The sequence below is a fragment of the Cytobacillus kochii genome (assembly GCF_020171845.1).
In the GTDB taxonomy this organism is placed as follows: Bacteria; Bacillota; Bacilli; order Bacillales; family Cytobacillaceae; genus Cytobacillus; species Cytobacillus kochii.
In genome coordinates this window covers 345,199-402,869 of the sequence record NZ_JAIVAM010000002.1, presented here as the reverse complement: position 1 = coordinate 402,869, position 57,671 = coordinate 345,199, and the positions used below count along the sequence as shown (strand labels likewise).

Genomic DNA, 57,671 nt, shown 5'->3' with positions numbered 1-57,671 from the left:
AAAGTTTTACTCGGGTTGCATATCTATCCTAATCTATGAATTACGAATCACTCTACTAAACGGATACATGTTAGAGAAAATTATCTAATTTAAACTAAGTATTCCAATTTACTCATTGAATCTTATTGGTTTTTTTTACCTTTCACACCGTATTTTTAATTCTATAACTATTTTCTGTTCTCTTTTTTTGGATTTCAAAATAATTGTTGTAGTAGCAATAGCTAATGTAAAAACAATAATAATCGCAACAACTATAGAGGTCTTTTACTTCAGTAGCATTCTGATAGTCTTCATTAATAAAATAGTTTTCTTTGTAATGGGTTCTGTTAATCAAATTAAATAAGCTGATTTAGAAGACTTATTTTGCTTGGGTCTTATCAAGAACTCAATAGTTGCCATCTCATAACCAGAATCATCCCACTTAAAGACATGTATATCCAATAGATCCATCCCCGCTTTTTCAATTTTCCTTTTCTTACTGTCTATAAATTCTTCAATAAGCGATTCACTGCAAGTTAGTGAGTTAATAGTAGTTCCGGCCCACTGCCAAATCTCTGGTGATTGCATCTTGATAATATTTAATTTTTCACTCATGGTTATCATCCTTTTTAATCATCTATTATTAGATAATCTTCATTTAAAATGTCATCTACGTTTATATTTAAGAATTCAGCTATATCTTGAAAAAGCCTATCCATTATTTCTCTTTCCTTCTTCTGAGAAAGATTGTTTTTATGTATATAGGAAAGAGCCTTCTGTAAACTATCATTTCGAAGTATCACATTTCTAACATCCGGCGAGATCATACTTGCTTTTCGAAACAAAATGCCTTCATCAATTTTATATTCTGTCGCAAACTTAACAATTAAACTTTCTGTGGGATCTCTTACTCCTCTTTCCAATTGTGAAACATAATTTGTTGAAATTCCCACCCTATTTGCACAATCCAAAAGAGTCCACCCTCTAGCTAATCTTAACTTTCGAATAAATGAACCAAATTCAGCATTATCTCTTTTATAATCCATAGTTATCACTACACCCCATTCTCTCCATTGAATATAGTCATTATAAAAAAAGCCCACATTCTACTTATTAAGAATGTGAGCCATTTTATATATGTATTTACATTGTATTAAATGATTACTTTTCATAACATTACCTACTTCGCTACTTATTAAGTTACATAATAAATCAGAACCGGGCGATAATCAAGAAAATATTTGGTGCCAAAGAGTTTTTGACTATTTAGAATCTCCACTATAATCTTAACATTGTTTTTTGCTAAAAATCATTCCCACATCAAGTTTCTGCATGCTTCATTCTCTTCTCATTCCTTTTGTTCCATCTTATAATACGATTATAGCACCTAGTTAAAAAACATTTATATTATTATGTTTAAAGAGTGTGGTACATAACTGGATAAATAATTTTGAGAGAAAACGAAATATAGTCCCACAAATGCAACCCCATTCAACTAAATCTCATATCATTACAAGGAAGACATTCTTTCGTGTAGTTGAGTTTTTATAATATATAGAGGTGAATCCATTGAAAAAGCAATTTTCAAAAGAAGTTATTAATCAATTAAAATATTATGTCTATATCTACTCAGATCCTGAAACCAATGAAATATTCTATGTTGGTAAGGGTATAGGGAATAGAGTATTTTCTCATTTAGTTTCCTTAGAAGATAACGAGAAAAGTAGAACCATACGACGGATATTAGAAAGAGGACAAGAGCCAAAAATCGAAATACTAACCCATGGATTAGAAGATGAACATACTGCCCTTAAAGTAGAAGCAGCCATTATTGATTTAATTGGCAAAGATAACCTTACCAATAGAGTTCGAGGTTGGCAAAGCGGAGTATTTGGAAGAGTTGAAGTGAATCAAATAATTTCTCACTATGATAGAGAACCAGTCGAAATTGACGAACCAGTTATATTAATACGTCTAAACACTACTTTCCGATATAATATGACCGATGTAGAATTATACGATGCTACTCGTGGAATGTGGAGAATTGGTGATGATAGAGAAAAAGCCTCCTACGTTTTTGCTGTGTTTGATGGAATTGTTCATGAAGTTTATAAAATACTTGCTTGGTTCCCAGCAGGTAGCACTTTTAATACAAGAGGTTCTTTTGATGAGGAAAGCCGTTGGGAATTTGTTGGGCAAATAGCAGAAGAGGAAGTTAGATGTAAGTATATTAGAAAATCAGTCGAACATTATCTAACAAGAAGTGCTCAGAATCCAATAAAGTATGTCAATATAAAATAGAAGTGAAAAAAATTAATTCACTTCTGTTGTAAGTTCTCTTTAAAGGGTATATTCACAGATAGCAGCTACTTAATCATAACAATTAACAATACTGCTAATAAAAATATTCATCTGCATTACATACATGGATGACCTTCAAATTACTTATACTGTATCTTTCATTACAAGGAAAAATTTGTTTAGGATTACCTATGACTTATCTGTTTCACTTATTTGTATAGGGTTATGATTCGGTCATGCTAAATATAAAACCACCTTTTCAGCCTTACATCCATTTAAACTTGCGACAACTTTAACGTTATAAACTGCAACTTTTCGTAAACTTTGGATTGATTCTTCGCTTTAAATTGTTTTTCTTTTTGACTTAGTTTTTCTGAAGGCAAAATACTATTTGATCTCTCTACCACATTGCTCGATTCTTAATTCACCAAACTGAGTTTCATTTTCGGCATTCATCAAAACAAACGTTTTAGATACAAGACATTAGAAATAGTAGGCTAATATCTCTGTATCGAGTCATTACCTTGGCATTTCTTAATTTAGCTTGACATATAAAAAGACTACTAGCTAATCTAGTAGTCTGCCCTTTAGAAGACATTAATCAAGTATCTTTCTCAATGTCTCTTTATTTTCAATCACTGTTTTTAAATACTGTTCTGCCTCTTCTTGCATACCAAAACCGTTCAGCAAGATGTTTAATTTTGTGGTTAGCTCACATCCTCGATAACCACGCATCAGTCTATATATATAACTTGGCGAAAGATTTGTCTTATCGGACAGTTCTTGCAAGGTATACCCACGTTTCTGCTTTAACAACTCCACCAATTCTCCAAATCGTTCATCAATCATTTCTAAAATATTGGCCTTTTCCTGATTACTCATCTATTTTCCTCCTAATAGTAACTGTTTATTATTACAGTCCCTTTATTTTGTTTAGCAATATATTCTAAGCAACTGTTTAATAAACTATTACTACCTTCATAAGATATGGAAATTGAATTTATTGGATAAGGTATGGTTAAGCAATTATAAATAAACAATAAGAATAACAATTTTTAAATTCCGATTATTGTTCCTGCAGCATTGTGCGAACCTTTATAAAAGGGATTATATTTTTTCTCATCTTTAATCCCCTGTATGAAATCTATTGTATATATTTACTACTTTTAAACTATCAAATTATTGTATTAATTATAAGATGTAATCAAATGGATAGGGTTCTAGGGTGATCCTTACTCAACCGAAGACTGGTATCCTTACTAATTCCTATAGAAATATTCTATATCAAGGAGGTTTATGTTTAAAGACTAATAACTAATTTATTTATATACATGTATAGGGTTATGATTCGGTCATCCTGATTTGCTGTATCTTGCAACAATCTTTTTCTTTGTTAATCCCTTACTATTTATCTGCTATTAAATTGCTATAATAGAGAAAATAGTACATTATATAAGTAGGTAAAATATACCTAAAATAACACGGTAGAGGTGTAGCTTATTGATTGCTGAACAAGAAGTTCAATTAATGAAAGCAGCTTACGGAATATTATATGAAGTAGAAAATTGCTTGCGAACCTACATCAAATATAATATGGAAGATTGCTACGGCGTTCATTGGTTTCATTATGCTCCACGAATCGTTTTAAAACGCCCGCCATCAAAGTCATTTGAAAATCTTCTATTTAGCGACTACGAAACATACTTTCGAAATTATCCCAAAGCCTTTATAAACTTACCACCAAAATTTTACACTCAGCTTCGTCAGATTTATCCATTGAGAAACAAAATTTCCCATCATCATCTATTATCTCTATCTGAATTTGAATTGCTTGAACGGAACTCTACATTTTTAATTAACTTTATGGAGAATAACCTTAATAAGTCATTGATTACTTCTTAATGTATCCTAATATGTAAAAAGCCGGGGCAAAAACAAAAAATGAGTGGGTCACTTTTTTGCACTTAATACTATGGGCTATAAATAAGGGGAATTATACTGTGTCGTGCCATATAGTTAATTAATCACTCTTCTATAACTATTTCAGTACATGGAGAGTGTTTATGTTATTGGTGATAAACCTAACCTTATTTTTATTACTTGTATAGGGTTATGATTCGGTCATCCTGTTTATTAATCTAGTAGTATTCCTTTGGAAGAAGTTAATCAAGGATCTATCTCAATACCCCCTTATATTCAATTACTGTTATCAAATTTTATACAGCCTCCTCTTGAGTGCGAACCAAGTATTTTACCTTCCGTTAGAACTCATAGACTAACAATCTTTATAGCAATAAATTATAATAAAAAGAGCAGAGGGATTCTTAACTACCCTTCCGATGGATTAAAAAATGTAAAAACCAGACAATGAATTGTTGTAAATCTATTAAGACCCAAATTAAACTACCTACATCAGTAAACGACAAATAAAATCCACTTAAACTTATCTACTTCTGATAAGAAAGAAATTTATTACAGCATCTATGGAGGTTAACCAATGACTGACTATACCGTTCCAACACACAGGGATATCACCTTTAACGAGTACAAGGGTATATTTGAAAAGTACAAAAATAATAATGATACTCGTGAAATAACTTTTCAAAACGAATTAGTTAAGCCCTTCATCAGGGGTGTACGTAATGACCTTGATGTTGAAAGCTGTGACACAAAGTTACGAACCGATAAACATGACTACCTACAATACTGTGGTACATACTTAGATAGAAACGGAATAGAAAAGGCAGCTACACCCGACTTGGTAATAACTAAAAAGTGGAATTGGCTTAACAGGGAATACAGCCTTGACTATCGGGCAGTTGTAGAGGTTAAGTCACCTTTTGCAAAAAAGGATATTATGTACAACAAGAACTACAAAAATTATGATGAGCATCTGAGTAAAGAGATGAAACGTCATTTATCTGCTACAATAAATAATAAAGTAATCCTGACAGACTCTTTAAAGTGGGAGTTTTACAAAAGAAGTGGAGGTGGTAACGAATTAATACCGATTCGAACAATTGAATTGTATAATTTAATCGACGGAAGAGGTCACTGGAAGTGGGATAGTGTTGACTCGTTCAATAGTCTCAAATACTACTTAAAGGATTTTCTTGGTAGTTGAGTGTCACAAGAGCTCGTCTAACAAAAAACATTTAGAACACACCTTGATATGTTTTTTAATCATATTAAGGGGCATTTATTCGTCCTTTTGCGTTTGGTCTGGCAGCAAAACGAATTATCTATAATAGACAAATAATTATCACATCAGGTAGCTAAATTTAAAATTAAGGAGGAAAAAGGAATGCCTATTGCAGAAATCTTGAAAAGAAACCTAGCTAAAATCGTTAAAGAATTCAAGGATTTACATCAGCAACTTGTTAAAAATTTGGAGAGATTCCAATTGAACAAGAGAGAAAAGGAATATCAACAAGATCAAGAAATAATAGAGCGATTAACAAGAAGGGATTAACACAGTTTCATATTGATACACTCCCGGCTAGGACTCTTTTATCGTTATAACTTATCATAAACTTTGGATCTTTAAACCGTTATAAACTACATCTTTCTTCTATTAATAACCCCTTGTTTTGACTAATGGCAAAACCGGGCCAATTTCATCGTTATAAACTGCAACTTTCCATAAACTTTGGATTGATTCTCCGTTATAAACTTTATTTTTCTCTTTATTTCAGCTATTTGTTTTGACTAAAGACAAAAACAAACAACAGAAAACTGGCACCTCTCCATATCCTATAGAGATGTTTATTGTCCTGGGAGATTCGTTAATAGATCAATTGCTTAATTGTGATACATCCTTTGTATAGGGTTATGATTCGGTCATCCTGATTTGTTAAATTCAAATCGTACTATTAACAGCTTGGACGAGTTTCGAGTTGAAAATATTATAATTCCTAATGATAGCCTCCAAAGAATTCATACAAGAGCTTTTGTGTTTTGACTAATGGCAAAACTCGTAACGACACCCCGCTAAGTTTTGCAGTTTTTCTTAAACTTTGGATCGATCCTCCGTAATAGACTGCAACTTTTTTGCTGGGAGTCAATAAAAGTATTATTAATTCGTGGTTTGTCTATAAATTATTTGCCGAAAGTCAAAACTGGGGCAATTCCATCGTTATAAACTGCAACTTTTCGTAAACTTTGGATTGATTCTAAGTTATAAACCGCAGTTTTGGTCGGGATTTTCAATGTGGTTTAACTCAACAAGCTATTGTAAAACACTTTTTGTTATAGAAAATTTGATATCCTTCAAAGCAGCATGCTATAGTAGAAATAAGAAAACCCCGTGCTGCTAACACGGAGTAATCATATGTAGCTTGCTCGAAGTGAGAAGCTATTCAATTAAATAATTTAAAGAGAAATCACCCTTCAGCTTTGTCCGAGCGTTTCGGGGTGGTTTTTTCTTTAAATTTACTACACTCACACCTATATCACTCTTAATCTCCCCTACATTTTCTAATTAATTTGAATAATCCACATGGTCCATACTCCATCCGGTTTAACTCCTTTACAATTCTTTCGTTTTTCTCTCGGAGTTTCCTCGAGCGATTACTTTCCGATATTTTGGGGATTCTTACGTTTGCTCTTTTATATTTTTTATTGCTTTCATTTTTTAGATTGCTATAGTTATTGCGTCTAGTACTTTTAGTAGAACTAAACCACTTCTCTCCCTCCTTTTTCGCCACATCAGGAGAGTGCTTATTAAATTGTAAATTCATACTGGAATGAATCTGTTGGACTTGATCTAAGGAGTAACCCAGTTGCTTGCAAGCCAAGAGCAAAAACCCTAATGCTTGCTCTTCATCCATCCTTCTTTTAGTGAGTTCTTGGTCTGTCATATCGCATCACCTTCCTTTTATCTTTTACATAGTAATTTTCAAATCTATTAAGTATTGTCTTAACTAAGTCCTCATTCTTCCTTTATCACAGAATAGATTTCCTATTGTAATCCATCGTATCGTACAGGTAAAGAACGGGTGCCCTTCAAATTCCTTCTGTTATATTTTAAATTACAAGGAAATGCTTTTTACTACGATTACAATTAGCTTATCTACTTCATACAATGTATAGGGTTATGATTCGGTCATCCTGTTTTTCGTTACATCTTTGTCAACTTCTCAACTTGTTCTAACTATATTGATTACTAAGCACCGGTTGGCACCTACAAAAAGAATTAATTTCTATTTGCAATCTATGATATATAGATGCTTTTCTCACCCCTGCTTTCAGTTCTAGTTCCAGCCTTCAACGTATTTAGAGTAGAGTCCAAACCTTGGTGGTTTAACTTTTTTATGCTAAGCATTACTTAAATAAATGCCACTATCAGACTATCTTTAAAGGAACACTCAACACTTTTACAACTTTCAAAATGTGTTGATACCCTGTAAGACAGATTCCTACTAAATCACGATTTTTTGATGAAAAAGTATCAACACCCTTATCTGAAAATAGCTATCTAGTCCTAGAGAAGTGTTGACCACTAAAGTTAAAATACAAGATACTCATGAAATCTACATTCTTCACTTTTACACACACTCAAAAGGTTATATACTAGGATTATAAGATAAATAATCATACTATTCTTATGTAGTTAGGTTGAACACTACATGAATTCGTTTAATAATGTTCTGAGTTACAATCAAGGAGGATGTAGAATGACTATCGGACAAGAATTGAAAAGGAACCTATGCAAAAGTTATAGTAACAGTAAAGAGTTACATCAAAAATTCCTAATGAATTTAGAGAGTTATCAACAAAATGATAAGGAAAAAGAGTATCAGCAGTTACAAGCAAGTTTTGACAAGTTGTTGAAACGTCTATAACATCCTCATACTTATTATTGTGAAGCTAATCAGTTTAAATTAAAATAAAAGGTCAAAGATCCAGACAGGCAAAATAGGCAGTTCAATCATTTTCCTCTTCGGAAAAGGGAATGATTTCCCCATTAGGGTATTCTTTTACCCACTGTCCATTCTTAATATAAACTTCGTATCTTCCTTTCGCCCTAGCTTGGGCTCTGGCCATCTCACCTGTAAGTTTTATCCACTTATCTAAATGAGCGTATTTTCGACCCGGGTTATTTATTTTTTCCGTGTTGAAAGTTTTATGTGTATCATTATTATGATCTGTCACGTATATCCTCCTCTTTGTTTTAATTCTACCCTATAGAATTTTCTAATTAATCCTCTGACACAGACTGGTATCGCTCTGTAAAGCTCACATAGTTAAATCCAGCTCTTCCACCGTATATTATTCATTTTTTTGTCATCCTACACAATCCCTTCTGGTATTTGGATTTTCTATTGACTATAAACAATGGAAGCATTAAAAAAACTCGCATTCCTTATCGAATACGAGTTTTTAAAAATTCTATTCTAATTCCTGAATGAAAGCCACTTCCGTCCACTTATATCACCATTACTTCCCTATTACATTTCTTGAATTATAAAGAAACCGACAGTATTAATCAAGTCTTTTCAGGTCTATACCTACAATGTTGATAGCCTAATTATAATATTATGAACAACTTTCTATAAAGACCTAAGTTCTCCAGGGAACCTCGCCCTATCAAATACATCTTCAGCAGTAATATGGGAAAATATCATTTCGCCGTTTGGCTCTTCCCAAATGTCATCGACTAAAATTGCATATTCATTAACATCCTTTAATTTCTAATTCTTTATCTGTTTCAATTATTGTACCGTTCTAATCATTTCTTATAATCCTTAATCATAGTTTCGATCTAGAGTAGGCACGATAATAGAGGAAAAGATAAGACTGTAAGAGATACTTGAACACCCAGCAGGCTGAAGGTGGATGAGAAAAAATAAACTGAATAGAGGTTGAAAACCGTTGGATTTATAGAATTAGGAAAACTATTAAAACTAACTGAAGTTGTTATTAATAAAAGGATTGAGGAAGTACAGAACATTGTAGCAATTGTAAGACGATATTGGACAGAGAAAAAAACGGAGAAAGAGGAAATCCAACGGATTATATCATGGTTTAGACCTCTCTGTTGTGCCTTTTTTATTAATAAACGATAACTTATGGATATCTCCCAGCTACACAATAAAGCTAAATATAACAATTATAGGATAGCATTTTATTTCATACTTTTAGCTTAATTCCTATTAAATTTTCCAGAACCAGAAAGTGATTATACGCATGGTTGAGCCATTTCTCATTCATACAGTATTTCTACAAGGAACAATTCTTGGTGCATAATTGAGTTAAATATAACAATTATAGGGCGAGATAGAGACTAAAACACATAGGAAATGTAGCAATTGTAGGATGTTATTACAGTTAGGAAACAAACTTAATAGAGATTGGAAATACGCATGATCCCTTATTGAACAAGGGATTGGATAGATATTGAACATAACCAAAAGACTGGACCCGTATTGGTTCCAGCCCAAATTTTTATTCCCTTTACTACCAATGAATATATTCCTCATCATTTAACTCGAAAGATTTAAGGAAAATTTCAAGTATTTGTTGTGCAGTTTGATCTCCGCCACAGTGTTCAGGTGAAATACTTACAGTTATTAAATCCCAACACCCTTCATCATCATACTGCTTAAATCGCTCCAACTGCTTTTTGATGAACTCGTCACTATAACGAAAGGGATTGCTATTATAATTATTCTCAATAGATTGATAGGCATGTAAGTTGAAAAAATCCAGGTCTAAATCCAAAATAAAACTTTGATTTTCTGGACTAAAGAATTCCATCCGATGCTCATGTTCAAACTGATTTAGAGTATAAGAGTGAAAAACTTCACCTGGAGGTCTAACATAGTCGCCTATCATATACACATCTTTAATAGTGCCCGTCCCTTGGCTCGCTCTTATAAATTCAAAAATATCAAGTTTTTCCCCAATATTGAGAGCATCTTGTTCCGTTTTCAACTCTGTTATTTCCTCAATAGGCTCAAAATAATCATCGTGAAAATCAACATGTAATAATCTTGCTTTTGGTTCTATTTTTTTATTAAGTCTACTTATTTCCCAAGCTGAAAAAGCCCAATTATGATCACGCATTATGTAGATATTTCGTTTAGGGTACGCTATTTTCCAAGTACCATCCATATCATTAACTTTCTTCATCCTTACCCCTCCTCAAAAAACAGAATATCACACTATTGTCTTATTTCGTCCTACTTCTCATCATTTCCTTCTTCTACTATATCTCCCTGTTAAATAGTTGGAATTTTTCCGAATTCCCCCTCAATCCCTTATCTCTCAAGGCTTCCACCCTCTTATCTCGACTTTTTCTTCCATCAATTATGTTATTAAGTTCTTCCCCAAAACCCCCATTTTTGTCCTCTTTTCTCCGCTCAATCTCCAAGCTTTAAAAGCAAGCCGCACCCACCTTTCTGAGGTAGCACCTCGATAATGTTTACGTCATAATAGTATTTTCAGATGCTTTTTACCCCCACAACACTTTCACTATGGATTATCTAATATACAGGGTAAGCAATTAATACTGAATTAAAATACACTTCAAGAAATATGTCTTTAATTTCAAGTTCCTTCATCTGATTAGCAATGGTTTTTCTGTTTATTATTTATAACGGTCATTATAGTTGGTAAAAATATAAATTGTATCTTTATGATGAATGAAGTCACCGCCTTACGGGAGTAAATGATGAATAGTTTGAGTTCGTTAAGACAGACAAGAAGTATTATGAATCTATTAGTTGGGATCATCCACCGGAAAAGCACCGTCAAACTTTCAGAATTGGAATTTGAGCAAAAGAACTGGAACCGAAGCATGAATTGTATTGACTTAAAAAAGTAATTGGAAGAGGACTGAAAAACCATCCGAATACATACGCTAATACAACTTGAGTTTTCCAAAAGCGAAGGAAAGAAGAAGTGTTGATGAAGCAAGAACGATGCCATATTGATTTCATGGCAACTTTGAAAATACTATCAAAGTTTAAAAAATGACAGGAAACGCTTTGGTTGCCCGTTATATGGTTTGTATTAATTCGCTACATGCTAGATAGTCTTTTTTTCACTATAATTCCTATTAAATTATCATGTGTGGTTTAAAAACTACTCTAGTCCTCGTGATTATAAGAGATAGGAATGCTCTAATCATTGGGAATGAATAGGCGAAGTTGACGACCCATCTTACGGACTAAAAATTATGATGTAGCAGATGTGGATAAGGAAAATTGAATTACCCCGAGAAAGTTAGGTGGTTATTTTGAACGAAAAATAAAAATACCATAATTTTTTGAAACTTATAAACATCCTTCATCGTATTACTAATAAAAGGAGGAATTTTTACATGAAAAAAAGCTTTATAATACTAATAGCAGTTCTATCCATACTCATCATAACAGCTTGTAGCAACAGCGGCAATTTATCGGGAAAAACGTTCGATGTTAGTGTGGTTTCATCACCTAACACTCCTGATAAATATGACTCTATAATGACATTAGAATTTACAGATGGAAAGGTAATTACTGATGCTATTGATGGCGAAGAAGGAACATATGAGCTGAAAGATGATGAACTTGTGATTCAGTTTGAAAATGAGAATGAATCTTTAGAAATAGAATTTACACTAAAAGAAAGTGATAAAGACTTTAGCGAGTATTCAGCAGAGATCAGTGATTCAGATTTCCAAATTGAGGATTCTGAGCAAGTAAGTAAATATAAAAATATCTACACGAATTTATCACATTCTCACGTTGAATTTATTGAAAGATAAAAAATATCAATAATGGACTTCAGTCTTTTTAAGAGCTTTCAGAACCCCCGGCTCTCCAAAGTCAGGATAAATGTCAATGACAGTAAAATAAGAAGCAATTCTATCTCTAGTCAAGTTCGAATCTTTTTTAATATAACTAAAAAGAAAAAATTCCAGCAATTGCACCTTGATTGCTGGAATTTTTTGAATGATGAAGACATAAGTAAATTTACCTCTTTTTCTTACTACTCTAATTCCGGATCAGTTTTAACTGGACTTACGTATTTATATAAAGTACCTACGTAATTTGCTCTAAGCATACCGTTGCTTAATTCTTCAAAGTTCCTTACGTATAAATATCCACGATACTCTCCTCTAGTATGCCAAATTTTATCTGGGAACGATACCAATCCTCTGTCGAAATCTCTAATTGGTTTGTCAATATGAGTAGCTGCTCTTATAGAATTGGCACTTTGTAATTCCACATTATCACCATCAAGCTCGTCTGCACTAGCTCCTTGACTAACTAGAATAATAGAGCCAAACGTCAGCAGAAATGTAAAAGCTAAAATTTTAGTTAAAAATTTCATTACTTATCCTCCTTAACTTTAGCAGGTATCGGAATAGGCCCTTGAGAATTGTATAAATACCCTTCATACATGAAAAGTCCTCCACCTACATTTCTAGCAGATACGTACCCCTCGAAGGACGCTCTATATTTAGTTGTTTGTATATACACCGTGCGTCCTTGATATGCAACCGGTCCGAATTCATGCCAAATTCTTGTAACCGGTGCCCATTCTGGATTAACTTCGCCTTCCTTTTCAACAGCCACACTTTCTTCTGCAAATACTGGATTTCCAAATGCGGAGAAACATAATAACGTAGAAAACATTAAAACAAACACCTTTTTTTTCATTTATTCATCCTCCATTCCTATTAATATAGTAACTACACTCCACTAATGTGGTAATTACTACCTATTATTATATCGGAAAATTATTTTAATTCAAACAAGATATTATAGTTTTTTTATTCTAACTTATCAAACTATAATGTTCCTCTACTAAATTTTGATAAATGGGTACAAATATACATAGTAAGAGTAAGCGTAAAAAAGGTTCTTTCCAAAGCTAGTCGAATTTACGTGATTCAAGCAGTAATAATTTATTCCGTAGAAGTTCAAAATTGCTTCTGCCATACATGACATGATGCGTTTGTTTGTTTTTAACTTGTTCATACTTCCATCAGCTACTCCGATATTATAGGAGAACGTAAATGCATTTTGGACTGTATCCATCTCCTTTTTTATTCCGTTCGAAAACTATTTAATTCACTTAATTCAAGATTTTCTGCCTCCGCTATCCATGCTGGTAAAAATTCTTTCTTTCTAATCTCATTAAAATTCCAAGCCAAGTCATTCAATTTTTTCTAACAATAGATATTTGCGGAAGGCATTTCATGCTTTTCTTCACTCTTACTATCATCCTTTTTTACCTTTTCCCTTAGATCGGTCTTAAATGCCTAAGAAAGAGCCAGGAATAAGATCAGAAATAATCCCAATTAAGTGCCAGAGTAAAAGCCCGAAAGCCAATCGTGATAAGACATCAAGGAGATTAGAAGTATAATATATAAAGCCTCTTGATGTTTTTGGTTTTAATCAAGGGACTTATCTTTAATATTAGTTATTCTAAACATATGAATCTGAATTACCTGATGTATTTCAATATAAAATTTCTTTTTTATATTTGCCTTTCTTAGCACCTTCCATAACCTTACTACTTCAACCGCTTTACTCATGTCTTGGATAACTTGCTCTACCCTACGTAAACGAAATTCTTGTTCGGATTCCCAAGCCTCATTAATAAATGCTTTGGTTTTCGGCATCTTATCTAATTTTTGCCCTAATAACGCTCTTTCACCTATTGCATCCCCAATGCTTTTAACTGTTTCCCTCTTTGGTTTTACATTCCGGTTTCTAAGTTCCCATGTTGCCTTCTGAACCCTATCTAAAATTTATTGATCTCGTTTCTCCCAATCTATCCGTTTATTTTCTCTATTTCCTTTTAGTAGTTTAGGTGAATTATTATGTAACCATTCTTTATCATTTCTATACAAGTAGGCATACGTTGACGGCTTTTTGTTTCTCAGTTTTGTTTTAGATAGATTCGGATAATCTTGTTACAATTGCAACCATGCTTTATGGTGATATACCATTGAATCAGCTTTATCTACATTCAAAAATTCCGTAGATTTAGATTCATTTACGTCTGCATTTGCATATTTAACCACCGTATTAGGATCAACATGTAGCCTACGAGCTATTTCCCGATAACTTAATTTCTCCTCAACCAATACACTAAGCTCCTTTTTCCAAAGGTAACCAAAGTTCATTATTCTGGTATATCTAAAACGATCTACTCCATTCTGCTCTTGACCTTTTCTAGTATAGGTAAAATCACAATGTTTACAAGAAAACTTATCAATAGGCTGTTTCGTTCTCTCACAGCTTCTAATCGGACTTCCTGAATAACATCTTTCTTGTAATTTGGACAAACTATGTTTAAACAGGGCCACTTTGGTTTTCCAAAAGGTTCAACCTCTAATGGAGTTTTTCGGAAAACTTCATTAACTTCTAATCCAAGAAAATTAAGTAATAGAATATGATAATAGGGATGAAATGATTTTCGATGTTTTCTTGTAATTGAGGCCAACCATAATTTTGTGGATTCCATCCCAACATCTATGTCTTTAAGAAATTCATCTAAATAATATTCCTGAAAAGCCCTTTTTGAAGATTTTACCGTTCTTTTCATAATTGATTTATTTATTGTTTACCTTTGCATCAATTTTTCACCATATCTATTATCTGTCACATATATCCATTTTCTTTTTTAATTCTCCATTATAAACTTCCAAGTGATACTTCAATAAAAATCAAAGAAAAATACATGAACAAAATTTACATACCAATCTTAATTAAATCCTCGGTGGTCTTTTACTATTTCTAATGATAAATTCAAGTTCTTTGTAGACTGGTTATGAATTACAAAAGTAAGAACTTTCTTTGTTTATTATAGATATTTTTGGTAACACATAATTGCTCATCCTTTATTGGACTATACCCATTTTATCTTATATCTCCAATATTATTAGTCTATTAACTCTTTATTCTCACTTTCTTCTACTATATCCCCCTGTTACTTTCTCCTTCCCTCACCAATCTCCCCTCAACCCCTTATCCCCCAAGGCTTCACTCACTCTTTTACGCCTAAAGGCAATGTTATTAAGTTCTTCCCCAAAACCCCCATTTTTGTCCTCTTTTCTCCGCTCTGGATTGTATAGAATATTCGGACAATGTTAAAGAGTTCGTACCGAACAGAGAGAAGAATCAAGAGAAAAGAAAGGAAATATAGCAATTGTAGGATGGTGTTACATTTAGGAAACAAACTAAATAGAGATTGGAAATCCTACGGATTTAGAAATTGAAAAGGCTATTGAAACCCTTATTGGACAAAGGATTGGTGGGTTATTGGAAACATAGAAAAAGACTGGACCACTATTGGATCCAGCCTGAAATATAATTAATTTTACGATTGAAAAATGATTGAGTACATATTCGCCTGCTCTTTTTTTCCTCCACACTCTTCCCTCTAATATACCAACTATTTAGCAGTGGATACCGACATTTTAGCAGAGGGAAGAGGATTTTAGCAGGGAGACAATTTCCCTCCTGCTTTCTCTTTTCCTTCATCGTACCACAGTCTCTCTTAAACAACGAAAAACTATTTCCTATATCTTTGGATCTTACCAAATTGTTATTCCCTTTAACTTTTTAACTCCAGATTGACAAGATTTTTAAAATATATTTCTATTTCCTATCAAATGGAAATTAAAGATGAGAAAATACTATTAACTAAAACATTGAGGTGATTTTGTGAAAAAAGTATACTTTCATCCACAGAGAAAAAAGCTAAATCATATGCCCGTATTTACTGATTCCTACCACCACGAAGCCATAACTTACTTTTTAAGGGTTGCTGAAACTTTAGAGCCCCAACTTGTAGAAGATTTAGATTCAATTATTCCGTTATATTCAGAAACTGAAAAAACTCATGAACAACAGAGAAATTCCTCACGCAGCTTTATAGATAATTGGGATATTTTTGAAAAGGAGCGTAGCAATTCTCATTTAATTGAGTTAAAAAATGCTATTGTAGCATGGGCTAAAAAATATAGTTTATTTCAACAACAAGGAGATAACAAAACGTTTTTAGAAATTGCATTATGGGCAATCCCAGATAGACGTGATCATGAACAAGATATTGAGGATCGGAAGAAGTTTTATGAACGAATCGGCACTAAGGTGCCAGCACACATTTATGTTTGGTCCATCACAAATGTTATTTACTTTGAAGATGAATCAGAAGCAACTGGGGATAAACTTCGCCCAGATAAAGTTTTTCCATTCGTTTTTACTCCAGCCCTAGATAATTTACATGAGTTTAATGTACTTAATCTTGAACCTGAAGCCAATGATTATGAGAATGTTCTTGTAAACTATGATATGGATGTTCGATTTGCATTAAAAGGGGATAGAGAAAATGTAAAAGGATACATTATCGGAGAGGGGTGGGACCCGAGAATAGAAACTTGGACTGAATTTGAAGAGTCTGTTGATAGAGCTTATAAGAAATACAAAGAGTTATATCAGTTACGTACCAAATTATATATGGAGAAACATGGGTATATAGAGGGAAAACAAAAAAGAAATAAAGATCACTTCGAATGGCTGGTAAGATTTCAAATTCAAGAATGGAGTGTAAAGGAGATCGCAGATTATTATAGCAAAGGTAACATAATAATTGCTGAAGACACAATCAGAAAAGCGTTAGTCAGTACCGCTGATTTGATAGGCTTAGAGCTGAGATGAATGTATTAACATTGCATGGAATGTAGCTTACCCTGACCACATGCAAAAGGTTTTTCAATAGAGTGTCGTAAAGTAAATAAAATTTACAGCGGTAAGTAAGTTTCGAACTTAAAGAAAATCCGAAGACTTACTGGGAAAATTTTCGGAGAGACACTTGAAACCTCCTAAATATGGAATTGACTATATTTCTACTTTTAAATATCTAAGTTACTGTAATTTATGATATAAAGACTCCGTGCTAGTAACACGAAGTCTCCAGTAGTATTATCGAAGCGAGAGGCTACTCAATTACAAGTTTTGTATAAAGAAACTACCCTTAGCTTTTGGTCGAGCGATTCGGGGTGGTTTTTTTCTTTTGATAGCTATTTTTTACTCTATGAGTAGAAACATAAAGATGAGGAAATGTAGCAACTTAACATTAGATGCTGCTACGAGTAGAAAACATACTAAATAGAGCGTAGGAATACGTTGGATTTATATCGTTAGGGTAGGAACCCAGATGTACCCAATTGGTAAAGGATTGAAGGATATTGAACAAAACAAAAAGACTGATTTACTATTGAATCTAGCCTGAATTTATGCTCTATTTAAGTTAAACAAACATTTAATAGATATCAGAATTACCGAGTTACATATATATTGAGCCCTCTATTTTCCTCCCGCTCCTTTCTTTAATGTACCAACTGTATTAGCAGTGATAAGAAGAATAAGGCAGGAAGACATAAGACTAAAAAAGCTGACTTTCTATACAGAAAATCAGCTTTTATTCATATAATTAGGCAACATCATAGCCTTGTTCTTCAATAGCTTCTTTCATGGCATCAACATTTACCTTTGATTTATCAAAAGTTACATCTACTTTACCAGCTTCTAAATTAACTTCAGCTACTGATACACCATCCAATTTTGTTAATGCACCTTCAACTGACATTTTGCAATGTCCACATGACATGCCTTGAACGTCCATAGTTGTCTTTTCCATGACCTTTTCACCTCCTTAAATTAATTTTTATATTTTCACTCGCTTTAAGCGAAGGGAGTTAGTAACAACACTTACTGAACTTAACGCCATTGCTGCACCAGCAATCCACGGGGCAAGAAATCCAATTGCTGCAACTGGTATTCCCGCTGTATTGTATCCGAAAGCCCAGAAAAGGTTTTGTCGTATATTTCGAATCGTTGCATGACTAATTTTAATTGCCTTCGGTATAAGCAATAGCTCGCCACCGAGAATTGTAACATCAGCAGCTTCAATCGCTACTTCTGTTCCAGTACCAATGGCAATTCCAATATCTGCCGTAACAAGTGCAGGTGCATCGTTCACACCATCCCCAACCATAGCAACTTTCTTACCTTTGGCTTGAATTTCTTTTACCTTATTTGCCTTTTCTTCAGGTAAAACTTGAGCAATTACTTGGTCAATTCCAACTTGTTTTGCAATTGCTTGAGCTGTCCTTTCGTTATCACCTGTTAACATAACTACTTCTATTCCAAGTTCCTTCAATTGCTTAATAGCTTCTGGAGCCGTTTCTTTAATCGTATCTGCTACTGCAACAATACCTCGATATTCACCATCAATGGCAATTAACATAGCAGTTTTACCATCTAATTCAAAGTTCACTAATATTTCTTCATAGCCTGATATATCAATTTGATGATCTTTCATTAACTTTCTATTTCCAACAAGAATCCTTTTCCCAGAAATCGTGGCTTCAATACCATGACCAGGTATCGCTGTGAAATCGTCTGTATCCAAAAAGTCGATACTATTCTCTGTTGCATGGGCAACAATAGCTTCTGCAAGTGGATGTTCTGAACCTTTTTCCGCACTTGCAAGTAACTGTAATGTTTCCTCATCACCTGTGAAGTTTGTAACTTCGGGTTTTCCTTTTGTGATTGTACCTGTCTTATCAAGTACAATTGCTTCTATTCCATGTGTTCCCTCTAGGTGTTCTCCACCTTTAAATAAAATCCCACTTTCTGCAGCCTTTCCTGTTCCAACCATAATAGATGTTGGTGTCGCAAGTCCTAAAGCACAAGGACAAGCTATAACAAGTACAGCAATAGCTGGGACTAAAGCTGATTCAATTTGTCCGGGTTGAACTAGAGTAATCCATATAATAAAGGTTAAGATAGCAATACCGACGACTATCGGAACGAAATAACCTGAAATAACGTCAGCTAATCGTTGTATTGGTGCCTTTGACCCTTGAGCTTCCTCCACGACCTTGACAATAGATGCTAAGGCCGTATCTTTCCCTACTTTTGTTGCTTCCATTTCAATGGAACCATTTTTATTAATTGTAGAACCAATTATTTTTTCTCCTAAATCTTTTTCAATTGGAATGGATTCACCCGTAAGCATTGATTCATCAACAGATGTTCTTCCTTTGATAACAATACCATCTACAGGTATTTTCTCTCCCGGCTTTACAATTAAATGATCTCCAACAACTACATCTTCAACTGGAACCATCATTTCTTTACCATCCCGTACTACACGAGCTTCTTTCGCTTGTAAATTGAGTAGTTTCGATAAAGCATTTGTTGTTTGGCTTTTAGCTCTAGCTTCTAAATATTTTCCAAATAAAATTAAAGTGATTATAACGGCACTTGTTTCAAAATATAAATGTGGCACATACTCTGTATTTCCAATTGTCATGAATGTTTCGTATAAACTATAGAAATAAGCAGCACTCGTACCTAATGCTACAAGCACGTCCATGTTTGCCCCGCCATTTTTCAGGTTCTTATAGGCACCAACATAAAATTGCCAACCGATAATAAATTGTACTGGTGTTGCTAAAGCAAATTGGAACCATGGATTCATGAAGATATCCGGTATATGGATGCCAAATAAATGTACAAGCATTGTAACTAATAAAGGTGAAGTAAGGATAGCCGAAATAATTAATTTCGTCTTCATATTTTTAAGCTGTTTTTCTTTATAAGATTGTTTTTCCTTTGCCTCCGCCTTTGGTTTGGCATCATAACCAATGTTTTTGATTTTATCAATCAACGATTGTACATCAACCAAACCAGGATTATATTCAATCTGGGCACTTTCCGTCGTTAGGTTAACAGTTGCAAGTTTTACTCCATCTTGTTTGTTCAATACTTTTTCAATACGGGTAGAGCAAGCTGCACAAGTCATACCAAAGACATCGAGATCTGTTTTCTCCGTTAGAACACCATAACCAACATTCTCTATTTTTTTAGCTATATCTTCTATGGATGTTTTATCTGGATCATAATCTACGGTGGCCTTCTCTGTCGTCAAATTGACCTGTGCTTCCACTCCATCCATTTTATTTAATACCTTTTCCACACGATTAGAACAAGCTGCACAGGTCATTCCTGTTATACCAAGTGTTGCATGATTTGTTTCACTCATAATAGTTCCCTCCTTACTTAGAAAACTGCTTTAATACTCCCATTAATTCCTCAATTGTTTCTTTACCTTCACCTTGTTTAATCGCATCACTGACACAGTGGTTGATATGACGTTCAGTGACAACAAAACCTACATTTTTCAAAGCGGATTGAATGGCACTTATTTGTACTAAAATATCCATACAATAACGATCCTCTTCCACCATTTTCTGTATTCCACGAACTTGACCTTCTATTCGTTTTAAACGGTTAATTGTTTTTTGCTTTTCATCTTGTGTTCTTGGTTTACTTGGGTGATCATGTAAGAATTCGTCCAAATGAATCACTTCCTTTTTTGTTATGATTTTACTATACCCTAGTATGGTATTGTTGTCAATAATAAAACTTCAGATTATGATAATTTCTCTTTTTATTAACACTTCACCGGAAGTTCAGTTAGGCATTTCACTTAGTTGCTAATGAAAGAAGATGAGTTTCCATCCAACGCTTATTATTAACTTATTATTTGTTCTTTACCTATCCTTTTTAAAAATTTAAAGAATGGCTCTCTTTTTTTACCCTCTTCAGCATATACAGTAATGACTTTTTCTACTGTATCGTACAATTCTTCTGGTGTTAGACTCTCTTTCAACAAGGAACCCACCTCAGCATCTTTTCCTTTCGTTTTTCCACCAACATATAGATTATAATGATCTTTATACTTCATTACACCTATGTCACTTAACATTGGTTCGCCACAACCAATGATACAACCTGTATAAGCAACTTTTAGGGTAAATGGTACAGGTTTTCCTGCTATACGGCGATTTATTTCTTTTGCCACTGGCATTCCTTCTCTTTCTTCCCCTTTACAGAAATTGCATGTTCTCAAGCTCTTTACGTAATTTCCAACGGGATAACATCTCAACCCAACACTTTCAAACTCCTCAATGATTTCCTCTTTTTTATCTTCTGGAATTTCTACATAGAGTTGTTGAAATGTTGTTAACTCAAGTTCATCTTCTTCATTCATATATTTTGAGATTGTCATAAGTTGTTTTGAATTTAGTTTTGCACCAAACCCTATTCCACCATTCACAGCGATTTTAACCTTAGCCTCCATATTCATTTCCCCCTATTTTTCCATATTATTGTCTCGATACAATAAACAGTATTTTTAAATACTAATTCCCCTCACATGATACTATACCCCCCCTAGTGTATGTAAAGTGTTTAAAAAATCTAAGATTCTTCATATGTAATAAATTACTCGATTTTGATAGTAAGATAGGAATATTTTTAGTTGCTGAACACATATGGTTAATTATATTGTACAAGAAAGGAGCTAAAGAATGGAAATATCATTACTTCTAATACTCATAACAATTTTCTCACTCTCAGTTCTTGTTATTTTTAAAACGATTTCCCACAGAAAAAAGTTCACTAATATGGCTGGCATGATGATAGCTATGTCAATGGGTATGAGTGTTGGTCTAACTGTGGGTGTTATTGTTGGAATATTAATTTCTGAAAACTTTTTTATGGCTACAATTTTAGGAATTGCTGTTGGTATGTCGGCTGGTTTTTTGGCTGGTATACCAGTAAGCATTATAGCGGTATTGGACGGAATGTTATCTGGAATTATGGGTGGTATGATGGGAGCCATGCTTGGCGAAATGATAGTGATAGAATATCATGACGCAATCGTTAAAATAATGTTTTTTCTTTTTCTATCCACTTTACTAATCCTTCTCCATTTGATTCAAAAAGAAGTAAGTAAAAAAGAGGTAACATTCTATACTAATCCACTATTGACAATTATTCTTTTTGGTTTTATTTTTATTGTACTTAATCAATTAGGACCGATTTTTACTGATGTTAAGACTCCGAATGATCATAAACAAAATCATATTGGGCATCATTCAAACGAGTAATTTTGTATGGTATAAACTAGAAGAACTAATAGTTAAAGAGTAAATACAATACCACTGCTAATACTCCCAGCATTTTTTAATATAAATTTGTTCAAGAAATGGAAATGTTCACACATTCGTCTCTCTAACTGCATAATAAATTGATATTTACCATATAGCCTTATTCTTGAAAAGTACATCATTCAACATAGAGATGGGAGGTCTTATTTTGAAAAGAAATATATTATTTACTCTACTTTTAGGTGTCGTGTTAGTACTTGCTGCGTGTAGTGGGGATAATACAAATCAACAAAGTGAATCCGGTTCCCAAGAAGAGTCTTCACCTGCTAGCCAGATCGACATCACCGCATCTAATTTTGAATTTGACCAAGGCGAGTATACAGTGAATGCAGGTGAGGAGATCAAAGTAACACTAACCAATGCTGAGGGAATGCATGGAATAGCAATTGACGGCCTTGATGTTAGCATTGAGGGCGAAGGAGAAGCAACATTCACCCCAGATGAACTAGGAGAATATACGATATACTGTAATATCCCTTGTGGGCAGGGACATGACGAAATGATATCAACATTAGTCGTACAATAAATCTAAAAATACCCTGAAATGAACGGATTCATTTCAGGGTATTTGTTTTAGGATTATATTCTTCCCGTACCATTATGCTACACTTTTACAGGCCTCTGCACATCTAAAGCAAGCCTCTGCACATTTTTGGCAATGGTCATGATCATGCTTTTTACATTCATTTCCACATGCCTCACAAATCTTTGCACATACAGCAGCCAATTCAGAAACAAATGGTGTATTTCTTGAAAGGGCTTGTTCAAGATAATTACAAATGTCTGCACACTCCCTATCCAAACGAATACATTCAGCCATCATTTGGATATCCTCTTCCTTTAAACAAGCATCGTAACAGTGATTACATTCAGTCATACAATCATGTAATGCCTGTATCAGTTCTAAATGTTGTTCATGTGCCATCGTTTCATCTCTCCTTCAATAAATTTTTAATACCTTTTATACTGTTACCTAAACTGTTTTAGAATAAACAGAAATTAAAAAACTCCATAAAAACTGCACAAAAACTTAATAAATCTTGGCATTATATATCTTCAAAATCATCACCGATATTTATATGAGAAATTATATACTTCTGGCTGTGTATAAGCACAACTTGTTGTTGGTCTTGGAATAGGAGTATTCATAAAAACTACAATATATCTTGACAATTTATGCACATATTTTCTTTAAAATAAAATGAACTGTGTATATAAATAACAAATGGGTTTTACTGTAGGGAGAGATATAAATGAGTCTAAAGCAAGCCAAAAAGAATAAGAAAAACAAAAAAAGAAATCGCTTAATTTTTAGAACGACTATTTTAGCTGTAATGATAGGAGCTATTGTATTTGCATTAGTATCCAATTTACAAGCAGATAATACGATTTATCAAGAAGAAGATGATGCTCCAGACTTCACATTAAAACAAATTAATAAAAATAATGAATTAGAATCTATACAACTTAGTGATTTTAAGGGGCAAGGTGTTATGTTAAACTTTTGGGGGACTTGGTGTAAGCCATGTGAAGATGAAATGCCTTACATGCAAGCACTTTATCCCGAATATAAAGAAAAAGGAATTGAAATTATTGCAGTTAGTTTAGATAGTACAGAATTGGTTGTCGATCGTTTTATTGATAAATATGATCTAACCTTTCCAATTCCCCATGATAAAACAGGAGAGGTCAGGGATTTATACAAAATAGGACCAATTCCAAGTTCCATATTCATTAATCCGGATGGAAAAATTCAGAGAGTTGTAAATGGAGCCTTATCATTAGAAAGTTTGGAGAGTTATTTTAAAGAAATATTGCCAAAACAATAGGCTGCTGATGTTCTTATAAAGGGGGATAAAAATTGAATGAAATTAACATATTTTTAGCTTTTGGGGCTGGTTTTCTTTCTTTTATTTCACCATGCGTATTACCACTATATCCAGCGTTTTTATCTTACATAACAGGAATGAGCGTAAGTGAGATAAGAGAGGAAAATAAAAAAATCAACAAAAAGGCTCTTTTACATACCATTTTATTTTTAATAGGATTTTCAAGTATTTTTATCATGATTGGGTTTACCACTTCATTTATATCAGAATTCCTATTAACTTATCAAGATGGCATTAGGCAAATTGGTGCTATTTTAATCATTTTCTTTGGACTAGTAATTGTAGGAGTATTTAATTTTAAATTTCTAATGAAGGATAAAAAAATAGGCTTCAAAAATCGCCCGGGAGGTTATTTTGGATCATTCATTATAGGGATGGCATTTTCATTAGGATGGACTCCTTGTACGGGTCCAATACTGGCCATCGTATTATCATTGGCTGCAACCAGCCCCGATGTTGGTATGATTATGATGATTAGCTATGTTTTAGGCTTTTCTATTCCGTTTCTTTTATTGGCATTCTTTATTGGTAAATTAAAGTGGATTAGAAAACATAGCCTTAAATTAGTTAAAATCGGTGGATACATTATGATTTTCATGGGAGTAGCACTGTTCTTTGACTGGATGACTAAATTAACTTCATTTTTGGCTGGATGGTTTGGTTTTTATGGTTTTTAAATTAAATTTACCACAATTTCTCTATTAAATTTGCACAAATAATGCACATTTGGATATTATAATTAATCTTATAAGTAATGTAAAAATATATAGGGTTTACTTAACATCCACATAAAGGTCTTTTAAAGTTTAACAGATTAGATGAAAAAGGAGTAGGAGCAACTTATGAAAAAAAGTTTATTAGCAGTGCTGGGGTTAATACTTATCTTAACCGTGGCCGCTTGTAGTGACAATACAACAAACGAAGTAGAGACACAAGATATCAAGAAGATAGTCCAAGATTACAGTGTTGGAGATGCAGATGAGGATGTTTCTGCTTCCATTACTTCAGACGAGCTTATAGTAACTGATAGTGAGAATAAAGAGACTACTTATGACCTTCCTGAAGATGAATTTTTTGTTTCCATTGCACCATTTATTGAGACTACACATCCTTGTTCAGATCATAGCTTAACTGGTTGCCAGGGAGAATTAGTAGAAAAGGAATTCGATGTTTATATTCAAGATGAAGAAGGTAATGTGCTTGTTGATGAAACTATAACATCTCTTGAAAATGGATTTATTGATTTTTGGCTACCTCGTGACAAAACATATAAGGTAGAGATTCAATACGATGGTAAAACAGCAGAATCTGAGATTTCAACTTTTGAAGGGGATAATACTTGTATAACAACAATGCAGTTAATTTAGTGTTTACTCATGGATACCTCTTGTTTTAAAAGAAAATAATTGTGTTTTTTATAAGTGATACTTTCATTAGAATCGGGTCTTATCAAAGATAAGCAACTCGATTCTTTTCCTTTAACTAATTAACTCTCCTCACTTTATTTTTCTGCAGAAATTCTTAACATTTTCTTGTTAATATTCTTAAAAGAATTGAGGTGTTTGTTTGTGTACGAAATAAATACTTCCCAAAATAAACTAATTAATACAGGTCTGTATTGTATTCTAAATAAATCCCAGTGTATAACACTTCCAACTACTATTAGAAATTCACTGTCATTAATAGCAGGAGATGCAGTTACAGTAAGTTTAATAACAAATTCACAGGAATTGGTCATTAAGAAGCTAATTGGTGAAACAGTAGAAAACATAATGATAATTTCTAACAAGGGATCTATTCGAATTCCAGAAGAATTAATGAGGACATTGCATTTAAAAAAGGACGAAGTGTTTCATCTTTATTTATCTATTGACGAATCATTTATATTACTCAAAAGTAAAAAACTATAATAGAACTTAAAAAAAAATATTTATAAAATGATTAGGCACTTTTGTGTTATACGATATAACTATTCCTTAAAAACTACTTGATATCATAGAATTAAAAACCCTAGAACTATTCCAATCCTAGGGTTTTTTTGGTGTATATTTACTTTAGGTGTTGACATTATGCTTTCAACAATCTTGCATTAATAGCCACAATTATTGTACTTAAACTCATCAGTACAGCACCAACTGCTGGACTTAACACAATTCCAACTGGGGCTAGGACACCCGCAGCAAGTGGGATTGCAAAAATGTTATATCCTGTTGCCCACCATAGATTCTGTACCATTTTTCGATATGTTTTTCTTGATAAATCCATTAGAGCTACAACATCATTTGGGTTACTTTTAACAAGAACAACATCAGCGGTTTCCATTGCTACATCTGTACCTGCACCAATTGCAATACCTAAATCTGCTGTCGCAAGTGCTGGAGCATCATTGACTCCATCTCCCGTCATAGCAACCTTCCAACCCTTTTCTTGAATCCGTTTTATTTGATTTGCTTTATCATCTGGTAGAACTTCCGCATAAACTTCTTCTATTCCTAATTGATTTGCCACCCAGTTAGCTACTTTTTTATTATCACCCGTAAGCATAATTGAATGAATTCCATTTTTCTTTAAGGTTGCAATTGCTTCTTTTGCTGTTTCCCGAACTATGTCTGCAAGTGCAATCATACCAATCAGCTCATCTTCAAGTAGGACAAATACAACTGTTTTTCCTTCTTCAGACATTTTATTAAATAATAGCTTGTTATACGATAAGTTATTGCTATTTACATAGCCTGGACTTACAACATTTACTTTTTTACCATCTACTTTCCCTTGAATACCTTTGCCTGTTATTGATTCAAAGTCTGTAACTTTTCCTAAATTAATATCTTTTTCATTCGTCTCTTTCACAATTCCAGTTGCTATAGGATGTTCAGAATTTTGCTCTATACTAGCTGCCAATTTTAAAATTTCATCTTCACTATACCCCTCACTAGGTATGATGTCAGTTACACCAAATTCACCTTTAGTTAGTGTACCAGTCTTATCAAAAACAACCGCATTTAGATTGCGTGCACCTTCAAAGTTTGCACGGTTACGAATTAACAACCCTTTTTTAGCTGATATCGCTGTAGAAACTGCTACGACAAGTGGTGCAGCTAATCCCAAGGCATGAGGACATGTAATAACCATTACTGTCACCATACGTTCAACAGCTACATCAAATGAATATCCAAGTAATAACCAAATGAAAAGTGTTGCGAAACCTGCCGTTAAAGCAAGATAAAACAACCATTTTGCTGCACGATTTGTTAAATCCTGTGTCTTGGATTTTGATTCCTGAGCTTCTTTAACCATTGTAATAACCTGTGATAAATACGAATCTTCACCAGTTTTTTCTACTTGAATCGTAAGCGAACCTTCTTTATTCACAGACCCACCGATTACTTCATCACCTTTGTTTTTTTCAACTGGAATTGACTCTCCTGTTAGCATAGACTCGTCAATTGCTGACTTCCCATCAATAATTGTCCCATCAACAGGAATTTTTTCACCTGGTTTTACAAGTACCCTGTCATTACTTTTCAAATCTGACAAAGGAACATCTTGTATCTGTCCGTTATCATCTATCCTATGTGCTTCATTAGGCATGAGTTTCACTAGTTGCTCTAGTGCATTAGATGCTCCCATTACAGATCGCATTTCAATCCAATGTCCTAACAACATAATATCCACTAACGTTGCTAATTCCCAATATAACTGATGACCTTCCCATCCGAATACAACAAGAGTACTATATCCATATGCAATGGTGATTGCTAGGGCTATTAGCGTCATCATTCCAGGATTCTTGTCTTTCAGTTCGTGGATTCCACCGGTTATAAACGGCCAGCCACCATAGAAGAATACTATTGATGATAATGCGAATAAAATATACATATCACCGGTAAAACGCCAATCTACCCCAGTAAAATCCTGAATCATCGGAGATAGTGCGAGAATTGGAATGGTAAAAATTAAAGAAATAAAGAATCGTTTCTTAAAATCATCTACCATACCTCCATGATCATGATGGCCGTGGCCACCGTGACTACCATGATGATGTCCGTTATTTCCGTGACTATCATGATCATGATTATTATGGCCTTCATGCCCGCTATGTTCATGGTGAGTCTCATGATTATGTTTACTATTATGGTCATGATTATGGTGTTCGAGGTTTTGATGGTCATGGTGTTGGTGTTTATTGTGTTCATGTTCACTATGCATATGTTTTTCATGCTCATGTTTTGCCATTGATAACACTCCCTCCAAAATATTATTTTATTTGTCGATACATATTTTGCACAACATCTACCTTTCTTATTTCTAACATACCATACTATACCCCTGTTGGGTAATTTTTAACCACAAAAAAACAGAACTATTCATAGTAGTTCTATTTTTTTATTATTTCGACTGATGTTAGGGGGATATTAGTCTGTTATGGCAAATGGTGTTATAATTGTTTATTCATAGGAACCTCATCACTTGAACCATGACAATTTTGATACATTTGCTCCATTTTTTGTTCATTCATCTCTGGGTGCATTTGTTTCATGAATGGAAGCATTTCCTCAAAGCCCCAGCCTTCTGTCTCACTATTTGCATACACAACATTTCCTATACCTAAAACAAAAGCAACTACAAGACCCAAAGATATAAGTCTTTTTTTCATCTGTATCCCTCCCTTATAATAAATTTAAAAAAAGTTTTTCAATTAATTATCGAGAAAACGTTACAAATTATTGACAAAAAGAGCAGGGTTTCCATAAATCTAATTTAGGAATCAATTGATGGGAGTGTTAATCCATTTATACCCCACACCCCAAACAGTTATAAAATGTTCATCAATAGGGAATCCTGCCTGACGGATCTTTTCTCTTATATTTCTCACGTGGGAGTCAACTGTTCTTCCACCTGTATCTGATTCAAATCCCCAAATTAGGTCGATTAGTTGCTCCCGTCCAAACACTTGATTAGGGTTTTTTATCAAATATCCAATCATGATAAATTCTTTAGGTGTTAGTTTGATTGCCTTATTTTTATAGGAAAGCTCATAACTTCTTTCATCCCATAGTAACCCATTTATTTCAACATAATTAGTTGGAGTTCTTCTGCGTAGTAGTGCTTCCATTCTAGCTAATAATTCATCTTCGTTAAACGGCTTTGTAATATAATCATCTGCCCCTAGTTTTAATCCTTTAACAATATCTTCTCTCTGTTCACGTGCAGTAACCATAATAATAGGAACATCAGAAAATTTCCTGATTTCCTTGCATAGTTCCCAACCATCCATTTTTGGCATCATTACATCAAGTAAAACGATGTCAAAAGCCTCTTCTTTCAGAAATCTCAAGGCTTCATTTGAATCAATAGCTTTTTTGTAATCATAATTGTGAGGTCTCAAATACAAAGCTAATAAATCTAACATACGCTTTTCATCATCAACTAATAGAACTTTATTCATCTTTGTTGCCTCTCCTTAATGAAATAGTAACACTTGTACCCTTTCCTAATTCACTTAGTACTTCCACACTTCCCCCATGGGATTCTATAATTTCTTTAACAATTGCTAACCCTAACCCAGCACCACCACTTTTTCGTGACCTCGATTTTTCAACTCTGTATAAACGATCAAATATTTTTGGAAGGTCTTCTTTCGGAATCCCCTCCCCATCATCAGTAATAATAATATTTGTAACTTGATTCGTTTCATATACCTCTAATGAAACATAGCCACCTTCAAAAGAATGTTTTCTAGCATTATCTAATATATTTAGTAAAACCTGTTGAATTCTCTCTGAATCGACAAATGCTATTATATCCTTGGGGCAGCTAACAGATAATGTTATGTTTTTTTCTGCATAAGCAGGTCTAATACGGTCCGCTAGCGAATAGAGTAACTCTTCTAACAGAACCTTTTCAGGATGAATGACAAAATTGTTTTTATCCATTTTGGCTAATTCAAACAAATTCTTTATAAGTACATTTAATTGTTCTGTTTCTTCACGTATTATAATAATAAACTCTTCTTTTTCTTCACGTGTAATATCAGGGCGACTGATTATATCCGCATATCCTTTTATATAGGTTAATGGAGTCCTAAGTTCGTGTGATATACTCGCTAAAAATTCATTTCTATCATTTCTTAGTCGTTCCAAGTCCTGGGATAATTTAGTAATAGAATTTGATAACTCTCCTAGTTCATCTTTTCTTTCCGTATTTAACTCAACCTTATTTTTCCCTTTACTTAACTGTTCCGTCGCTTCCTTTATTTTAATCACTGGAAGCGTAATAAACCTAGACAGAATAAAAATAGTAATAATAGTTAATAGTATCGTTATCATGCCGATTACGAGAAATTGATCACTTAAATGATCAACAATTTTTTTCACATTATTTGTAGGAGCAAACATAAAGACGTGACCTTGATGTTTACCATTAATTGTAATTGGACTATCTGCTACTATATACTTCTTCTTATTCCAACGATTCTCAACGATTTCCCCCTCAGTTGGCATATCATTATAATCAGTATGTTCGATTGCATCTTTCATTTCTTGTTCAACTGGGTCAGAGTTTATAATGATATTTCCTGTTTCATCAGTGATGATAACTGCAAAATCAGAGGCAGATTCCATTAGTCCAACATGCTCTAATGTAGGACTGTCAAAATTATCTTCTAGTACAGCACTATGCATATTTCCTCGTGCTAAGAGGTTATTCATTACTTCTTCAATTCGCTCATTGACCAAATTCGTGTATAATATAAAAAATAGAAAAGATTCAATGATTAAAATAAAAATGAAAAATAATAATCCGATTTTTAAAGATAGTTTATTAAACATAACTGACCTCTTTACAACCAATAGGTTAATGTGTCAAAAATACCTATAATAAGGAGTAATCCACCGGCAACTTTTTGGGTAATAGCCCCTATCTTTCTGCTTTTCTTTAAGATTACTCCACTTGCACCAAAATACCAAATGAGAAAGATTACTACCAAAAGGGGAAGAGATGTCCCAATCCCAAATACTGATGGCAATATAATGCCATATGATGTTGTCAAAACAACTGGCATTAACGTCATGATAAACAGTACAAACATCGTTGGACAAAATGCCAAAGTAAAACTTACTCCCATCAAAAAACTTCCCAAATGGCTATCTTTTAATTTCTCTGGTAATCTGATTCTTCCTAGTGATTTATTAAATTTAAACAATCCGATCATAAATAAGCCGATAATGATTAGAAGTGGTCCTATTGCTTTTCTAATGACTGGAAATAGTTGAGTTAATGTGCTATTTACTTCTTTCCCTAGTAACCAAATCATTATTCCTAGAGCAGAGAAGACTACAATCTTTCCAATAATAAACAAGAATACATGTAACCAGGGAACTCTACCCATCAATGATTTATTCCCATATATAGTAATAGCACTAACATTGCTTGTTAATTGGCATGGTGCAACAGCCCCAACTAACCCCAGAAAAAAGGCAAATAATACTGGAATGTGCTCGAAGCCATAAGCTAGACCATGAATTGGTCCACTTAGCATCCCGCTAATTTGATTAAAAAGGTCAAACATATTTATTCAACTCACTTACAGTTTACTATTATAGGTAATTTTAAAAATAGATGTTCTTATAATATCATAGAAGAAAAATATCAAGTTTTTATGCAGAATTATTTTTATTTCTTTAAAATTGATTTTAATCGTTCATATCTTGTTCATCTATTTCTCCTTTTACTAGCTGTTCCTTTAAGATCTCTAATGATGATTTTTTTTTCATGATACCCTCCATTAACGTAATTTGTGATTAGAAAAACACCAATAATCATTAAGCCTAGCCAGAAAATTATCATAACCATCATTGGCCAGATTGATCCGTATCCGTGCATAAAATGCATTATATTCACCTTCTTAATTGAATTGCTTTCTATAATAATACAGTAAATTTTTCAAGAAAATATGCATTTGGGCCTGCCTATGAAAATGGGTTTTAATCAAAATGTAATAAACTCTGCAAATAACTTGCACATTTTACGGGTAAGGTATTAACAAATACATAAAGAAAGGTGTTTTGATATGACAATCAAAAAGCTACTTATAGGATTCATTTCTTTAATCTCCCTTTTTGTCTTAGCTGCATGTACTGGTGATAATGAGGGGACAAGTCCAGATGAAAGTCCGGATACAGAAATGGAATCAGAAGCAAACGAGGATAATATGGAAACTGAATCAGATCCACATGCAAATATGGATCACTCAAGCTCAGGTGAAGTTCCAGAGGATATAGCAAATGCTGAAGATCCAACATATACAGAAGGAAGCGAAGCAGTAATTCAAGCGAACCATATGGGAGGCATGGATGAAGCTGTAGCAACTATTGACGGTTCTTATGACACAACTGTTTATACTGTTACCTATACACCAACTACTGGAGGAGAAACGGTAGAAGATCATAAGTGGGTTATCCATGAAGAAATTGAAAATGCAGAAGAACAACCATACGAGCTAGAAGATGAAATTGTTCTTGAAGCAGATCATATGGAAGGCATGAAAGGGGCTACAGCTACAATTGATTCTGCAGAAGACACCACTGTCTACATGGTAAGCTATACGGATACAGAAACTGGAGAAGAAGTGGAAAATCATAAATGGGTAACGGAGAACGAATTAACTCCTGTTGAATAACTAAAGATTCTTTCTTCCTAAAAAAGGTCTGACCTGTTAATCAGGACAGTCCTTTTTATTCCCCTCTACACATTAAACATCTTATCTCAAGTCTCTAATCTTCCGTCTACTATATGTATCTGTAACTTTCTCCTTCCCCAACCAAATCCCCCTCAAACCCTTGTCCCCCAAGCCTTCACCCTCTCTTTTACGCCACAAGACAATGGAACTTAGTTCTTCCCCAAATCACTCGATTTCCCCCTCTTTTTCCACTTCTGGGTTGTATAGAATATTCGGTCATTGTAACTAAGTACTTCCCCCGTTCGGGTGAACGTGTCAGGATAATAGTCGAGAAAGAAAGCAGTTTTGGAACAGAAGAGACGGAAGAATAGAACGAATAAAGATGAAGAAAATCCTACGTATTTATAGGGTGAGGAAAACAATTGATAAGAGATTGGATACCTATTGAATCCAGTAACGGCAAGGGATATCAGACTTTCTCCCGATTTTGGGAAAAACCAAAAAGGGACGAAGTCCTGCTAGACCCGCCCCGAATTGATATTGATTTTTGATTGAAAAAACCGATTAAAAAAGTGATTGAATACATATTGAGCTCTCCGCTTCCTTTTCCCGCTTCGATACCAACTTAGTTACAGTAGGGAGGAACAAAGTTACGTTGGGAACAAGAGAGTTACAGGGAGACAACAACACCCAACCTTTTATTAAACTCATTCTACAGTTACACTCTTAACGAAATTCCATTGTAATTCAACAGACACATTCTTTCCTCTTAACTCACATTTCTATATTACTGGATGAAATATTACAAACTAAACTAAATATCTTTTCTCTACTATGTGACATTAAAATAAACATCTCTCAAATCACCCCACTCCAACCCCCATTCCACCGTTCGAGTTAAAATAAAGATTTCCGACCGAACCCCCATTTTGAAGGATTTTTGGTTCAAAAACACTCCATTTTCCCCTCTTTTCCGCCTGTTTTTTCATCTTTTTTTCTGTTTTAAAATAAAGTTCTCCGAGAATGTTGCGTAATGGAAACACGAGAAAACCGATACAAGACAAGGGATGAGCATGAAAAAGACCCGGAAATCGGAAATGTTTATTTTCACGAAATCGGGGTCTTAATCGGAAATGTTTATTTTGATTCGGAAGTTTACTTTTTAATTAGACATATATCAAGGTTAATAAGACGACACACTCCACGTGGGCAGTTTGTGGAAACATGTCTACTGGCTGTATGCTTTTTACTTTATATTGACGGTGGAGAAAATCGATGTCTTTTGCCAGTGTAGATGGGTTACAAGACACGTAAACCAATTTTTTAGGTTTGACTTGTTGGATTGTTTTTAATAATGCTTGATCCAAACCTGTTCTTGGGGGATCGACAACGATAACATCTGGACGAAAGCCTTCTTTCACCCATTTAGGTAACCATTCTTCAGCCTTACCCGTTACATATTTAGCATGCTTCACTCCATGTTTAGCTGCATTTCTCTTTGCATCTGTGATTGATTCTTTTATAATATCCATTCCACGTATTTCTTTTGCTTGATCTGCCAACCATAATCCAATTGTTCCTACTCCGCAGTACGCATCAACAATCGTTTCTTTACCAGTTAGATTTGCTGCTTTTTTGACTTCATTATACAATTTGACGGTTTGCTCTGGATTGAGTTGAAAAAAAGTACGTGCCGATAATTCAAATTGGATATCCCCTAGCATTTCATATATAAACGTTTCACCCGCAAGTGGTATGGTTTCATCCCCAAAAATGAGAGATGTTTTTTGGCCATTGACATTTTGAATAATCGAACGTAAATTCGGAATCCGCTTGGTAGCTTCTTCTACTATTAGTGAAGACTTTGGAAGCTCTTTTTGTCTTGTAATGAGCACAACTTGCACTTCCCCAGTTTTCACACCCACTCTCGTCACAATTGTACGGATATCACCTTTGCGCGTGCGTTCATTATAAGCACTAATGTTTAAATCTTGAAGAATACGCTTCATCGTATTTGTAACAGATATTGTTTCTGGCTTCTGCACGATGCATTCATCAATATCAATAAGCTGATGTGAATTCATGCTATATAATCCTGCAATCACTTCACCTTGCTTCGTCCCTACTTGAAATTGGCTTTTATTCCGGTATCTCCAAGGGTCCTCCATTCCGATTGTTTGTTTTATTTGAATGGTGCTTGGATCTATTTTGGTGTGTCTCTCTAACGATTGAATAACCATATCCCTTTTTTCTATTAACTGGCGATCATAGCGAAGATGTTGTAACTGACATCCGCCACACTCACCAAATAACGGACAAGGTGCCTCTACTCGGTAGGGAGAAGGTTTCCTAACTTTTTTTATCTTTGCTTCTGAAAATTTCGGTTGAACATTTGTGACTTCTACTACAACCTCTTCATCAGGCAGGGCACCAGGAACAAAGACCACTTTCTTTTTGAAATATCCGACACCCTCTCCGTTAATACCTAACCTTTTGATTGTTAAAGGAAACCGTTGCTTGAGTTTTAACTGAACGGCAGTTTCTTTTTTACGATTCGTTTGTTTATTCAAAAATAATCACTCCACAGTTATTCGATACTACGCCATAAATAATAGGTGGCATAGCTTAAATAAGGCGTCCAGTCTTTTGCATATAATTCCATTTGTTCGTAGGAAGGCTTCTGCTCTAATTGATAAAGCTTTTTTAACGCATTTTGCAGGCCAATATCTGCCATTGGATAAAGATTATCTCTCCCTAAACCAAACATCAAAAAATTCTGCACTGTCCATGGACCTACGCCTTTTAATTTAATCAGTTTATCATGAATTTCACGATCTGACAGTTCTTTTAGTTGCAATAAAGATAATTGCTTTTCTGCTAACTCTTTAGCAATCCCAATAACATACTCTGCTTTCCTACCACTGAATTGTAATGCCCTTAAATCTTCAATTGTTACATTAGCTACTGTTTCAGGATCAGGATAAAACCAAGCACCATCTTTCTCATAACCAAACTTATGCACAAACCTCATTGTAAGCGTATAAGCAAATTTCATATTCAATTGTTGATGAACAATACATTTGAGGAGCGAACCAAATAAATCAAAATCTAACACAAAAGGTGTTCCATAATGAGCAAGAAACACATGACGCAAATCCGTTTTTAGAAAATGTTGATGAACATCTGCTAAGGGAATATTCCACCGAAAAATATCTGTTAATCTCACCAACGCTTCTTCTTTTGTTACTTCATTTAATCCTGTCATTAGAAATTTAGGTTTGTTCGTTGTACCCAAACCTGTGATTGTAACGACGATGGATTCATTTTGTAACTTAAGGGGTACCTTTAACATTCTCTTGTCTCGATTCACCCAAATAAGCGGGTCACTTGATAAGCGACTTAAAACAGCATCAAAATTATAGGGTCCACCTATTTCTTTTATTATCTCCATTCACCGTTCATCCTTCACTGTTTTTTCTCGTATTATACTAAGGATCTTTTTATGAGCTTTTTCAACTGTCTTCTATCAAGACGAATACCTGTTCTTACATATAATTATAACAAGAATTTCACTATGATTTAATGGGGATTTTTACTTCTTATAAATGATGAATACTGCATCTATTATTTATGTTGCTTATAAATTTTGATGGAACTTTGTTAGCTTTGTTTTTCGCTTTTTTATGACTTATAGATCCAAAGCACTCTCTGTTTGCCATTATCCTTTCTTTATAAATCAAAACACCTACAATGAAGTTCATTGTAGGTGGTGACTGTTAATATAAGTAGGAGCTATCCAAGGCTTGGCTCCACATAAGATCGTCTAATGATTTGAATTCATATCCTCGTTTTTTTAAATCCACAATTGCTTGTTGCAAAGCATCTGCATTATCTTTTGATACTGTGTGTAATAATAATATGCTTCCTGGATGAATCTGCTTCATAATGTTGTCATAGGAGTATTTCCAGCCTTTTTGTTGATCTGTTTTCCAATCAACAAAGGCTAGAGACCAAAAGATATGGGTATAGCCTAATTCATTTGCGTAAGCCAATCCTTGTTCGTTAAAAATACCACGAGGTGGTCTTAAATAGGACATATGTTTAACACCTGTTAACTTTTCCGTCTCTGCTCTCACTTTTTCTAATTCTTGTTTATATTTATCGCGACTGATCCTTGTCATATCTGGGTGAGTCCAAGAATGGTTACCGATTATATGTCCTTCCTTTGCCATCCTTTTTACTAAATCTGGTGCCGTACGAATATAATGACCCGTAATAAAGAATGTCGCAGGTACTTGTTCTTTTTTAAGCACATCAAGAATTTTATCCGTATACCCATTTTCATACCCATTATCAAAAGTAAGATAAATATCTTTTTTAGTCGGATCTCCCTTATAAACAGATTGATGCTTTGTTAGAAGATTATCAAGCATTTTTCCCGCTTCCGCCGGCGATTCATTCTGTGCTTTTTTAATTCCCCAATGAATAGGAGCATGGCTGAATTCGCTTGCTGAGACAGGGATTGAACAGATAAACAGAAAGATACTTCCTAATATCATCAATTTTTTCATAGCGCTTCTCCTTCTTTTTTTCTTATTGTTTGCTAGCAACAATAAATTACGAGCGCTAAAAGTTTCCAAAATAGTTATCCATATAAAAAAGAGACACCATTCTATGTTGGTGTCTCAAGAACAAATTAAAATACACGTTCTTTAAATTTCGCTAGCTTCTCTAACGAGGATTTGTCTACATCTCTATGAAGACTATTTCCGTGAGAATCCATTGTAACTACTGCTGTGAATCCTTCTACACGTAGGTGCCACATTGCTTCTGGAATACCGAAGTTCATTAAATCAACACCTTCTACTTCTTTAATACAATCAGCATAATATTGCGCTGCTCCACCAATTGCATTTAAGTATACTCCACCATGCTCTTCTAGCGCTTTTAATGTTTTCGGTCCCATACCGCCTTTTCCAATCACGGCGCGAATACCGAATTTTTTCATAATATCTCCTTGATATGGTTCTTCACGGATACTTGTAGTTGGACCTGCTGCTTTTACATGCCATTTTTCTTGATCATCTTTCATCATTACTGGTCCACAATGATATATTACTTGTCCATTTAAATCTACAGGGGCATCGTTCTCCATTAAATGATGATGGATCGCATCACGACCTGTATACATTCGACCATTGATTTGGACCACATCGCCAACTTTAAGTTCACGGATTTGTTCCTCTGTTATTGGAGCTTGAAGCGTAACAACTTTTGTTTCTTGTTCAGCTTCTGTTGTTGCAGCGGTTTCTTGCGCTGCTTCGTCAGCAAAATTAATTTTTTCACCATCTTGATAGTGCCATTCATTAATTTCACCTGTGTCAGGATTTACTTTTACCCCAAGTCTACGATATGCCCAACAATTATAGGCTACAGATACGAAAAAGCTAGCAGGAATACGATTCATCACACCAACTTTACATCCTAATAAAGTCGTTTCTCCTCCGAACCCCATTGTCCCAATTCCAAGCTCGTTTGCATTTTTAAGAACATATTCCTCAAGTTTTCGTAAATCTTCATTTGGATTTACATCATCTACAGAACGGAATAGTTGTTCCTTTGCTAAATCATAACCAGATGAACGATCTCCGCCAATCCCTACACCTATGAACCCTGCACTACATCCCTGTCCTTGTGCTTGATAAACCGAATGCATTATACATTTACGTATACCATCTAAATCGCGTCCAGCTCTTCCTAAACCATCAAGTTCTGCAGGCAAACTATATTGTATATTTTTATTTTCACAGCCGCCGCCTTTTAGAATTAAACGAACGTCTATATACTCTTCTTCCCACTGATCAAATTTAATAACTGGTGTGCCACCACCTAAATTATCTCCGCTATTAGCACCTGTTAAGGAATCAACAGAGTTAGGTCTCAATTTACTATCGTTTGTTGCTTCTGCAATAGCATTCTTAATTGCTTCTTTAATCTTTAGTTGATTGACGCCAACTGGTGTTTTGATTTTAAATGTCGGTAATCCTGTATCTTGACAGATTGGCGATACGTTATCATCTGCCATAGAGATATTATTTGTAATTGTTGCCAGACTCATCGCTGATCTCGTACCAGCACTTTCTCTTTCTTTTGCTGCCTTAATTGCCCGACGAACATCCTTTGGTAAATTCGTCGAAGTTTCTACAATTAAGTCGTACATACTTTTTTGGAATTGCTCCATATTCATTTCTCAAAGTTCCCCTTTCCCTTTGCGACCGATCAATTTCTTTTGCGAAAAATTAGAATCATTATCGTATACCATTATATACTCATTCTTTAGTCAAGAAAAGACCAACTGTAGAAACAAAAAAATGGTGAAACCCAATTTTTTTTAGAGGGTTTCACCACTTCTTTTTAATCTCTATGATTAAATTCCCTTACTTTAGATTCAAGATCGTCGATCATTTCGATGAGACGATCAACATCCTCTAACTCCGTGTTTTCAGGTTCTATCGCATCTAATACGTCCATAAACATATGAAGACGTTGCTTTAAGAAAGCTACTTGATTGTCTTTATCAGTAATTGAATTGCCCACAGTATTCGCCCCTTTCTCTACACAACTTTAATCCTACATGAAATGCAATAGAGCTGCAATAAAGGTTTATTTTTCATTAAAGGTTGACAGAAGCTTACGTTAGATGAATAATGACTACAGATTTACTTAAAGGAGTTTTTTTGAATGATATCTCAAACGTTACCAATTTCACCAAGTTATGACCCTTGGGAAGCTTATATGGATATCGATGATTATGGAAAATTAACCTTATCCAATATTGAATTTACAACTACGGTTTTATGCAATATGCGTTGTGAGCATTGTGCTGTTGGTTATACTCTGCAACCAAAAGATCCTGATGGACTTCCTGTTGATTTATTAATCAAACGCTTAGAGGAAATCCCGCAATTGCGTTCACTCTCTATAACGGGAGGCGAACCGATGCTATCGAAGAAATCAGTTCATAACTATGTGATCCCTCTTTTTAAGTATGCTCATGAACGCGGTATTCGAACACAAATTAATTCTAACCTCACATTAGATAGAGGTAAATATGATAGCATTATCCCTTATTTAGATGTTTTACATATTTCTCATAACTGGGGTACCGAAGAAGAATTTATTGAGGGTGGTTTTGCTATGATGGAAAGAAAACCATCCATAAAGCAAAGACAGGTACTCTTTGATCGTATGATCGAGAATAGTAAAGAACTCGTACAAGCTGGTGTAATGGTCTCTGCTGAAACAATGTTAAATAAAAGAACATTACCCTATTTAGAGAAAATCCATAAGCAAATAACAGAAGAAATGCATTGTCAACGTCATGAAGTTCATCCAATGTACCCTTCAGATTTTGCATCTACTCTCGAAACTTTATCATTAAAAGAAATGCGCCAAGCAATCCATCATCTATTGGATATTCGTGACAAAGATACTTGGATGTTGTTTGGAACATTGCCGTTTTATCCATGCAGCAATAATGAAGAAGACTTAGCTTTATTACAACGTCTTCATAATGAGCAGAATGTCACTGTTAGAAATGATCCTGATGGTCGTTCAAGACTAAATGTAAACATTTTTACTGGTGATGTGATTGTAACGGACTTTGGTGATACACCTCCTTTAGGGAATATACATACAGACGCACTTCCATCTGTTTTCGATAAGTGGATGGAAACGAAGCTTGCTAAGTCTTTAAATTGCCATTGTAGTGAAGCAAGATGTTTAGGGCCAAATGTGTTAGTAAAAGACAGTTATTACCCTGAAATAGACTTCCAAACTAAAAAAGCAAATATCTCAGTTGAGAAATAGAAAAGTGCGCCAATAAAATGGCGCAATTTTCTATTTAACGTGGTCGTTCCGAAACAATAAATCCAAATGAGACATGATCCTGTATTGGAATCCATGCGCCAATTCCTTGAGAGGTAATATTTTTCACTACTAAGGTTTTTTTGCTTCCTTTTAACATTATATAAACTTCACCATAAGTAACTTTCCCTTTTTCATTAATAGCAGGTGCGTATGCATATAGGTAGCCCAAGCGGTTGATTGCAACATGATATTTATGATCTTTTTTCGTTCCTGCTCCTACAATCGTTTCAAAGGATAAGGGTAATCCACTTTTTTCTGTCGCCTTCAACAACATCATCTTTTTTACATCTTGCGCATGTGGAACCTTGGATGTAAGTCCACCTTTCACTACCTTTTGCATTTCTTGAACATAATTCATTTGAAAGACCGCATCTCCCCCGCGATTATCAAAATAATTCGTATTGATCTTTTGAAACTCCCAATTAGGTGATGTTTCTTGTGATTGATAATTGAGTGGCCATTGACCTAAATAAACAATCGCACGGTATCCGATGGCAAAAGGTGTACTATTTACTGTTGTTTCATTTAACATACGTATTAATTCAGGGTTATCTATTTTTACTCTTGATGTCTCCATTAATTCTTGTGTTAATTCACTCGGCTGTAATGTTGGTAAATCTTGAGCAGGGTTTGGATACGTATTGTCCTTTTCTACATTTAAAACAGAACTTGGTATCTCTATCGTTTCCCCCTTTGTTTCTATTTTTCCTTCAGCAGATGTCGCTGATTGAAAGGATGTCACCCCAATGGTCATCAATACTAAAGCATATAGCCATTTCTTCATTTCTCTTACTCCTTTCAAACTTATATGCATTAGTTTTTTCGTATGATGTGAATATTATCCATAAAGGAAAATAAAAAAGTAACATTTTTGTAATGTTTTGAATATTTACAAAAGTTTTTATATATTTTATACTATTTATACACTCACTCGAAAGGAGGGCAGCTTCATTACGATTCGCTTTATTTATGAACAAACACCATAAAGGAGTGGTTAATGAATTCAAGCGAATGCACACTAGCAGTCCTCGATTAAATACTTAATGAGTTTAAAACAAAATTGCAAGCGCTTCCTTTTTATTCGAAATATTTCAAAACGACTCCCGGCTAACCTCGGAGTCGTTTTTTTATTATAGTAAATAAAAGCCTATACCGATGATAAAATAAGCTGCTAGAAGGGTGCCACCCTCAAACCAATTAGACTCACCATCGTTGGAGATAACAACCATTAGAAAAACAGCTGATACCATCGTGATTAATTCTGGTACTGTAAATACGAGCGGCATCGCTACAGGGAAAAGTAGCGAGATAAGGACAAGAATGGGCGCGACAAACATAGCAATTTGTAAAGTAGAACCAACGGCAATCTCTACGGCAATATCCATTTTATTTTTCGCAGCCATAATAATCGCTGAAGCGTGTTCTGCGGCATTCCCTACAATTGCAACGATAATGACGCCGATAAACAATTCCGACCAACCAAATGTCTGTCCTACTTCCTCAAAGGTGTGAACAAGATTTTCAGAAATATAGGCTACAGCTAATGTAGCAAGGGCTAATACTAAAATGGATTTTCCTTTGCTCCATTCTGGTTCTTCCTCCACTTTCTTCTTTCCGTCTTCATCCCCTTTATTATACACACCTCTATGTGTAACTAATTTAAAGAATAATGCGGCTAAGTATAAAGCCATCAGGATGATGCTTATTCCAATACTAAAGATCATCGTCTTTTCTTCATTCATTGACATTGAAAATATTTCAGGAATAACGAAAGCAACAATGACTGCAAAGATGAGTAAGCCTGCATTATGGCGTGCATCATGGATATTAAAGCTTTGCCTTTTAAACTTTATACCTCCAATAAAAAAGGAAAGGCCGGCTACTAATAATAAGTTACCTAATACACTTCCTGTTAATGATGCTAAAACAACACCAATTAATCCCTCTTTTAATGCAAAAATCGCAATGATTAATTCAACCGCATTGCCGAAGGTCGCATTTAACAATCCACCAATTCTAGGACCAGCAATAATACTCAAACTTTCTGTCGATCGCCCCATAAAACTAGCTAAGGCAATGATAGCAACACAATAAATAATGAACATCAATGTACTTGACCAATGTAGAAGACTTCCTATTACGGATAACGGTACGCCAATAAATACGAGTATAGCAAATACTTTATTCATCCCATCCTCCTCAAAAAATCGCTTTACATTTCTTAAGATAAACATTTTTAAGGATTGTTATGAAAAGATTAAGATTATTCTCTTGTCAATTTCTTCTTCCACATATAATATCTATTGTGGTAGAAGATTTATTATTTTCATTTATTGAGGTTATTTTATGGACAAAAAACTAAGAGTAAGGTTTTGGATTTTAGTATTCATTGTTGCGATATCAGGTTTTAGTCAAGGGATGCTATTACCGCTCATCGCTATCATTTTTGAAGGTGATGGTGTATCTTCAAGTTTAAATGGCTTAAATGCAGCAGGTTTATATATTGGTATTTTACTTATTTCACCTTTCATGGAATATCCCCTAAGAAAATATGGATATAAACCAGTCATTATTATCGGGGGACTTCTTGTAGCTACTTCCCTCTTATTATTTCCACTATGGAAGAGTTTTTGGTTTTGGTTTATTTTAAGGTTATTGATTGGAATTGGCGACCACGCCCTCCATTTTTCAACACAAACATGGATTACGTCATTTTCTCCTGAACGCAATCGAGGGAGAAATATTTCCATCTACGGATTATTCTTTGGGATTGGGTTTGCTGTTGGACCACTAATGACACCATTAGTTCATATAAGTGAATCTCTTCCATTTATTATTTCTTCCCTCTTTTGTTTTATTGCATGGGGGTTTGTGTTCTTTCTCGATAATGAGCAGCCACAGCAAACAATCGCTGTTCAATCACTAAAAGGGACTTTCCATCGTTTTTACGATGTATCTACTTATGCTTGGATTGCCTTTATTCCACCATTTAGTTACGGGTTCTTAGAATCGTCAATAAATGGGAGCTTCCCTGTTTATGCCGTGCGCATGGGAATAGAAGTCTCATCAGTTTCGTTATTGCTTACCTCATTTGCTGTCGGAGCAATTATTTTTCAATTGCCTTTAGGGATGTTAAGTGACCGCTATGGACGAAGAAATATTTTAATGATTATTTTATTCTGTGGTTTTATTCTTTTCTCTTCTGCTGCGGTATTTGAACAGAATGTCAACATTCTTATATTGCTACTATTTTTAGCAGGTATGGCTGTAGGAAGTACTTTTTCATTGGGAATTAGTTATATGACAGATTTAACTCCCACTCAGCTTTTACCTACCGGAAATCTTCTTTGTGGTGTTGCCTTTAGCTTAGGTAGTCTTATTGGACCCTACGCAGGCGGTTTATTTATTCAATATATACAATCACTAAGCTTTTTCGCCGTTATTAGTGGGATGATGCTCATTAATTTTACGATTATCGCTTATTTTGGTCGCCATAAGATGAGCAAGCAATCGTTTCACAGTTAAATTATGTTTAAAAAACGTCTAATATAGAGAATAACCCTTTTCAAAAGTTACAATATAATGTAAAATTAAAGCAATTAAATATTATCAATTCGGCACTTTTTCTGCTGTCACCTATATGGTGGCAGCTTTCGTCGTTTTTAAGGGTAATGATGTTGATTATTCTTCTCAATGAGAATGGAGGAAATGAAAATATGGAAGGAAATGTCCTAGTACAAAAACAATCGCAATCATCTAGTCAATTATTCGAAAAGTTACTACCACATATCGAGCTTATAGCCGCAATTACTTCAGGTGTTTTTATTCTTATCGGTTGGTTACTTAGTAAAGGAGGCTATGAAACAACTTCTATCACTATCTTTATCTTATCTTTTATTATCGGAGGGTTTGCGAAGGCAAAAGAAGGTATTGAAGAAACGATTGCTAATAAGGAATTAAACGTTGAAATGCTGATGATTTTTGCCGCAATCGGCTCCGCAATTATTGGCTATTGGATTGAAGGTGCCATTCTTATTTTTATCTTTGCAATGAGTGGCGCACTAGAAACTTATACAATGAATAAAAGTAAAAAAGAAATTTCTAGCCTTATGGATTTGCAACCTGAAGAAGCTTTATTAATTCATGAGGATGGTGAAGAAGTTGTTCACGTTTCTACACTCCAAATCGGAGATAAAATTCTAGTTAAACCAGGGGAACGCGTTCCCTCTGATGGAATCATTGTCTACGGACAAACAACTATAGATGAAGCAACGATTACTGGTGAATCGATTCCTGTAACAAAAGGGTTATCTGAAGAAGTGTATGCCGGCACCGTCAATATGAATGGAGCCATTAAAGTAGAAATCACTAAAAAAGCGGATGAAACTCTTTTTCAAAAAATCATTCAGCTGGTCCAATCAGCACAAAGTGAAAAGTCCCCTAGTCAGTTATTTATAGAGAATTTCGAAGGAAAATATGTAAAAATTGTACTACTGACCGTCGCACTCATGCTATTTCTCCCACACTTCTTACTTGGATGGAGTTGGAACGAAACATTTTACCGTGCCATGATTCTTCTAGTAGTCGCCTCACCTTGTGCACTTGTCGCCTCTATTATGCCGGCTACATTGTCTGCGATTTCAAATGGAGCAAGACAAGGAATTTTATTTAAAGGCGGGGTACATTTAGAGAACTTAGGCCATATTAAAGCCATTGCGTTTGATAAAACAGGTACTTTAACTAAAGGACGACCGGAAGTAACAGATTTTATTACTCTACACACTCAGCATCGTGATGATTATTTACGCATTGTTGGATCAATTGAAAACCATGCAAACCATCCACTTGCTACTGCCATCGTCACGTATACAAAAGAAGAACAGAGCTCTCCTCTAATAGAGCCCGAATCAATCGAAGATGTACCAGGATGGGGCATTAAAGCAGTGATTAACGGCGTCACTTGGAAAATTGGTAAACCATCATTTATTTTGAACAATAACGAACTTGCGCCAGAATTAAAAGAACAGCAAGAAACATTAGCATCGAATGGTAAAACGATCGTTTTATTTGAACGCGATCATGAGGTGTGTGGATTAATCGCATTAAAGGATCAGGTTCGTCAAGAAACGAAGGCTGCGGTTAAACAATTAAATGATCAAGGTATTTACACCATCATGTTAACAGGCGATAGCCAATCCACCGCTCAAGCCATTTCTGCTGAAGCTAATGTAGAAGACTTTATTGCAGAATGTTTGCCAGAAAAAAAAGTGGATCATGTTAAGGAATTAAGAAATCAGTATCAACAAGTAGCAATGGTTGGAGATGGAATTAACGATGCGCCTGCACTTGCGACTGCAAATGTTGGGATTGCCATGGGAGAAGGAACCGATGTTGCATTAGAAACAGCAGATATTGTTTTAATGAAAAACGATCTTCCTAAAATCGCTCATGCAATTGCCCTATCCAAACGCATGAACACCATTATTAAACAAAATATTGTTTTCTCTATATCAGTTATTATGCTGTTAATTTGCTCCAATTTTCTACAGATATTAGACCTTCCTTACGGTGTAATCGGTCACGAAGGTTCAACCATTTTAGTGATATTAAATAGCTTAAGGTTGTTGAAGAACTAAAAAAAGCAGCTATCCAAGTGTGTGAATGGATAGCTGCTTCTTTATTTAATGATAGCCGTTTTGCTTATTAGCCGAACTAGATGTTTTTTGTTTAGGTTTATTTTTACCTTTTTGTTTTGTGTTACCATCTTTATTTGCAGTCAATGTACTCACCCTCCTTAAGCTTAGGTTGTCCATTTATGCACCCTACAATCAGGTAACTTTTACTATGTGTTTTTCACTTTGCTGTATTTATTTAACAATGCGTTTATTTCTCCACCAATCATAATAATAATACCCGTTAAATAAAACCAAATCATTAATATAATGATTCCACCAATACTCCCATATGTCGCCGAGTAATTTCCAAAATTACTCACATAATAAGAAAACGCATAGGAAGATAGAATCCAGCCAATTGTAGCAAAAAGTGAACCTGGGATAACTGTCACATTGGTTAAACGCTTATTAGGAGCAAACCAGTACAATCCACTAAAGATAATAAAGATGATAAGCGGACTCGCCAGCCATCTAAGGGCATTCCATATGCTCAAAAATTGCTCAGTCAATCCAAATGCATCAAAGATAAATAGACCAATTTGTCTCCCAAACACAGGTAATAATAATGCTACTAAGAAAACAAAAACCATAGAAATAGTTAAAAGCATAGCAATACCTCTTGCAACAATAAATGATCGACTTTCAACGACATCATATGCCTTATTAAAAGCCCTCATGATGCCATTTATCGCGGCAGACGCGGACCACAATGTACCGATAATACCAATTGATAACAGAGCCCCATTTTTCGTTGTGACAGCACTCAAATTGTCTTCCAATAATGACATAATTTCTTTTGGTGCGAAATCTCTAACGATAGCAAATATATCCTCTTGAGTAATCGGTAAATAAGGTAGCAATGATATCAAAACAATTAATAATGGAAAAAGTGATAGAAGAAAGAAGTAGGCCAATTGTGCAGCTACGCCGAAAACATCATCCTTATCTATTTGCTCCCATAGTTCCTTTCCAAAAGTAGTGACTTGTTTCATCAGCGATCCCCCAAACCTTGTTAGTTATTCCTAACATTCCCTTCTAACGTCGCTTCTGAAACCTCTACTTCACTTTTAGGGTCATTTAAGGCTTCTCTTGTTTCAATTGCTTTTGTTTTAATATCCTCAATTGTGGTCGTTAAGAAAGCCACATCTTCGCCGATTTGCTGGGCGGCTGTTCTAACCTTTAAAGAGACACCTTTCACTTGTTGAACGGCTTCATCGGGATTTTTTATGTAATATTTTGCACTTTCTGTCGTTTCTCTGCATTTAGATTTTGCATTTTCTCTTGTATCACGGTCTAGCATCGTGAGCGCTCCGCCTGCTATCGCTCCAAGGACAACACCTTTCCAAAACAATGATTTTCCCATTTTCCTCACTCCTTTATTTTTTTAATCTACCTATACTTTATTTTCTTTTTTTCTCTAAAAACCCGCAAGCTTTACACCTATCAATGGTTGACTTTTCACTTTAACCATGGAAAGATTATACTACTGATATATTATGGGGGGAAATCAAGTGAATTTATCACAGAAATCAACTGAAAATGTCGATTTTATGATCGAAAAAATCAAGGAAAAACTAAAAGTATTAAATATTGGCGCCATTAAATCTTCTCATTTTGACGAAGAAATGTATGAAGAATTAAAAGATATTTACGATTTAGTGATGAAAAAAAATCATTTCAGTCCTAATGAAATGCAAGCAATCGCTGAAGAATTAGGAAACTTGCGCAAGAATAAATAAGTCCTTATTATAAGCAGCTGCAAATCATGCAGCTGCTTTTAGTTTTATTGCTCAGTTAAAATCGTGATACCATCTTTACCGACAGCAATGGTATGTTCATATTGAGCTGATAGACCACCATCAACTGTTCGCGCAGTCCAGCCATTTTGATCCATCTTCATATGGTGCATCCCAGTATTCACCATTGGTTCAATAGTAAAAACCATACCTTCTTTTATTCTTGGTCCTTTATGAGGGAGGCCAAAATGAGGAACATCCGGCTTTTCGTGGATGCTTGCCCCTATCCCATGACCAATAAATTCCCTTACTACCGAGAATCCTTTCTCTTCAACAAACTGTTGAATCGCATAACCAATATCTCCAATTCGATTGCCTATCTTCACCTGCTCAATTCCTTTATATAATGATTCCTTTGTGACATCTAATAGGGTAGATACCTTTTCATTCACTTCTCCAACGCCGTACGTCCAAGCTGAATCTGCAAGAGCACCATTATAATTGACCACCATATCAATCGTTACAATGTCGCCTGATTTTAATGGTTCCCTCCTCGGAAATCCGTGACAAATTTCATCATTAATGCTGGCACAGGTAGCATATTCATACCCGCGATAGCCCTTTTGCTCAGGTGTAGCCCCTATTTTCTTCAGATAGGCATCGACAAATTCTTCAATTTCCCATGTGGTTACACCCGGTTTAATTCTCATGGCAATCTCTTTATGACATTCAGCAAGTACCTTACCTGCTTCATGCATCTTTTCAATCTCTCTAGGTGATTTCAACACGATCAATAGCAAAACCTTCTTTCAGTCACTGTTATATTAAAAGTTATTATACTCTACTTATTAATATTAGCGCTGAATGAAAAGTTTTACAAAAATCATGCAACGTTTGCTTTTCAGAAATTATCCGAGTAATTTTAAAGACTCTCTTGTAAAGGCAGGAATATCATCAGGTGTACGGCTCGTCACAAGTTGATCCTGACAAACCACTACTTCTTTATCCTGAAGTTTAGCTCCTGCATACTCCATATCTACATGAATCGATTTATAGCCTGTTGCTCCTCTACCTTCTAATGTTTTAGCAGAAATTAATAATTGTGGTCCATGACAAATAGCAAAAACAGGTTTTTTCGCATCCATCATCTTTTTCGTAAATTGAACAAAACGATCATCTGCTCTTAACATATCAGGAGAAAATCCACCTGGAATAAAGAGAGCATCAAACTCATCTGCATTCACATCATCTATACCTTTATCAATTGTCACTTGATCATTACCTTGTTTCCCTTTTACGACTTTACCAGCCTCAGATTCAATTGTAATAATCTCATGTCCTGCTTCCTTATAACTTTTTGCTGGCTCTGTATACTCAGAGTCCTCAAACATATCGGTAATTAGACAAGCAATTTTTTTACTCATTTACTATCTCTCCTTTATGGTTTATATTGTTGGTTATATTATGTCCGTTCCCTGAAAGTCTTCCCTTAAAACATATATGTATGTTAATTAATATATCAAAGAAAACATGCTCTACAACTATACTTGATATTTATTTTCTGTTAAAATTCTTTTAGAACGGTAAGAATTCAATCTATTCAGTTTATACAGTCTCATTTATATCGGCAGCTCCGTAATGTAATGATTAAAAATTTTTTATTACAATTAAAAGACTAAGCGATTACAATTTACGGACATAAGCGGTTGGATTCTCTTTTTTTGATATGATACTGTTAACAACAAAGATAGATAGGGTGAACGTGATGATTGGTAATCGAGTCAAAGCATTAAGACAAGAGAAAAAAATGTCTTTATCAGAGCTTGCAGATCAAGCAGGAGTAGCAAAATCCTACTTAAGCTCATTGGAGAGAAATTTACAAACGAACCCTTCCATTCAATTCCTCGAAAAAATCGCAGCTGTACTCAATGTACCTGTTGATCACCTTATCCATGATCAAATTAATAAAGAAGAATTAGATACTGATTGGATAAATATAGTCAAAGAAGCGATGGAATCTGGGGTTTCAAAAGAAGAATTTCGGGAGTTTCTCGACTTTAATAAGTGGAAGACTAGAAATAAATAAGACAAGCTTACAAACGAATCTATAAAGATAAAAAGAGATATGAATGAAACCTCCGATAATCTTCGCGATTATCGGAGGTTTTTTTCTTTTTATATTTTTTTGTTCTATTTTAACCATAATCGTAAGCTCATTAATTCGGAGGCCTCGACGTCATGTTAATCCTCTTCTTTAGCTTGTAGAAAAATTCTCACCTCTTCTTTATTCAAACCTAATTGTTTTGCTTCTTCAATAAGGGCAAGCCATTCTTCATCTAGTGTTTCTATAACTAAAGACCTTTCCAAATTAAATCCCCCTTTAGACTTGAAGCATATTCTCAATTAGTCCTATTTTGCAATAAACCCCGCTTTATTTTCAGACTATTGTAGATATTTACATTTTACTACTTGTTCATTCTAAAATCTGCTAATTTTTTTCTTCATTTTCAATCAAAAAACGACAAGAGTATAATGAAACTTGTAGAATAGAGGAATAAATCGGAACTTTTAAGTTGAAAACTACCCATAAATGAAAAAACTGAACTTCAATTCCTCCCTTTAAAAGTTTGATTGATGTTCAGTTTCCTCTTTGATTTTTAAAATTAGATACTTTATATCTTGATTTATAATTGCATAGCAAGTTTTGCCCCAATTTCAGCATTATGCTTAACTAATGCAATATTGGCAGCCAAGCTTTTACCACCGGTTAATTCTTTAATCATAGATAAGAGAAATGGTGTGATCTCTTTCCCTGAGATACCTTCTTCTTCTGCGTGAACAAGAGCTTGATCAATCATCTCATTCATTTCCAATTCATTCATAGCATCCGCTTCTGGTATCGGATTAGCAATAACTAGCCCTCCATTTAAGCCTAGTCCCCACTTTACCTTCATCATTTCAACAATTTCTTTTATCTCATCCACACGAATAGTAACATTATACGGGCTCTTTCTCGTATAAAAAGCGGGTATCTTATCTGTACGGTAGCCGATGATTGGGACACCATATGTTTCTAAATATTCAGCTGTTAATTTAATATCGAGGATCGATTTAGCACCGGCACAAACGACAGCGACATTTGTCTTTGCTAATTCCTGCAAATCGGCTGATATATCCATTGTTTCACTTGCCCCTCTGTGCACACCTCCAATACCCCCTGTTACAAATACTTCAATCCCTGCTAGTTCTGCACAAATCATCGTGGCAGCAACAGTTGTCGCTCCATGTTTCTTCGCTGCAATGACATAGGGAAAATCTCTTCTGCTAACTTTCATAATTGAATCGTTCGTTGCAAGTAGTTCAAGTTCTGCGTCTGATAGCCCAATTTTAATTCTACCTTCTATAATAGCAATGGTTGCTGGGATTGCCCCATTCTGCCTGATAATCATTTCAACTTCTTTGGCTGTTTGCACATTTTGAGGGTAAGGCATACCGTGAGAGATGATTGTTGATTCGAGTGCGACAATTGGTTTTAACTGTTTTTTTGCTTCGATCACCTCATCAGAGTAATCTAACCAATCTTTTCTCATTTGTAACAACTCCTCTAAAAATATTCTTGAAAGGCATGTTGTAGTTTCTTTTGGCTTAATTGTGGATGAACCGTTTCCTTACTTGTAAGCGTTACACTTGCACAGATTATTCCTATTTTACAAGCATCTTCTATATGCATGCCTTTATGATGTGCATAAATAATTCCTGATGCTAAGGCATCTCCAGCACCTGTTACATCAACGACCTGAACAAAAGGGGGCATAATAGCTCCTGCCTCTCCATCTTGTGTGGCGAAAACAAGGCCCTTTTCCCCTCTCGTTATTATCACTCTTTCTACACCCTTTGCTAAAATGATTTCACATGCTTTAAAGTAATCTCCTTCACTTGTAAGTTTTACTCCAGAAAGCAAACTTGCCTCATCTTTATTGGCAATAAGAAAACTCACACCTAATAGTTGAGCAGGGAGTCTTTTTATTTTCGCTGTAGATACTGTCGTAATACATAATGGTGTGTTGAATTGTTTACATTTTTCTATTACTCTTGTCAATATAACACTTGGGAAATTTGTATCTAGAACAACCATTTTAGCCGAAGTAAAATACCCCCATCGTGATTCGATTATCTCCATATCGAGGATATCGTTAATTCCCATATCAGATAATGCTATTCTCATTTCTCCCTTTTTATCCAACACTGCTGTATAAGTTCCTGTTCGGCAAGTAGGTATAATAATCGATGGTGTTGTATCTACTAGTGGCTTTAGGCGATCAAACAACCATGTACCTTCGTGATCTTCACCGATAACAGATAATAAAGAAACGGACATTTCAAGTCTAGCCAAATTCTCCGCGATATTCCTTGCTACCCCTCCTCCTGATTGTTCAGTTTTCGCAGGATTCGATGTCCCTTCATCTAAGCTGTCCACAGCTTGCAATTTTCTATCAATATTGGCAGCGCCCACACATAAAATAGATGGTTGCTTTGGTAAAATATAAGCCCTACCTAATATATAGCCATTTTTTGTAAGAGAGGAAATATAGCCTGCAACGGTAGAACGAGAAATGCTTAAGCTGTCTGCTAGCTCAGACTGTGAAATATAAGGATTATCTTTTATGGAATTTAAAATTTGCTGCTCTTTTTCATTCAATGGCTCCCCCTCCTTAAAACATTTGTCTATATTATAAACAATAGTTTGATATTTCTGCAAATTCTAATTATATTCATGGGGTTTTACATAAAAAAACAGATAAACTCTTTCGAAGTTTATCTGTTGGTTGTCAATTCTCTCGGAAGTATTAAAATTTCTACTCTACGATTTCTTTCTCTTCCCGTAACCGTATCATTCGATTCTTTAGGTTTATATTCACCAAAACCTTTGGCGCTAAACCATTCAGGATTAAGTTCTGGATTATGTAAAAGGACTTTCATGAAATTGACAGCTCTCATTACACTGAGTTCCCAGTTTGACTCAAAATTAGCATTCCGTATCGGTACATTATCTGTATGTCCGCTAATAATAATATTTCTTGGAGGATTCATCACAAGTAGTTCAGAGATTTCTTCTGCTGTTTGTATATCTCTAGCTCTTACTTCTGCACTACCTGAAGAGAATAATACATTATCTCGAATCGTCACAAGCAGTCCTTCAGTTGTAAGCTCCGTTTCAAACTTATCAGTAATATCATTACTGATAATATAGTGATCAACTTTGGCTTTTAATTTTTTAAGTTCCTCAGTATCTTGTTCCTCATCAGAAAGACCAGACAGTTGACTAGCTGACACACTTTCTTTTTTTTGAGGGGCCATACTTCCTTCTGGCATTGGGCTAGGAAAATCAATTACACCATTACCTCCAGAAAAAACCTCATTAAACGCTGTGGACATTTTTTGAAACTTTTGAACATCGATTGCACTAGAAGCAAATAAGACGATAAATAAAGCAACTAATAATGTAAGTAAATCCGCATAAGGCAGTAACCAGGATTCATCAACATGCTCATCTTCGTGACTCTTCTTCTTCCTTCTAGTCATGATTCTATGCTTCCTTCTTCTATAAATTCTTTTCTTTCTTTTCCTGGTAAATAGGAAGATAGTTTTTGCTCAATTACACGTGGAGATTCTCCCTCCAAAATAGATAAAATCCCCTCTATCATCATCCTCTTATGTTTAGCTTCTATTTTAGATTTCCTCTTTAACTTATTTGCAAATGGATGCCACAATACATATCCCGTAAAGATACCTAACATCGTAGCCACAAATGCAGCACTTATTGCTTCACCTAATGCGTTAATATCGCTCATATTTCCTAATGCCGCAATTAATCCAATTACTGCACCTAATACACCTAGTGAGGGGGCATATGTTCCTGCTTGAGAAAATATTTGCGCTGCCGATTGATGGCGCTCTTCCATTGCATCAATTTCTTCATTTAATACGTCTCTAATATAATCGGCACTCTGTCCATCCACTGCAAGTGATAAACCATTCTTCAAAAAGGGATCATTGATTTCATTTATTCTTACTTCTAATGATAACAACCCCTCTTTACGTGCAAGCTGAGCCCAATCAGCAAATTGGCTAATGATTTGAGACATCGGTAATGTCTCTCTTTCTTTGAATATTACGCCCATTATTTTAGGTATTCTTTTCACTTCAGAGACTGGAAAAGCGATTAAAACAGACGCTACTGTCCCAACGATAATAATCATAACGGCAGCCGGATTTACTAATACACCCAGTCCTACTCCTTTTAGAAACATACCTAACACAACTGCAATAATTCCTAATATGACACCTATCCAAGTTGTTTTATCCATCCTTATCACACCTACTTCAAAAAATACTTACTTCAAAACTTTTTACTCATTACTTTTTTATCAGATACTGGTTTCTTTGTTTTATTTCGACATATTTCTATGTAATTGAAGCATCTTAATAAGGTCTTTTATCCTATTTGTCTTTTTGTGTTTATATACATAAAAAAACCACACAAAAATGAATGAATAGCATCATTTTGTATGGTTATTTAAAAAGCTTGTTTTCGATTTTCTGTTCATAATTTTTGAAAATTTGTGTGTTTGTTGCCACTTTTCTTTCTGATAACAAAGATTGGAATTTTAACCTCTTTTCATTCAGCTCTTTTTTTAGTTCTCCTTCTTTCTCTTCATTCTCACAACTTGCAATTAATTGTTCAATTGTTAGCATCTCTTTCCTAAGATCGATTTCTTTTGTTGTATATCCTGCATTTTTCATTATTTTATAAGACATTCTTAGAGATTCTGGTACCCCACTTAGTTCATCTTTCGGTAATGGCTTACCATGCCCTTTTAAATGAGCAAACTCTCCCTGTCTTTGCGCTTGTTTGATTTTCTCTTCTGCTAAAATTGAGAATAAATCCATTAAATGAACACCTCACCTTCATCTTATTATACTCCATGCAGTTACATATCCCTAACGAATGAAGGGAAATATAAAATAGAAAGGAGCGATTCACTATGTCAAGAGGTAAACATTTTAATCATAAGAACAAACAGCATCCAGGTGCGTTTAATGAACAATATCAAAAAGAAAAATCAACTGAAGCGCAAGAAGACGAGGAGTTTTTAGTCGTTCAAGAAGCCTTTAAAAATCGCATTGAACAAAGTGAAAACCGTTAATATTTTTATTAGGCTGTAACCTTAGGGATTACAGCCTTTTTAATAAAAAAAGTTAATGATAAGCTTTACTTTTAATCCACTCCGTGCACTTTTCGATATCGTTAGAAAAAATACGATCCTGGTTAATTGTTGGTACAATGGTTCGCCCTTGTTCATATAGTGAGCGGGTATGATTAGCCATTTTATCTATTCCCTTAAATTCAGCCGCTTGCATAGCACAAATCAATTCAATTGCGATCACTTTATTTACATTTTTTATGATTTGATAGGCATGCCTTGCACCAATTGTTCCCATACTTACATGATCCTCTTGATTAGCAGAAGAAGGAATAGAATCAACACTAGCAGGATGAGCAAGTGTTTTGTTCTCTGACACGAGTGAAGCTGCACAATATTGCATAATCATGGCACCTGATTGCAGCCCCGGTTCTGGGCTAAGAAAAGCGGGCAATTGATTGAGTTGTGGATTAACTAACCTTTCTATTCTTCTTTCAGATATATTCGCTAACTCAGCAACGGCAATTTTCAAAAAATCCATAGCTAACGCAATGGGTTGACCATGAAAATTCCCGCCTGAAATTACTTTTTCTCCATCATCAAAGATTAAAGGGTTATCTGTTGCAGCATTCATTTCAATTTCGAGCTTTTCTTTCACATAGTTAAGTGCTTGCCAAGTAGCCCCGTGCACTTGCGGAATACATCTTATAGAGTAGGCATCCTGGACCCTCATTTCTCCTTGAACAGTAGTTAACTTACTACCACTTAAGTATGACCTCATTCGTTTTGCTGTTGCGATTTGTTCAGGATAACCACGAGCTTCATGTACTTGATGATCAAATGCATCGATTATCCCATTTAATGCTTCTACCGATATAGCTGCAATCTTTTCGCTTTCAAAAGCTAAGTTTTCTGCTTCAATATAGGCGATAACTCCTTGAGCGGTCATAGCTTGCGTACCGTTAATCAACGCAAGACCTTCTTTTGCTTCTAAAGTCAGCGAAGTAAGATCACATGCCTGTAGTACTTCTGCGCTCTTTTGTTTTTGTCCATTGAAAAAGACTTCACCTTCACCAACTAGTGTAAGTGCTAAATGGGATAGTGGTGCTAAATCACCACTTGCACCTAAGGATCCTTGCTGAGGAACGACGGGATGAATTCGTTGATTAAGGTAAGTAAGTAGTCTATTAATTAATGCAAGACGAACCCCTGAATGCCCTTTTATGAGCGCATTAGCCCTTAACAATAACATTGCCCGCGAGACCTCCTCTGAGAACGCCTCACCCACTCCACATGCATGAGAGCGTATTAAATGGATCTGCAACTCCTCTACATGTTTGCGATCAATATGAACATCACTAAACTTACCGAAACCAGTCGTAATCCCATATACCGTTTTTCCTTCCGCAACGATTCTCTTTACAGCCATATGACTTCTTTCTACATTTTCTATACTCTTACGGGCAATTTTAACTTCTTCCCCATGAAAGACAACCGCTTTCACTTGCTCTATTGTCAGATGTTCCCCTGTTAATTCAATCATCTTATTACCTCCTTATCACATTAGCAAAATAAAGAAAAGACCCGAGTATCACCGAAATGATACTTGGGTCTTTTTATTAAAAAAAATACATTTTTATTTACGCTCATGATACGTCACCTATTTAATCTGTCTTATATCTATATTATAAAGCGGTACTTATTCATGTCAATTGATTTTTACCATATTCTACCTGATTACCATGTTAGCCAAATAAAGCAATAGAGCAACCCATATAAATTCATTCCATTTTCCGCTATAATAATTAACGACCCTTTAGTTTAGGAGATTGTTTTTTTTGGAAGGGAGAAAATATGAAATCATTAGTATTAGCCGAAAAACCAAGTGTCGGCAGAGAAATAGCCAGAGTATTAGGATGCAATCAGTCGCATAAAAACTATATAGAAGGCAAGCATTATATTGTTACTTGGGCGCTTGGTCACTTAATAGAACTCAAGATGCCCGAACATTACGATAGCAAATACAAACAATGGAAACTAGAAGACCTGCCAATTATTCCTGATAAGATGGGCATCAAGGTAATGAAGCAAACAAGTCATCAATTTAAAACGGTCGAGCATCTTTCCAAGCGAAATGATGTAGGAGACTTTATTATCGCAACTGATGCTGGGCGTGAAGGTGAGTTAGTTGCTAGATGGATTTTAGAGAAGATTAAATGGAAAAAGCCAATCCACCGCCTCTGGATCT

General features: G+C 34.7%; 58 protein-coding genes and 1 pseudogene (1 of these 59 running past the window's edge). 21 read left to right on the top strand and 38 right to left on the bottom strand.

The genetic code is table 11. The features are described 5' to 3' along the window. Positions 1-330: 330 nt before the first annotated feature. Both LCM23_RS02915 and LCM23_RS02910 read right to left on the bottom strand, forming a co-directional pair. Entirely contained in the window at positions 331-594 is a 264-nt protein-coding gene (locus LCM23_RS02915; protein WP_224935538.1) for a hypothetical protein, read from the bottom strand. Positions 595-608: 14 nt separating this feature from the next. Next, positions 609-1,025 (bottom strand): helix-turn-helix domain-containing protein, encoded by a 417-nt coding sequence (locus LCM23_RS02910; protein ID WP_224935536.1) that lies wholly within the window; start codon positions 1,023-1,025, stop codon positions 609-611. A 523-nt stretch (positions 1,026-1,548) separates the two neighbouring features. Here LCM23_RS02910 and LCM23_RS02905 point away from each other — a divergent pair. After that, complete coding sequence (locus tag LCM23_RS02905; RefSeq protein ID WP_224935534.1) at positions 1,549-2,280, top strand: LEM-3-like GIY-YIG domain-containing protein; 732 nt, start codon at positions 1,549-1,551, stop codon at positions 2,278-2,280. Between the two features lie 597 nt (positions 2,281-2,877). Here the strand turns inward: LCM23_RS02905 and LCM23_RS02900 are convergent. Further along, positions 2,878-3,162 (bottom strand): helix-turn-helix domain-containing protein, encoded by a 285-nt coding sequence (locus LCM23_RS02900; RefSeq protein ID WP_224935532.1) that lies wholly within the window; start codon positions 3,160-3,162, stop codon positions 2,878-2,880. A 618-nt stretch (positions 3,163-3,780) separates the two neighbouring features. Between LCM23_RS02900 and LCM23_RS02895 the strand changes: the two genes are divergently transcribed. The 3 genes from LCM23_RS02895 to LCM23_RS02885 all read left to right on the top strand — a co-directional run bounded on the left by LCM23_RS02895 (position 3,781) and on the right by LCM23_RS02885 (position 5,752). Continuing rightward, on the top strand, positions 3,781-4,182 hold the full coding sequence (locus LCM23_RS02895) for a hypothetical protein (RefSeq protein ID WP_224935530.1): 402 nt from the start codon (positions 3,781-3,783) through the stop codon (positions 4,180-4,182). Between the two features lie 595 nt (positions 4,183-4,777). Continuing rightward, positions 4,778-5,404 (top strand): hypothetical protein, encoded by a 627-nt coding sequence (locus LCM23_RS02890; RefSeq protein ID WP_224935528.1) that lies wholly within the window; start codon positions 4,778-4,780, stop codon positions 5,402-5,404. A gap of 180 nt (positions 5,405-5,584) precedes the next feature. Beyond that, positions 5,585-5,752, top strand: a complete 168-nt coding sequence (locus LCM23_RS02885) for a hypothetical protein (RefSeq protein ID WP_224935526.1) — start codon at positions 5,585-5,587, stop codon at positions 5,750-5,752. Positions 5,753-6,737: 985 nt separating this feature from the next. Here LCM23_RS02885 and LCM23_RS02880 read toward each other — a convergent pair. Then, positions 6,738-7,139: a hypothetical protein gene (locus LCM23_RS02880; RefSeq protein ID WP_224935524.1), complete on the bottom strand. Its 402-nt coding sequence runs from the start codon at positions 7,137-7,139 to the stop codon at positions 6,738-6,740. 816 nt (positions 7,140-7,955) lie between these two features. Here LCM23_RS02880 and LCM23_RS02875 point away from each other — a divergent pair. Beyond that, positions 7,956-8,123 carry a hypothetical protein gene (locus tag LCM23_RS02875; protein ID WP_161629289.1) on the top strand — a complete coding sequence of 56 codons (168 nt, stop codon included), beginning with the start codon at positions 7,956-7,958 and terminating at the stop codon, positions 8,121-8,123. Between the two features lie 82 nt (positions 8,124-8,205). Here LCM23_RS02875 and LCM23_RS02870 read toward each other — a convergent pair whose 3' ends face one another. Continuing rightward, positions 8,206-8,433: a hypothetical protein gene (locus tag LCM23_RS02870; protein WP_051388439.1), complete on the bottom strand. Its 228-nt coding sequence runs from the start codon at positions 8,431-8,433 to the stop codon at positions 8,206-8,208. A 1,305-nt stretch (positions 8,434-9,738) separates the two neighbouring features. Continuing rightward, a complete protein-coding gene (locus LCM23_RS02865; protein WP_102415843.1) occupies positions 9,739-10,413 on the bottom strand; it encodes a UPF0489 family protein in 675 nt (224 codons plus the stop codon). A gap of 1,192 nt (positions 10,414-11,605) precedes the next feature. Between LCM23_RS02865 and LCM23_RS02860 the strand changes: the two genes are divergently transcribed. After that, entirely contained in the window at positions 11,606-12,031 is a 426-nt protein-coding gene (locus LCM23_RS02860; protein WP_224935522.1) for a hypothetical protein, read from the top strand. 224 nt (positions 12,032-12,255) lie between these two features. Here the strand turns inward: LCM23_RS02860 and LCM23_RS02855 are convergent, their stop codons facing one another. The 3 genes and pseudogenes from LCM23_RS02855 to LCM23_RS02845 all read right to left on the bottom strand — a co-directional run bounded on the left by LCM23_RS02855 (position 12,256) and on the right by LCM23_RS02845 (position 14,745). Beyond that, entirely contained in the window at positions 12,256-12,600 is a 345-nt protein-coding gene (locus LCM23_RS02855) for a hypothetical protein (protein ID WP_224935520.1), read from the bottom strand. After that, positions 12,600-12,929 (bottom strand): hypothetical protein, encoded by a 330-nt coding sequence (locus LCM23_RS02850; RefSeq protein WP_224935518.1) that lies wholly within the window; start codon positions 12,927-12,929, stop codon positions 12,600-12,602. The genes LCM23_RS02855 and LCM23_RS02850 overlap by 1 nt, the downstream gene beginning before the upstream one ends. Before the next feature lie 1,097 nt (positions 12,930-14,026). Further along, positions 14,027-14,745 (bottom strand): annotated as a pseudogene (locus tag LCM23_RS02845) (TnsD family Tn7-like transposition protein). 1,202 nt (positions 14,746-15,947) lie between these two features. Between LCM23_RS02845 and LCM23_RS02840 the strand changes: the two are divergent. After that, a complete protein-coding gene (locus tag LCM23_RS02840) occupies positions 15,948-16,943 on the top strand; it encodes a hypothetical protein (protein ID WP_224935516.1) in 996 nt (331 codons plus the stop codon). A 775-nt stretch (positions 16,944-17,718) separates the two neighbouring features. On the opposite strand, the gene copZ is transcribed toward LCM23_RS02840, so the two are convergent. The 4 genes from copZ to LCM23_RS02820 form a co-directional block, all read right to left on the bottom strand. Then, on the bottom strand, positions 17,719-17,925 hold the full coding sequence (copZ, locus tag LCM23_RS02835; protein ID WP_224935514.1) for a copper chaperone CopZ: 207 nt from the start codon (positions 17,923-17,925) through the stop codon (positions 17,719-17,721). A 27-nt stretch (positions 17,926-17,952) separates the two neighbouring features. Continuing rightward, positions 17,953-20,337: a heavy metal translocating P-type ATPase gene (locus tag LCM23_RS02830; protein ID WP_224935512.1), complete on the bottom strand. Its 2,385-nt coding sequence runs from the start codon at positions 20,335-20,337 to the stop codon at positions 17,953-17,955. 13 nt (positions 20,338-20,350) lie between these two features. After that, a complete protein-coding gene (locus tag LCM23_RS02825; protein ID WP_224935510.1) occupies positions 20,351-20,653 on the bottom strand; it encodes a metal-sensing transcriptional repressor in 303 nt (100 codons plus the stop codon). Between the two features lie 176 nt (positions 20,654-20,829). Then, on the bottom strand, positions 20,830-21,444 hold the full coding sequence (locus LCM23_RS02820) for a nitrite reductase (RefSeq protein WP_375544872.1): 615 nt from the start codon (positions 21,442-21,444) through the stop codon (positions 20,830-20,832). A 223-nt stretch (positions 21,445-21,667) separates the two neighbouring features. Here LCM23_RS02820 and LCM23_RS02815 point away from each other — a divergent pair, with 223 nt between their 5' ends. Both LCM23_RS02815 and LCM23_RS02810 read left to right on the top strand, forming a co-directional pair. After that, positions 21,668-22,249, top strand: a complete 582-nt coding sequence (locus LCM23_RS02815) for a hypothetical protein (protein WP_224935506.1) — start codon at positions 21,668-21,670, stop codon at positions 22,247-22,249. Between the two features lie 208 nt (positions 22,250-22,457). Continuing rightward, a complete protein-coding gene (locus LCM23_RS02810) occupies positions 22,458-22,835 on the top strand; it encodes a cupredoxin domain-containing protein (RefSeq protein WP_224935504.1) in 378 nt (125 codons plus the stop codon). Positions 22,836-22,907: 72 nt separating this feature from the next. Here LCM23_RS02810 and LCM23_RS02805 read toward each other — a convergent pair whose 3' ends face one another. Then, positions 22,908-23,234 carry a four-helix bundle copper-binding protein gene (locus LCM23_RS02805; protein ID WP_224935502.1) on the bottom strand — a complete coding sequence of 109 codons (327 nt, stop codon included), beginning with the start codon at positions 23,232-23,234 and terminating at the stop codon, positions 22,908-22,910. Between the two features lie 328 nt (positions 23,235-23,562). Here LCM23_RS02805 and resA point away from each other — a divergent pair, with 328 nt between their 5' ends. The 4 genes from resA (at position 23,563) to LCM23_RS02785 (ending at position 26,108) form a co-directional block, all read left to right on the top strand. Beyond that, the gene (resA, locus tag LCM23_RS02800; RefSeq protein ID WP_224935501.1) at positions 23,563-24,138 is read left to right on the top strand and encodes a thiol-disulfide oxidoreductase ResA; all 576 of its coding nucleotides are present in this window, start codon (positions 23,563-23,565) and stop codon (positions 24,136-24,138) included. A gap of 32 nt (positions 24,139-24,170) precedes the next feature. Beyond that, positions 24,171-24,875 (top strand): cytochrome c biogenesis CcdA family protein, encoded by a 705-nt coding sequence (locus tag LCM23_RS02795; RefSeq protein ID WP_224935499.1) that lies wholly within the window; start codon positions 24,171-24,173, stop codon positions 24,873-24,875. 165 nt (positions 24,876-25,040) lie between these two features. Then, the gene (locus LCM23_RS02790) at positions 25,041-25,565 is read left to right on the top strand and encodes a CueP family metal-binding protein (RefSeq protein WP_224935497.1); all 525 of its coding nucleotides are present in this window, start codon (positions 25,041-25,043) and stop codon (positions 25,563-25,565) included. 201 nt (positions 25,566-25,766) lie between these two features. Further along, positions 25,767-26,108: an AbrB/MazE/SpoVT family DNA-binding domain-containing protein gene (locus LCM23_RS02785; RefSeq protein ID WP_224935495.1), complete on the top strand. Its 342-nt coding sequence runs from the start codon at positions 25,767-25,769 to the stop codon at positions 26,106-26,108. 157 nt (positions 26,109-26,265) lie between these two features. On the opposite strand, the gene LCM23_RS02780 is transcribed toward LCM23_RS02785, so the two are convergent. The 6 genes from LCM23_RS02780 to LCM23_RS02755 all read right to left on the bottom strand — a co-directional run bounded on the left by LCM23_RS02780 (position 26,266) and on the right by LCM23_RS02755 (position 32,091). Continuing rightward, positions 26,266-28,434 (bottom strand): heavy metal translocating P-type ATPase, encoded by a 2,169-nt coding sequence (locus LCM23_RS02780; RefSeq protein ID WP_224935493.1) that lies wholly within the window; start codon positions 28,432-28,434, stop codon positions 26,266-26,268. Between the two features lie 202 nt (positions 28,435-28,636). Beyond that, positions 28,637-28,855, bottom strand: a complete 219-nt coding sequence (locus LCM23_RS02775; RefSeq protein ID WP_224935491.1) for a hypothetical protein — start codon at positions 28,853-28,855, stop codon at positions 28,637-28,639. A 111-nt stretch (positions 28,856-28,966) separates the two neighbouring features. Next, entirely contained in the window at positions 28,967-29,647 is a 681-nt protein-coding gene (locus tag LCM23_RS02770; protein WP_224935489.1) for a response regulator transcription factor, read from the bottom strand. Then, complete coding sequence (locus tag LCM23_RS02765; protein WP_224935487.1) at positions 29,640-31,028, bottom strand: HAMP domain-containing sensor histidine kinase; 1,389 nt, start codon at positions 31,026-31,028, stop codon at positions 29,640-29,642. Before LCM23_RS02765 ends, LCM23_RS02770 begins: the two co-directional genes overlap by 8 nt. 11 nt (positions 31,029-31,039) lie before the next feature. Further along, the gene (locus tag LCM23_RS02760) at positions 31,040-31,768 is read right to left on the bottom strand and encodes a cytochrome c biogenesis CcdA family protein (RefSeq protein WP_224935485.1); all 729 of its coding nucleotides are present in this window, start codon (positions 31,766-31,768) and stop codon (positions 31,040-31,042) included. A gap of 143 nt (positions 31,769-31,911) precedes the next feature. Further along, a complete protein-coding gene (locus LCM23_RS02755) occupies positions 31,912-32,091 on the bottom strand; it encodes a hypothetical protein (RefSeq protein ID WP_224935483.1) in 180 nt (59 codons plus the stop codon). Positions 32,092-32,269: 178 nt separating this feature from the next. Here LCM23_RS02755 and LCM23_RS02750 point away from each other — a divergent pair, with 178 nt between their 5' ends. After that, entirely contained in the window at positions 32,270-32,878 is a 609-nt protein-coding gene (locus LCM23_RS02750) for a YdhK family protein (RefSeq protein WP_224935481.1), read from the top strand. 1,166 nt (positions 32,879-34,044) lie between these two features. Here the strand turns inward: LCM23_RS02750 and rlmD are convergent. The 5 genes from rlmD to LCM23_RS02725 form a co-directional block, all read right to left on the bottom strand. Continuing rightward, entirely contained in the window at positions 34,045-35,448 is a 1,404-nt protein-coding gene (gene rlmD / locus LCM23_RS02745; RefSeq protein ID WP_224935479.1) for a 23S rRNA (uracil(1939)-C(5))-methyltransferase RlmD, read from the bottom strand. A 17-nt stretch (positions 35,449-35,465) separates the two neighbouring features. Further along, the gene (locus tag LCM23_RS02740) at positions 35,466-36,329 is read right to left on the bottom strand and encodes a DNA-3-methyladenine glycosylase family protein (protein WP_224935477.1); all 864 of its coding nucleotides are present in this window, start codon (positions 36,327-36,329) and stop codon (positions 35,466-35,468) included. A gap of 325 nt (positions 36,330-36,654) precedes the next feature. Beyond that, positions 36,655-37,449, bottom strand: coding sequence for a delta-lactam-biosynthetic de-N-acetylase (pdaA, locus tag LCM23_RS02735; RefSeq protein WP_224935475.1), 795 nt, complete (start codon positions 37,447-37,449; stop codon positions 36,655-36,657). Positions 37,450-37,574: 125 nt separating this feature from the next. Next, positions 37,575-39,125, bottom strand: a complete 1,551-nt coding sequence (locus LCM23_RS02730) for a fumarate hydratase (RefSeq protein WP_281202781.1) — start codon at positions 39,123-39,125, stop codon at positions 37,575-37,577. A 167-nt stretch (positions 39,126-39,292) separates the two neighbouring features. Next, entirely contained in the window at positions 39,293-39,475 is a 183-nt protein-coding gene (locus LCM23_RS02725; RefSeq protein WP_095370074.1) for an SE1561 family protein, read from the bottom strand. A 144-nt stretch (positions 39,476-39,619) separates the two neighbouring features. On the opposite strand from LCM23_RS02725, the gene yfkAB reads away from it, so the two are divergent. After that, the gene (gene yfkAB / locus LCM23_RS02720; protein WP_224935473.1) at positions 39,620-40,747 is read left to right on the top strand and encodes a radical SAM/CxCxxxxC motif protein YfkAB; all 1,128 of its coding nucleotides are present in this window, start codon (positions 39,620-39,622) and stop codon (positions 40,745-40,747) included. Between the two features lie 34 nt (positions 40,748-40,781). On the opposite strand, the gene LCM23_RS02715 is transcribed toward yfkAB, so the two are convergent. Both LCM23_RS02715 and cax read right to left on the bottom strand, forming a co-directional pair. Beyond that, complete coding sequence (locus LCM23_RS02715; protein ID WP_224935471.1) at positions 40,782-41,591, bottom strand: YfkD famly protein; 810 nt, start codon at positions 41,589-41,591, stop codon at positions 40,782-40,784. 346 nt (positions 41,592-41,937) lie between these two features. Then, positions 41,938-42,996 carry a calcium/proton exchanger gene (gene cax, locus LCM23_RS02710; RefSeq protein ID WP_224935469.1) on the bottom strand — a complete coding sequence of 353 codons (1,059 nt, stop codon included), beginning with the start codon at positions 42,994-42,996 and terminating at the stop codon, positions 41,938-41,940. 157 nt (positions 42,997-43,153) lie between these two features. On the opposite strand from cax, the gene LCM23_RS02705 reads away from it, so the two are divergent. Both LCM23_RS02705 and LCM23_RS02700 read left to right on the top strand, forming a co-directional pair. After that, the gene (locus LCM23_RS02705; protein WP_224935467.1) at positions 43,154-44,332 is read left to right on the top strand and encodes an MFS transporter; all 1,179 of its coding nucleotides are present in this window, start codon (positions 43,154-43,156) and stop codon (positions 44,330-44,332) included. A gap of 191 nt (positions 44,333-44,523) precedes the next feature. Further along, positions 44,524-46,443: a heavy metal translocating P-type ATPase gene (locus LCM23_RS02700; protein WP_224935464.1), complete on the top strand. Its 1,920-nt coding sequence runs from the start codon at positions 44,524-44,526 to the stop codon at positions 46,441-46,443. A 206-nt stretch (positions 46,444-46,649) separates the two neighbouring features. Here the strand turns inward: LCM23_RS02700 and LCM23_RS02695 are convergent, their stop codons facing one another. Both LCM23_RS02695 and LCM23_RS02690 read right to left on the bottom strand, forming a co-directional pair. Further along, on the bottom strand, positions 46,650-47,474 hold the full coding sequence (locus tag LCM23_RS02695; RefSeq protein WP_095370079.1) for a YihY/virulence factor BrkB family protein: 825 nt from the start codon (positions 47,472-47,474) through the stop codon (positions 46,650-46,652). Between the two features lie 20 nt (positions 47,475-47,494). Continuing rightward, positions 47,495-47,845 (bottom strand): YtxH domain-containing protein, encoded by a 351-nt coding sequence (locus LCM23_RS02690; RefSeq protein WP_224935461.1) that lies wholly within the window; start codon positions 47,843-47,845, stop codon positions 47,495-47,497. Between the two features lie 148 nt (positions 47,846-47,993). Here LCM23_RS02690 and LCM23_RS02685 point away from each other — a divergent pair, with 148 nt between their 5' ends. Continuing rightward, positions 47,994-48,221, top strand: a complete 228-nt coding sequence (locus LCM23_RS02685) for a DUF1128 domain-containing protein (RefSeq protein ID WP_191815858.1) — start codon at positions 47,994-47,996, stop codon at positions 48,219-48,221. A gap of 44 nt (positions 48,222-48,265) precedes the next feature. On the opposite strand, the gene map is transcribed toward LCM23_RS02685, so the two are convergent. Both map and LCM23_RS02675 read right to left on the bottom strand, forming a co-directional pair. Then, a complete protein-coding gene (gene map, locus LCM23_RS02680) occupies positions 48,266-49,012 on the bottom strand; it encodes a type I methionyl aminopeptidase (RefSeq protein ID WP_224935458.1) in 747 nt (248 codons plus the stop codon). Between the two features lie 114 nt (positions 49,013-49,126). Next, the gene (locus LCM23_RS02675; RefSeq protein WP_224935455.1) at positions 49,127-49,642 is read right to left on the bottom strand and encodes a type 1 glutamine amidotransferase domain-containing protein; all 516 of its coding nucleotides are present in this window, start codon (positions 49,640-49,642) and stop codon (positions 49,127-49,129) included. A 341-nt stretch (positions 49,643-49,983) separates the two neighbouring features. Between LCM23_RS02675 and LCM23_RS02670 the strand changes: the two genes are divergently transcribed. Further along, the gene (locus LCM23_RS02670) at positions 49,984-50,304 is read left to right on the top strand and encodes a helix-turn-helix domain-containing protein (protein ID WP_095370084.1); all 321 of its coding nucleotides are present in this window, start codon (positions 49,984-49,986) and stop codon (positions 50,302-50,304) included. A 155-nt stretch (positions 50,305-50,459) separates the two neighbouring features. Here LCM23_RS02670 and sinI read toward each other — a convergent pair whose 3' ends face one another. The 6 genes from sinI to LCM23_RS02640 all read right to left on the bottom strand — a co-directional run bounded on the left by sinI (position 50,460) and on the right by LCM23_RS02640 (position 55,169). Beyond that, positions 50,460-50,585 (bottom strand): DNA-binding anti-repressor SinI, encoded by a 126-nt coding sequence (gene sinI / locus LCM23_RS02665; protein ID WP_224935452.1) that lies wholly within the window; start codon positions 50,583-50,585, stop codon positions 50,460-50,462. Positions 50,586-50,902: 317 nt separating this feature from the next. Continuing rightward, a complete protein-coding gene (locus tag LCM23_RS02660) occupies positions 50,903-51,808 on the bottom strand; it encodes a pseudouridine-5'-phosphate glycosidase (RefSeq protein WP_224935449.1) in 906 nt (301 codons plus the stop codon). 14 nt (positions 51,809-51,822) lie between these two features. Continuing rightward, positions 51,823-52,917 carry a carbohydrate kinase gene (locus LCM23_RS02655; protein WP_224935446.1) on the bottom strand — a complete coding sequence of 365 codons (1,095 nt, stop codon included), beginning with the start codon at positions 52,915-52,917 and terminating at the stop codon, positions 51,823-51,825. Positions 52,918-53,033: 116 nt separating this feature from the next. Further along, a complete protein-coding gene (gene motB, locus LCM23_RS02650) occupies positions 53,034-53,801 on the bottom strand; it encodes a flagellar motor protein MotB (RefSeq protein WP_224935443.1) in 768 nt (255 codons plus the stop codon). Continuing rightward, a complete protein-coding gene (motA, locus tag LCM23_RS02645) occupies positions 53,798-54,586 on the bottom strand; it encodes a flagellar motor stator protein MotA (RefSeq protein WP_224935439.1) in 789 nt (262 codons plus the stop codon). Before motA ends, motB begins: the two co-directional genes overlap by 4 nt. A gap of 205 nt (positions 54,587-54,791) precedes the next feature. After that, positions 54,792-55,169 (bottom strand): DnaJ family domain-containing protein, encoded by a 378-nt coding sequence (locus tag LCM23_RS02640; RefSeq protein ID WP_224935437.1) that lies wholly within the window; start codon positions 55,167-55,169, stop codon positions 54,792-54,794. Positions 55,170-55,264: 95 nt separating this feature from the next. On the opposite strand from LCM23_RS02640, the gene LCM23_RS02635 reads away from it, so the two are divergent. Next, a complete protein-coding gene (locus LCM23_RS02635) occupies positions 55,265-55,426 on the top strand; it encodes a hypothetical protein (RefSeq protein WP_224935434.1) in 162 nt (53 codons plus the stop codon). A gap of 52 nt (positions 55,427-55,478) precedes the next feature. On the opposite strand, the gene hutH is transcribed toward LCM23_RS02635, so the two are convergent. Continuing rightward, positions 55,479-56,966, bottom strand: coding sequence for a histidine ammonia-lyase (hutH, locus tag LCM23_RS02630; protein WP_224935432.1), 1,488 nt, complete (start codon positions 56,964-56,966; stop codon positions 55,479-55,481). 311 nt (positions 56,967-57,277) lie between these two features. On the opposite strand from hutH, the gene LCM23_RS02625 reads away from it, so the two are divergent. Then, positions 57,278-57,671 carry the start of a DNA topoisomerase III gene (locus LCM23_RS02625; RefSeq protein WP_224935430.1) on the top strand. It continues 1,700 nt past the right edge of the window, so only the first 394 of its 2,094 coding nucleotides appear in the window; it begins with the start codon at positions 57,278-57,280; the stop codon falls past the right edge of the window.

Coding starts and splice junctions, on each gene's coding strand:
- LCM23_RS02915 (WP_224935538.1), bottom strand. CDS start 594: ATGAGTGAAAAATTAAATATTATCAAGATGCAATCACCAGAGATTTGG.
- LCM23_RS02910 (WP_224935536.1), bottom strand. CDS start 1,025: ATGGATTATAAAAGAGATAATGCTGAATTTGGTTCATTTATTCGAAAG.
- LCM23_RS02900 (WP_224935532.1), bottom strand. CDS start 3,162: ATGAGTAATCAGGAAAAGGCCAATATTTTAGAAATGATTGATGAACGA.
- LCM23_RS02890 (WP_224935528.1), top strand. CDS start 4,778: ATGACTGACTATACCGTTCCAACACACAGGGATATCACCTTTAACGAG.
- LCM23_RS02885 (WP_224935526.1), top strand. CDS start 5,585: ATGCCTATTGCAGAAATCTTGAAAAGAAACCTAGCTAAAATCGTTAAA.
- LCM23_RS02880 (WP_224935524.1), bottom strand. CDS start 7,139: ATGACAGACCAAGAACTCACTAAAAGAAGGATGGATGAAGAGCAAGCA.
- LCM23_RS02875 (WP_161629289.1), top strand. CDS start 7,956: ATGACTATCGGACAAGAATTGAAAAGGAACCTATGCAAAAGTTATAGT.
- LCM23_RS02865 (WP_102415843.1), bottom strand. CDS start 10,413: ATGAAGAAAGTTAATGATATGGATGGTACTTGGAAAATAGCGTACCCT.
- LCM23_RS02860 (WP_224935522.1), top strand. CDS start 11,606: ATGAAAAAAAGCTTTATAATACTAATAGCAGTTCTATCCATACTCATC.
- LCM23_RS02855 (WP_224935520.1), bottom strand. CDS start 12,600: ATGAAATTTTTAACTAAAATTTTAGCTTTTACATTTCTGCTGACGTTT.
- LCM23_RS02850 (WP_224935518.1), bottom strand. CDS start 12,929: ATGAAAAAAAAGGTGTTTGTTTTAATGTTTTCTACGTTATTATGTTTC.
- copZ (WP_224935514.1), bottom strand. CDS start 17,925: ATGGAAAAGACAACTATGGACGTTCAAGGCATGTCATGTGGACATTGC.
- LCM23_RS02830 (WP_224935512.1), bottom strand. CDS start 20,337: ATGAGTGAAACAAATCATGCAACACTTGGTATAACAGGAATGACCTGT.
- LCM23_RS02820 (WP_375544872.1), bottom strand. CDS start 21,444: ATGAATATGGAGGCTAAGGTTAAAATCGCTGTGAATGGTGGAATAGGG.
- LCM23_RS02815 (WP_224935506.1), top strand. CDS start 21,668: ATGGAAATATCATTACTTCTAATACTCATAACAATTTTCTCACTCTCA.
- LCM23_RS02805 (WP_224935502.1), bottom strand. CDS start 23,234: ATGGCACATGAACAACATTTAGAACTGATACAGGCATTACATGATTGT.
- resA (WP_224935501.1), top strand. CDS start 23,563: ATGAGTCTAAAGCAAGCCAAAAAGAATAAGAAAAACAAAAAAAGAAAT.
- LCM23_RS02790 (WP_224935497.1), top strand. CDS start 25,041: ATGAAAAAAAGTTTATTAGCAGTGCTGGGGTTAATACTTATCTTAACC.
- LCM23_RS02780 (WP_224935493.1), bottom strand. CDS start 28,434: ATGGCAAAACATGAGCATGAAAAACATATGCATAGTGAACATGAACAC.
- LCM23_RS02775 (WP_224935491.1), bottom strand. CDS start 28,855: ATGAAAAAAAGACTTATATCTTTGGGTCTTGTAGTTGCTTTTGTTTTA.
- LCM23_RS02770 (WP_224935489.1), bottom strand. CDS start 29,647: ATGAATAAAGTTCTATTAGTTGATGATGAAAAGCGTATGTTAGATTTA.
- LCM23_RS02765 (WP_224935487.1), bottom strand. CDS start 31,028: ATGTTTAATAAACTATCTTTAAAAATCGGATTATTATTTTTCATTTTT.
- LCM23_RS02760 (WP_224935485.1), bottom strand. CDS start 31,768: ATGTTTGACCTTTTTAATCAAATTAGCGGGATGCTAAGTGGACCAATT.
- LCM23_RS02755 (WP_224935483.1), bottom strand. CDS start 32,091: ATGCATTTTATGCACGGATACGGATCAATCTGGCCAATGATGGTTATG.
- LCM23_RS02750 (WP_224935481.1), top strand. CDS start 32,270: ATGACAATCAAAAAGCTACTTATAGGATTCATTTCTTTAATCTCCCTT.
- LCM23_RS02740 (WP_224935477.1), bottom strand. CDS start 36,329: ATGGAGATAATAAAAGAAATAGGTGGACCCTATAATTTTGATGCTGTT.
- pdaA (WP_224935475.1), bottom strand. CDS start 37,449: ATGAAAAAATTGATGATATTAGGAAGTATCTTTCTGTTTATCTGTTCA.
- LCM23_RS02730 (WP_281202781.1), bottom strand. CDS start 39,125: ATGAATATGGAGCAATTCCAAAAAAGTATGTACGACTTAATTGTAGAA.
- yfkAB (WP_224935473.1), top strand. CDS start 39,620: ATGATATCTCAAACGTTACCAATTTCACCAAGTTATGACCCTTGGGAA.
- LCM23_RS02715 (WP_224935471.1), bottom strand. CDS start 41,591: ATGAAGAAATGGCTATATGCTTTAGTATTGATGACCATTGGGGTGACA.
- cax (WP_224935469.1), bottom strand. CDS start 42,996: ATGAATAAAGTATTTGCTATACTCGTATTTATTGGCGTACCGTTATCC.
- LCM23_RS02705 (WP_224935467.1), top strand. CDS start 43,154: ATGGACAAAAAACTAAGAGTAAGGTTTTGGATTTTAGTATTCATTGTT.
- LCM23_RS02700 (WP_224935464.1), top strand. CDS start 44,524: ATGGAAGGAAATGTCCTAGTACAAAAACAATCGCAATCATCTAGTCAA.
- LCM23_RS02695 (WP_095370079.1), bottom strand. CDS start 47,474: ATGAAACAAGTCACTACTTTTGGAAAGGAACTATGGGAGCAAATAGAT.
- LCM23_RS02690 (WP_224935461.1), bottom strand. CDS start 47,845: ATGGGAAAATCATTGTTTTGGAAAGGTGTTGTCCTTGGAGCGATAGCA.
- LCM23_RS02675 (WP_224935455.1), bottom strand. CDS start 49,642: ATGAGTAAAAAAATTGCTTGTCTAATTACCGATATGTTTGAGGACTCT.
- LCM23_RS02670 (WP_095370084.1), top strand. CDS start 49,984: ATGATTGGTAATCGAGTCAAAGCATTAAGACAAGAGAAAAAAATGTCT.
- LCM23_RS02660 (WP_224935449.1), bottom strand. CDS start 51,808: ATGAGAAAAGATTGGTTAGATTACTCTGATGAGGTGATCGAAGCAAAA.
- motB (WP_224935443.1), bottom strand. CDS start 53,801: ATGACTAGAAGGAAGAAGAAGAGTCACGAAGATGAGCATGTTGATGAA.
- motA (WP_224935439.1), bottom strand. CDS start 54,586: ATGGATAAAACAACTTGGATAGGTGTCATATTAGGAATTATTGCAGTT.
- LCM23_RS02640 (WP_224935437.1), bottom strand. CDS start 55,169: ATGGATTTATTCTCAATTTTAGCAGAAGAGAAAATCAAACAAGCGCAA.
- LCM23_RS02635 (WP_224935434.1), top strand. CDS start 55,265: ATGTCAAGAGGTAAACATTTTAATCATAAGAACAAACAGCATCCAGGT.
- hutH (WP_224935432.1), bottom strand. CDS start 56,966: ATGATTGAATTAACAGGGGAACATCTGACAATAGAGCAAGTGAAAGCG.